Annotated in this window: 59 protein-coding genes (1 of these 59 only partly in view); 12 read left to right on the forward strand and 47 right to left on the reverse strand. The window is 65.8% G+C overall.

Annotated elements, in window-relative coordinates; translation table 11 throughout:
- The 6 genes from P0Y43_RS14105 to P0Y43_RS14130 form a co-directional block, all read left to right on the forward strand.
- A partial coding sequence (locus P0Y43_RS14105; RefSeq protein WP_275637867.1) for an NAD-binding protein occupies positions 1-553 on the forward strand: 553 nt, incomplete at its 5' end.
- A 155-nt stretch (positions 554-708) separates the two neighbouring features.
- Positions 709-1,983: a glycerate kinase type-2 family protein gene (locus tag P0Y43_RS14110; protein WP_275637868.1), complete on the forward strand. Its 1,275-nt coding sequence runs from the start codon at positions 709-711 to the stop codon at positions 1,981-1,983.
- Positions 1,980-3,395, forward strand: a complete 1,416-nt coding sequence (gene pyk / locus P0Y43_RS14115; protein ID WP_275637869.1) for a pyruvate kinase — start codon at positions 1,980-1,982, stop codon at positions 3,393-3,395. The genes P0Y43_RS14110 and pyk overlap by 4 nt, the downstream gene beginning before the upstream one ends.
- A gap of 125 nt (positions 3,396-3,520) precedes the next feature.
- Positions 3,521-4,396: an urea transporter gene (locus tag P0Y43_RS14120; RefSeq protein ID WP_275637870.1), complete on the forward strand. Its 876-nt coding sequence runs from the start codon at positions 3,521-3,523 to the stop codon at positions 4,394-4,396.
- A 44-nt stretch (positions 4,397-4,440) separates the two neighbouring features.
- Entirely contained in the window at positions 4,441-5,271 is an 831-nt protein-coding gene (locus P0Y43_RS14125) for an ion transporter (protein ID WP_275637871.1), read from the forward strand.
- A gap of 124 nt (positions 5,272-5,395) precedes the next feature.
- Positions 5,396-6,394 (forward strand): sulfate ABC transporter substrate-binding protein, encoded by a 999-nt coding sequence (locus P0Y43_RS14130; protein WP_275637872.1) that lies wholly within the window; start codon positions 5,396-5,398, stop codon positions 6,392-6,394.
- Between the two features lie 99 nt (positions 6,395-6,493).
- Here P0Y43_RS14130 and P0Y43_RS14135 read toward each other — a convergent pair whose 3' ends face one another.
- A complete protein-coding gene (locus tag P0Y43_RS14135) occupies positions 6,494-7,423 on the reverse strand; it encodes a class I SAM-dependent methyltransferase (protein ID WP_275637873.1) in 930 nt (309 codons plus the stop codon).
- 30 nt (positions 7,424-7,453) lie between these two features.
- Entirely contained in the window at positions 7,454-8,356 is a 903-nt protein-coding gene (locus tag P0Y43_RS14140; RefSeq protein ID WP_275637874.1) for a DMT family transporter, read from the reverse strand.
- 133 nt (positions 8,357-8,489) lie between these two features.
- On the opposite strand from P0Y43_RS14140, the gene P0Y43_RS14145 reads away from it, so the two are divergent.
- The 3 genes from P0Y43_RS14145 (at position 8,490) to P0Y43_RS14155 (ending at position 11,764) form a co-directional block, all read left to right on the forward strand.
- Positions 8,490-8,927: an Lrp/AsnC family transcriptional regulator gene (locus P0Y43_RS14145; protein WP_275637875.1), complete on the forward strand. Its 438-nt coding sequence runs from the start codon at positions 8,490-8,492 to the stop codon at positions 8,925-8,927.
- Positions 8,928-9,482: 555 nt separating this feature from the next.
- Complete coding sequence (locus P0Y43_RS14150; RefSeq protein ID WP_275637876.1) at positions 9,483-11,018, forward strand: NCS1 family nucleobase:cation symporter-1; 1,536 nt, start codon at positions 9,483-9,485, stop codon at positions 11,016-11,018.
- Between the two features lie 17 nt (positions 11,019-11,035).
- Positions 11,036-11,764, forward strand: a complete 729-nt coding sequence (locus P0Y43_RS14155; protein ID WP_275637877.1) for an aspartate/glutamate racemase family protein — start codon at positions 11,036-11,038, stop codon at positions 11,762-11,764.
- Between the two features lie 61 nt (positions 11,765-11,825).
- Here the strand turns inward: P0Y43_RS14155 and P0Y43_RS14160 are convergent, their stop codons facing one another.
- The 17 genes from P0Y43_RS14160 to ccmA form a co-directional block, all read right to left on the reverse strand.
- Positions 11,826-12,485, reverse strand: coding sequence for a histidine phosphatase family protein (locus P0Y43_RS14160; RefSeq protein ID WP_275637878.1), 660 nt, complete (start codon positions 12,483-12,485; stop codon positions 11,826-11,828).
- Positions 12,486-12,663: 178 nt separating this feature from the next.
- The gene (locus P0Y43_RS14165) at positions 12,664-13,002 is read right to left on the reverse strand and encodes an FKBP-type peptidyl-prolyl cis-trans isomerase (protein ID WP_275637879.1); all 339 of its coding nucleotides are present in this window, start codon (positions 13,000-13,002) and stop codon (positions 12,664-12,666) included.
- A gap of 69 nt (positions 13,003-13,071) precedes the next feature.
- The gene (locus P0Y43_RS14170; protein WP_275637880.1) at positions 13,072-13,479 is read right to left on the reverse strand and encodes a GFA family protein; all 408 of its coding nucleotides are present in this window, start codon (positions 13,477-13,479) and stop codon (positions 13,072-13,074) included.
- 98 nt (positions 13,480-13,577) lie between these two features.
- Entirely contained in the window at positions 13,578-13,886 is a 309-nt protein-coding gene (locus P0Y43_RS14175) for a hypothetical protein (RefSeq protein ID WP_275637881.1), read from the reverse strand.
- A 447-nt stretch (positions 13,887-14,333) separates the two neighbouring features.
- Positions 14,334-14,642 carry a hypothetical protein gene (locus tag P0Y43_RS14180; RefSeq protein WP_275637882.1) on the reverse strand — a complete coding sequence of 103 codons (309 nt, stop codon included), beginning with the start codon at positions 14,640-14,642 and terminating at the stop codon, positions 14,334-14,336.
- Between the two features lie 438 nt (positions 14,643-15,080).
- Complete coding sequence (locus P0Y43_RS14185) at positions 15,081-15,869, reverse strand: PhzF family phenazine biosynthesis protein (protein ID WP_275637883.1); 789 nt, start codon at positions 15,867-15,869, stop codon at positions 15,081-15,083.
- A 28-nt stretch (positions 15,870-15,897) separates the two neighbouring features.
- Positions 15,898-16,836: a 2-hydroxyacid dehydrogenase gene (locus P0Y43_RS14190; RefSeq protein ID WP_275637884.1), complete on the reverse strand. Its 939-nt coding sequence runs from the start codon at positions 16,834-16,836 to the stop codon at positions 15,898-15,900.
- Between the two features lie 67 nt (positions 16,837-16,903).
- Positions 16,904-17,323 (reverse strand): hypothetical protein, encoded by a 420-nt coding sequence (locus P0Y43_RS14195; protein ID WP_275637885.1) that lies wholly within the window; start codon positions 17,321-17,323, stop codon positions 16,904-16,906.
- A gap of 13 nt (positions 17,324-17,336) precedes the next feature.
- Entirely contained in the window at positions 17,337-18,521 is a 1,185-nt protein-coding gene (gene ccmI / locus P0Y43_RS14200) for a c-type cytochrome biogenesis protein CcmI (RefSeq protein WP_275637886.1), read from the reverse strand.
- Complete coding sequence (locus P0Y43_RS14205; protein ID WP_275637887.1) at positions 18,514-18,990, reverse strand: cytochrome c-type biogenesis protein; 477 nt, start codon at positions 18,988-18,990, stop codon at positions 18,514-18,516. Before P0Y43_RS14205 ends, ccmI begins: the two co-directional genes overlap by 8 nt.
- Positions 18,987-19,523, reverse strand: coding sequence for a DsbE family thiol:disulfide interchange protein (locus P0Y43_RS14210; protein ID WP_275637888.1), 537 nt, complete (start codon positions 19,521-19,523; stop codon positions 18,987-18,989). Before P0Y43_RS14210 ends, P0Y43_RS14205 begins: the two co-directional genes overlap by 4 nt.
- On the reverse strand, positions 19,520-21,493 hold the full coding sequence (locus tag P0Y43_RS14215) for a heme lyase CcmF/NrfE family subunit (protein ID WP_275637974.1): 1,974 nt from the start codon (positions 21,491-21,493) through the stop codon (positions 19,520-19,522). The genes P0Y43_RS14210 and P0Y43_RS14215 overlap by 4 nt, the downstream gene beginning before the upstream one ends.
- An 11-nt stretch (positions 21,494-21,504) precedes the next feature.
- Positions 21,505-21,957: a cytochrome c maturation protein CcmE gene (gene ccmE / locus P0Y43_RS14220; protein ID WP_275637889.1), complete on the reverse strand. Its 453-nt coding sequence runs from the start codon at positions 21,955-21,957 to the stop codon at positions 21,505-21,507.
- The gene (gene ccmD, locus P0Y43_RS14225; RefSeq protein ID WP_275637890.1) at positions 21,954-22,130 is read right to left on the reverse strand and encodes a heme exporter protein CcmD; all 177 of its coding nucleotides are present in this window, start codon (positions 22,128-22,130) and stop codon (positions 21,954-21,956) included. The genes ccmE and ccmD overlap by 4 nt, the downstream gene beginning before the upstream one ends.
- On the reverse strand, positions 22,127-22,894 hold the full coding sequence (locus P0Y43_RS14230; RefSeq protein ID WP_275637891.1) for a heme ABC transporter permease: 768 nt from the start codon (positions 22,892-22,894) through the stop codon (positions 22,127-22,129). The genes ccmD and P0Y43_RS14230 overlap by 4 nt, the downstream gene beginning before the upstream one ends.
- A gap of 46 nt (positions 22,895-22,940) precedes the next feature.
- Positions 22,941-23,609, reverse strand: a complete 669-nt coding sequence (gene ccmB / locus P0Y43_RS14235) for a heme exporter protein CcmB (RefSeq protein ID WP_275637892.1) — start codon at positions 23,607-23,609, stop codon at positions 22,941-22,943.
- The gene (ccmA, locus tag P0Y43_RS14240) at positions 23,606-24,238 is read right to left on the reverse strand and encodes a cytochrome c biogenesis heme-transporting ATPase CcmA (RefSeq protein WP_275637893.1); all 633 of its coding nucleotides are present in this window, start codon (positions 24,236-24,238) and stop codon (positions 23,606-23,608) included. The genes ccmB and ccmA overlap by 4 nt, the downstream gene beginning before the upstream one ends.
- Positions 24,239-24,417: 179 nt before the next feature.
- Between ccmA and P0Y43_RS14245 the strand changes: the two genes are divergently transcribed.
- The 3 genes from P0Y43_RS14245 (at position 24,418) to P0Y43_RS14255 (ending at position 29,172) form a co-directional block, all read left to right on the forward strand.
- The gene (locus tag P0Y43_RS14245) at positions 24,418-25,980 is read left to right on the forward strand and encodes a flagellar hook-length control protein FliK (protein ID WP_275637894.1); all 1,563 of its coding nucleotides are present in this window, start codon (positions 24,418-24,420) and stop codon (positions 25,978-25,980) included.
- Complete coding sequence (locus P0Y43_RS14250) at positions 25,977-26,327, forward strand: EscU/YscU/HrcU family type III secretion system export apparatus switch protein (protein ID WP_275637895.1); 351 nt, start codon at positions 25,977-25,979, stop codon at positions 26,325-26,327. The genes P0Y43_RS14245 and P0Y43_RS14250 overlap by 4 nt, the downstream gene beginning before the upstream one ends.
- A gap of 100 nt (positions 26,328-26,427) precedes the next feature.
- Positions 26,428-29,172: a dermonecrotic toxin domain-containing protein gene (locus P0Y43_RS14255; protein WP_275637896.1), complete on the forward strand. Its 2,745-nt coding sequence runs from the start codon at positions 26,428-26,430 to the stop codon at positions 29,170-29,172.
- 16 nt (positions 29,173-29,188) lie between these two features.
- On the opposite strand, the gene P0Y43_RS14260 is transcribed toward P0Y43_RS14255, so the two are convergent.
- The 28 genes from P0Y43_RS14260 to fliI all read right to left on the reverse strand — a co-directional run.
- The gene (locus P0Y43_RS14260; RefSeq protein ID WP_275637897.1) at positions 29,189-29,584 is read right to left on the reverse strand and encodes a DUF2802 domain-containing protein; all 396 of its coding nucleotides are present in this window, start codon (positions 29,582-29,584) and stop codon (positions 29,189-29,191) included.
- A 1-nt stretch (position 29,585) separates the two neighbouring features.
- Positions 29,586-30,065, reverse strand: coding sequence for a chemotaxis protein CheW (locus tag P0Y43_RS14265; protein ID WP_003254393.1), 480 nt, complete (start codon positions 30,063-30,065; stop codon positions 29,586-29,588).
- Between the two features lie 63 nt (positions 30,066-30,128).
- Positions 30,129-31,040 (reverse strand): CheW domain-containing protein, encoded by a 912-nt coding sequence (locus P0Y43_RS14270; protein ID WP_275637898.1) that lies wholly within the window; start codon positions 31,038-31,040, stop codon positions 30,129-30,131.
- Complete coding sequence (locus tag P0Y43_RS14275; protein WP_275637899.1) at positions 31,040-31,828, reverse strand: ParA family protein; 789 nt, start codon at positions 31,826-31,828, stop codon at positions 31,040-31,042. The genes P0Y43_RS14270 and P0Y43_RS14275 overlap by 1 nt, the downstream gene beginning before the upstream one ends.
- 60 nt (positions 31,829-31,888) lie before the next feature.
- Positions 31,889-32,776: a flagellar motor protein MotD gene (gene motD / locus P0Y43_RS14280; protein ID WP_275637900.1), complete on the reverse strand. Its 888-nt coding sequence runs from the start codon at positions 32,774-32,776 to the stop codon at positions 31,889-31,891.
- A 3-nt stretch (positions 32,777-32,779) separates the two neighbouring features.
- Positions 32,780-33,520 (reverse strand): flagellar motor protein, encoded by a 741-nt coding sequence (locus tag P0Y43_RS14285; protein WP_275637901.1) that lies wholly within the window; start codon positions 33,518-33,520, stop codon positions 32,780-32,782.
- Positions 33,520-34,638 carry a protein-glutamate methylesterase/protein-glutamine glutaminase gene (locus P0Y43_RS14290; protein WP_275637902.1) on the reverse strand — a complete coding sequence of 373 codons (1,119 nt, stop codon included), beginning with the start codon at positions 34,636-34,638 and terminating at the stop codon, positions 33,520-33,522. The genes P0Y43_RS14285 and P0Y43_RS14290 overlap by 1 nt, the downstream gene beginning before the upstream one ends.
- Positions 34,639-34,683: 45 nt before the next feature.
- Positions 34,684-36,918 carry a chemotaxis protein CheA gene (locus P0Y43_RS14295; protein ID WP_275637903.1) on the reverse strand — a complete coding sequence of 745 codons (2,235 nt, stop codon included), beginning with the start codon at positions 36,916-36,918 and terminating at the stop codon, positions 34,684-34,686.
- Positions 36,919-36,930: 12 nt separating this feature from the next.
- Positions 36,931-37,719, reverse strand: a complete 789-nt coding sequence (locus P0Y43_RS14300) for a protein phosphatase CheZ (protein ID WP_275637904.1) — start codon at positions 37,717-37,719, stop codon at positions 36,931-36,933.
- A gap of 18 nt (positions 37,720-37,737) precedes the next feature.
- Positions 37,738-38,112: a chemotaxis response regulator CheY gene (locus P0Y43_RS14305; protein WP_104881405.1), complete on the reverse strand. Its 375-nt coding sequence runs from the start codon at positions 38,110-38,112 to the stop codon at positions 37,738-37,740.
- 103 nt (positions 38,113-38,215) lie between these two features.
- Positions 38,216-38,956 carry an RNA polymerase sigma factor FliA gene (gene fliA / locus P0Y43_RS14310; RefSeq protein ID WP_275637905.1) on the reverse strand — a complete coding sequence of 247 codons (741 nt, stop codon included), beginning with the start codon at positions 38,954-38,956 and terminating at the stop codon, positions 38,216-38,218.
- Positions 38,953-39,786: a flagellar synthesis regulator FleN gene (gene fleN / locus P0Y43_RS14315; RefSeq protein WP_275637906.1), complete on the reverse strand. Its 834-nt coding sequence runs from the start codon at positions 39,784-39,786 to the stop codon at positions 38,953-38,955. The genes fliA and fleN overlap by 4 nt, the downstream gene beginning before the upstream one ends.
- A gap of 63 nt (positions 39,787-39,849) precedes the next feature.
- Positions 39,850-41,163: a flagellar biosynthesis protein FlhF gene (gene flhF, locus P0Y43_RS14320; RefSeq protein ID WP_275637907.1), complete on the reverse strand. Its 1,314-nt coding sequence runs from the start codon at positions 41,161-41,163 to the stop codon at positions 39,850-39,852.
- Between the two features lie 11 nt (positions 41,164-41,174).
- On the reverse strand, positions 41,175-43,304 hold the full coding sequence (flhA, locus tag P0Y43_RS14325; RefSeq protein ID WP_275637908.1) for a flagellar biosynthesis protein FlhA: 2,130 nt from the start codon (positions 43,302-43,304) through the stop codon (positions 41,175-41,177).
- Positions 43,305-43,494: 190 nt separating this feature from the next.
- Positions 43,495-44,637 (reverse strand): flagellar biosynthesis protein FlhB, encoded by a 1,143-nt coding sequence (gene flhB, locus P0Y43_RS14330; RefSeq protein ID WP_275637909.1) that lies wholly within the window; start codon positions 44,635-44,637, stop codon positions 43,495-43,497.
- A 2-nt stretch (positions 44,638-44,639) separates the two neighbouring features.
- Positions 44,640-45,416, reverse strand: a complete 777-nt coding sequence (gene fliR / locus P0Y43_RS14335) for a flagellar biosynthetic protein FliR (protein WP_275637910.1) — start codon at positions 45,414-45,416, stop codon at positions 44,640-44,642.
- A gap of 7 nt (positions 45,417-45,423) precedes the next feature.
- Positions 45,424-45,693, reverse strand: a complete 270-nt coding sequence (gene fliQ / locus P0Y43_RS14340) for a flagellar biosynthesis protein FliQ (RefSeq protein ID WP_275637911.1) — start codon at positions 45,691-45,693, stop codon at positions 45,424-45,426.
- A gap of 21 nt (positions 45,694-45,714) precedes the next feature.
- The gene (fliP, locus tag P0Y43_RS14345; protein WP_275637912.1) at positions 45,715-46,470 is read right to left on the reverse strand and encodes a flagellar type III secretion system pore protein FliP; all 756 of its coding nucleotides are present in this window, start codon (positions 46,468-46,470) and stop codon (positions 45,715-45,717) included.
- Positions 46,470-46,916, reverse strand: a complete 447-nt coding sequence (gene fliO / locus P0Y43_RS14350) for a flagellar biosynthetic protein FliO (protein WP_275637913.1) — start codon at positions 46,914-46,916, stop codon at positions 46,470-46,472. The genes fliP and fliO overlap by 1 nt, the downstream gene beginning before the upstream one ends.
- Positions 46,917-47,381 (reverse strand): flagellar motor switch protein FliN, encoded by a 465-nt coding sequence (fliN, locus tag P0Y43_RS14355; protein WP_275637914.1) that lies wholly within the window; start codon positions 47,379-47,381, stop codon positions 46,917-46,919. It abuts the gene before it with no gap.
- A gap of 46 nt (positions 47,382-47,427) precedes the next feature.
- Positions 47,428-48,396: a flagellar motor switch protein FliM gene (gene fliM, locus P0Y43_RS14360; protein ID WP_275637915.1), complete on the reverse strand. Its 969-nt coding sequence runs from the start codon at positions 48,394-48,396 to the stop codon at positions 47,428-47,430.
- Between the two features lie 10 nt (positions 48,397-48,406).
- The gene (fliL, locus tag P0Y43_RS14365) at positions 48,407-48,904 is read right to left on the reverse strand and encodes a flagellar basal body-associated protein FliL (protein WP_275637916.1); all 498 of its coding nucleotides are present in this window, start codon (positions 48,902-48,904) and stop codon (positions 48,407-48,409) included.
- A gap of 128 nt (positions 48,905-49,032) precedes the next feature.
- Positions 49,033-50,364, reverse strand: a complete 1,332-nt coding sequence (locus P0Y43_RS14370; RefSeq protein ID WP_275637917.1) for a flagellar hook-length control protein FliK — start codon at positions 50,362-50,364, stop codon at positions 49,033-49,035.
- A gap of 72 nt (positions 50,365-50,436) precedes the next feature.
- Entirely contained in the window at positions 50,437-50,784 is a 348-nt protein-coding gene (locus P0Y43_RS14375; protein WP_275637918.1) for an Hpt domain-containing protein, read from the reverse strand.
- A 61-nt stretch (positions 50,785-50,845) separates the two neighbouring features.
- On the reverse strand, positions 50,846-52,537 hold the full coding sequence (locus P0Y43_RS14380) for an ATP-binding SpoIIE family protein phosphatase (RefSeq protein ID WP_275637919.1): 1,692 nt from the start codon (positions 52,535-52,537) through the stop codon (positions 50,846-50,848).
- Between the two features lie 7 nt (positions 52,538-52,544).
- Complete coding sequence (locus P0Y43_RS14385; protein WP_275637920.1) at positions 52,545-52,850, reverse strand: STAS domain-containing protein; 306 nt, start codon at positions 52,848-52,850, stop codon at positions 52,545-52,547.
- A gap of 160 nt (positions 52,851-53,010) precedes the next feature.
- Complete coding sequence (fliJ, locus tag P0Y43_RS14390) at positions 53,011-53,463, reverse strand: flagellar export protein FliJ (protein ID WP_275637921.1); 453 nt, start codon at positions 53,461-53,463, stop codon at positions 53,011-53,013.
- Between the two features lie 6 nt (positions 53,464-53,469).
- Positions 53,470-54,780, reverse strand: partial view of a flagellar protein export ATPase FliI gene (gene fliI, locus P0Y43_RS14395; RefSeq protein WP_275637922.1) — the 3' portion only. It continues 48 nt past the right edge of the window; only the last 1,311 of its 1,359 coding nucleotides appear in the window; the start codon falls outside the window, past its right edge; its stop codon occupies positions 53,470-53,472.

The raw sequence follows: 54,780 nt of genomic DNA on the forward strand, positions 1-54,780 counted from the left end.
CTACCTCGACGCCCCGGTCTCCGGCGGCGAAGTCGGCGCCAAGGCCGCGACCCTGAGCATCATGGTCGGCGGCTGCCCGAACGCCTTCGAGCGCGCCCTGCCGCTGTTCCAGTCCATGGGCAAGAACATCACCCGCGTCGGCGGCAACGGCGACGGCCAGACCGCCAAGGTGGCCAACCAGATCATCGTCGCCCTGAACATCCAGGCCGTTGGCGAAGCGCTGCTGTTCGCCGCCAAGAACGGCGCCGACCCGGCCAAGGTGCGCGAGGCGCTGATGGGCGGCTTCGCCTCGTCGAAGATCCTCGAAGTGCATGCCGAGCGCATGATCAAGGGCACCTTCGACCCGGGCTTCCGCATCAACCTGCACCAGAAGGATTTGAACCTGGCGCTGCAAGGGGCCAAGGAACTGGGCATCAACCTGCCGAACACCTCCAACGCCCAGCAGGTGTTCAGCACCTGCGTGGCGCTGGGCGGCGGCAACTGGGACCACTCGGCGCTGATCAAGGGCCTGGAGCACATGGCCAACTTCTCGATCCGCGGTGACGACGCCTGATTCGCCACCAGCCCCGCGAAGACGCCAACACCGATGCGCCTGCAACCACAGGCGCAACGGTGACACGAGCAACACCGCCCCTGGTTCGGCCTGCACGGAGGCAGTTCCGGGGGCGTTTTCGGTTTTGCAGAACAACAAGCATTTGGGAGCCTGCCATGTCGGTCGATCCGCAAAAACTACTCCGCGAGCTGTTCGACACAGCCATCGCCGCCGCCCACCCCCGCCAGGTCCTGGAACCCTACCTGCCCGCCGACCGCAGCGGCCGGGTCATCGTCATCGGAGCCGGCAAGGCCGCCGCGGCCATGGCCGAAGTGGTCGAGAAAAGCTGGCAAGGCGAAGTCTCGGGCCTGGTGGTCACCCGCTACGGCCACGGCGCCAACTGCCAGAAGATCGAGGTGGTCGAAGCCGCCCACCCGGTCCCCGACGCCGCCGGCCTGGCGGTGGCCAAGCGCGTGCTGGCATTGGTCGGCAACCTGACCGAAGACGACCGTGTCATCTTCCTGCTCTCCGGCGGCGGCTCGGCCCTGCTGGCGCTGCCCGCCGCCGGCCTGACCCTGGCCGACAAGCAGCAGATCAACAAGGCGCTGCTCAAGTCCGGCGCCACCATCGGCGAGATGAACTGCGTGCGCAAGCACCTCTCGGCGATCAAGGGCGGGCGCCTGGCCAAGGCCTGCTGGCCGGCCACGGTCTACACCTACGCGATTTCCGACGTGCCCGGCGACCTGGCCACGGTCATCGCCTCCGGCCCCACCGTGGCCGACCCGAGCACCTCGGCCGACGCCCTGGCGATTCTCAAGCGTTACAACATCGAGGCGCCGCAAGCGATCATCGACTGGCTCAACGACCCCGCCTCGGAAACCGTCAAGGCCGGCGACCCAGCCCTGGCCCGCAGCCACTTCCAACTGATCGCCAAGCCCCAGCAATCACTGGAGGCCGCTGCGGTGAAAGCCCGCCAGGCCGGCTTCAGCCCGCTGATTCTCGGCGACCTGGAAGGCGAGTCGCGCGAGGTGGCCAAGGTGCATGCCGGCATCGCCCGGCAGATCGTGCTGCACGGCCAGCCGCTCAAGGCGCCGTGCGTGATCCTCTCCGGCGGCGAGACCACCGTGACCGTGCGCGGCAACGGCCGTGGCGGGCGCAACGCCGAATTCCTGCTCAGCCTCACCGAGAGCCTCAAGGGCCTGCCCGGCGTGTATGCCCTGGCCGGTGACACCGACGGCATCGACGGCTCGGAAGAAAACGCCGGCGCCGTCATGACCCCCACCAGCTACGCCCGCGCCGAAGCCCTCGGCCTGTCGGCCAGCGACGCGTTGGACGACAACAACGGCTATGGCTACTTCGCCGCGCTCGATGCGTTGATCGTCACCGAACCGACCCGCACCAACGTCAACGACTTCCGCGCCATCCTGATCCTCGAGACTTCGCAATCATGACGCCTGATAAAAAAGTAAAGATCCTCGCCACCCTCGGCCCCGCGATCGAAGGCATCGATGACATCCGCCAACTGGTCGAGGCTGGGGTGAACATCTTCCGCCTCAATTTCAGCCACGGCGAACACGCCGATCACGCCCTGCGCTACCAGTGGATCCGCGAGGTCGAGCAGCAGCTGAACCAGCCGCTGGGCATTCTCATGGACCTGCAAGGGCCGAAGCTGCGCGTGGGCCGTTTCGCCGAGGGCAAGGTGCAGCTGCAACGCGGCCAGGCCCTGCGCCTGGACCTGGACAAGACCCCGGGTGACAACCACCGGGTCAACCTGCCGCACCCGGAGATCATCGCCGCCCTGGAGCCGGGCATGGACCTGCTGCTTGACGACGGCAAGCTGCGCCTGCGGGTGACCGCCAAGCACGCCGAGGCCATCGACACCGAGGTGCTGGCCGGCGGTGAGCTGTCCGACCGCAAGGGCGTGAACGTACCGCAGGCGGTACTCGACCTCTCCCCGCTCACCGAGAAAGACCGCCGCGACCTGGCCTTCGGCCTGGAGCTGGGCGTGGACTGGGTGGCGCTGTCGTTCGTGCAGCGCCCCGAGGACATCCTTGAGGCACGCCAACTGATCGGTGAGCGCGCCTACCTGATGGCCAAGATCGAGAAGCCTTCGGCGGTCGAGCAGTTGCAGGCGATCGCCGAGCTGTCCGACGCGATCATGGTCGCCCGTGGCGACCTGGGTGTGGAGGTGCCCGCCGAGAGCGTGCCGCAGATCCAGAAGCGCATCATCGGCACCTGCCGCCAGCTGGGCAAACCGGTGGTGGTGGCCACGCAGATGCTCGAATCCATGCGTTTCTCCCCGGCACCGACCCGCGCCGAGGTCACCGACGTGGCCAATGCCGTGGCCGAAGGCGCCGATGCGGTGATGCTGTCGGCCGAGACCGCCTCGGGCGACTACCCGCTGGAGGCCGTGCAGATGATGAGCAAGATCATCCGCCAGGTGGAGAACGGCCCGGACTACCAGGCCCAGCTCGACGTCGGCCGGCCCAAGGCCGAGGCCACGGTGTCGGATGCCATCAGCTGCGCGATCCGCCGTATCAGCGGCATCCTGCCGGTGGCGGTGCTGGTCAACTACAGCGAGTCGGGCGCCTCGACCCTGCGCGCGGCGCGGGAGCGGCCAGGGGCGCCGATCCTCAACCTGACGCCGAACCTGGCCACCGCCCGGCGCCTGAGCGTGGCCTGGGGCGTGCACTCGGTGGTCAACGACCGCCTGCGCCAGGTGGACGAGATCTGCTCGACCGCGCTGGAGATCGCCCAGGCGCAAGGCATGGCCAGCCGTGGCGACACACTGCTGATCACCGCCGGTGTGCCGTTCGGCAAACCCGGGACGACCAATACCCTTAGGATCGAAACCCTGGTCTAACGCACGCACCTTCCCCTTGCAGGGGCGGGCTTGACCCGCTCCTGCAGAGGGAGGGCGTCACATACAGCGGAAAACCCGAGGCCCAAAGAGGCCCACCGCTCCCCATCAACCTCTACCGACTGCCCATGTACACCAAGAATTTCATCAACCCGTGCCCCGACTGGGCCACGGCGCTGCTCAATGGCTTCAGCCAGGTGCTGCTGCAGCGTAACCCGCTGTGCGGCCTGTGCTGCCTGCTGGCCATCCTCCTGACCGCACCCGACCTGGTCGGCGGCGCCCTGCTGGGCGCGTTGTCCGGGCTGCTCACGGCCCAGCGCCGCAGCTATGATCGCGGCGACCGCCAGGCCGGGCTGTATTGCTACAACGGCGTGCTGATCGGCATCCTCATCGCCGCCGTGCTGCCGTGGTCGGCGATCATGGCCCCGCTGATCATCGCCGCCGGTGGCTTGTCGAGCATCATCACCCACCACTGGCGCAAGCGCGGCGGCCAGTCACTGCCGGCCTACACCGCGCCTTTCGTGCTGCTGGGCTGGGGCCTCTTGCTGCTCGCGGAACCTGGCGCCGCCAGCGCGCCGGTCGAGGCCAACCCGCTGCATGGCCTGGCGCGCGGGCTGGGCCAAGTGTTCTTGCTCGACCACCCGCTGGCCGGGGCACTGGTGATCGCCGGGCTGTTCATCGCCAACCGCTACGCGGCGTTCTGGGCACTGCTGGGCTCGGCCATCGGCGGCAGTGTCGCGCTGCTGGCAGGCGAGGCGCAGGCCGCCTGGCTGGGGCTGCTGGGCTTCAACGCGGCGCTGGCGGCGCTGGCCTTCAGCGCCCAGCGCAAGCGCCCCTGGCTGCCGCTGCTGGCGATCGCCCTGGCCATCGCCCTGCAGCCGCTGTTCGAACTGTTGCCGGTCGCCAGCCTCACCGCGCCGTTCATCGCCGCCTGCTGGCTGCTGCACCTCGGCCCGCGCCTGCCGCGCCTGCTACACGGCGGCCCACGCCGCTTGCACAGCTGAAGGGCACCCCCTAGGCTCAGCCCATTGCACAACGGAAAGAGCCCATGGACACCCCTTCGAGCCTGCGCGAGCGGCTCTACGTCATCGTTTTCCAGACCGACACCGTCGCCGGCCGGCGCTTCGACAAGATCCTCCTGCTGACCATTCTCGCCAGCCTGGTGACGGTGATCCTCGACAGCATCGACGAGGTGCACCAGGGCTACGCCGGCCTGCTGGCGGGCATCGAATGGGGTTTCACGGCAATCTTCCTGGTCGAGTACCTGACCCGCCTGTACTGCTCGCCCAAGCCTTTGCGCTATGCCTTCAGTTTCTATGGGCTGGTCGACCTGCTGGCGATCGTGCCGGGGATCATCGCCCTGTACTACAGCGATGCCCAGTACCTGCTGATCATCCGCGTGGTGCGCATGCTGCGGATCTTCCGCGTGCTCAAGCTCAGCCCCTACCTCAAGCAGGCCCACTACTTGCTGGCGGCGTTGCAGGGCAGCAAGCAGAAGATCATCGTGTTCCTGGTCAGCGTGTCGACCCTGGTGACCGTGTTCGGCACCCTGATGTACGTGATCGAAGGCCCCGAGCATGGCTTCACCAGCATTCCCAAGGGCATCTACTGGGCCATCGTCACCCTGACCACCGTGGGCTTCGGCGACATCGTGCCGAAGACGCCGCTGGGGCAGGTGCTGTCGTCGCTGGTGATGATCACCGGTTATTCGATCATCGCCGTGCCCACCGGGATCTTCACCGCAGAACTGGCCAATGCCTTGCGTGGGGAGCAGTTGCAGCATGACTGCCCGACCTGTGCGAAGAAGCACCATGAGCATGGCGCGGCGTTTTGCTCGCGCTGCGGCAATGCGCTGTTCCCCAAACAACCTCCGCTGTAGGAGCGGGCTCTGGCGTATTTTCCAAAGCGGTATAAACAAAGCGTTTTTTGTTCTTTAAACGCTCGCCAGCGACCCGCTATAGTCGCTGGCAAAATGCCAACCTCCAAAGAACAAGGACTGCGTCGTGAAAAAACTGTTCACCGCCTCGCTGCTGGCCGCCGGCCTGGCCCTGGGCAATCTGGCCCAGGCTGCCCCTACTCTGCTCAACGTTTCCTACGACGTGATGCGCGACTTCTACAAGGACTACAACCCCGCGTTCCAGAAGCATTGGGAAGCCGCGCACAACGAGAAGGTCAACGTGCAGATGTCCTTCGGCGGTTCGAGCAAGCAGGCGCGTGCGGTGATCGATGGCCTGCCGGCCGACGTCATCACCATGAACATGGCCACCGACATCAACGCCCTGGTCGACAACGGCAAGCTGGTGCCGGACAACTGGGTGACCCGCCTGCCGAACAACAGCGCGCCGTTCACCTCGGCCACCGTGTTCATCGTGCGCAAGGGCAACCCCAAGGCCCTGAAAGACTGGCCGGACCTGCTCAAGGATGGCGTGCAGGTGATCGTGCCCAACCCCAAGACCTCCGGTAACGGCCGCTACACCTACCTCTCGGCCTGGGGCTACGTGCTCAAGCAGGGTGGTGACGAGAACAAGGCCAAGGAGTTCGTCGGCAAGCTGTTCAAGCAGGCGCCGGTGCTCGACACCGGCGGCCGCGCCGCCACCACCACCTTCATGACCAACCAGATCGGCGACGTGCTGGTGACCTTCGAGAACGAAGCCGAGATGATCGCCCGCGAGTTCGGCCGCGACCAGTTCGAGGTGGTCTACCCGAGCGTGTCGGCCGAGGCCGAGCCGCCGGTGAGCGTGGTCGACAAGGTGGTGGAGAAGAAAGAGACCCGCGCGGTGGCTGAGGAATACCTGAAATACCTGTGGTCGCCTGAGGCCCAGGAAATCGCCGCCAACAACTACCTGCGCCCACGCGATGCCAAGGTACTGGCCAAATACACCGATCGCTTCCCGAAGGTTGAATTCCTGTCGGTGGAGAAAACCTTCGGTGACTGGCGCACCGTGCAGAAGACCCACTTCAACGACGGTGGCGTGTTCGACCAGATCTACACCAACAAGTAAATGAGAAAAGGGGGCGTTCAACGCCCCCTTCTTCGTTTTGAGGTGTCGGTGCGACCCCTGTTGCGGGCTTGCCCCGCGATAGGGGTCGCCCAACCCACCTCACCCCCGCTGACGAAACACCAACGCCTTCAGCCCACCCTCCGGGTCCGCATCGGGAAACTCCGGCGGGTTGCGCAACCGCTCGACGAACCCCAACCCCGGCGCATGCTCGGCCATCCCCTCGACCAGGAATCCCGGCCCGATCCCCGGGTCGTTGACGCATGCCAGCACCGTCCCGCCCGCACTCAACAGTTCCGGCAAGCGCCGCAGGATCTTGGCGTAGTCCTGGGTCAGCACGAAACTGCCGCGCTGGAAGGTCGGCGGGTCGATGATGATCAGGTCATACGGCCCGTACTTGCGCACCTTGCCCCACGACTTGAACAGCTCATGTCCCAGGTACGCCACCCGCGACGCATCGTGGCCATTGAGCCGATGGTTTTCGCGGCCCCGCGACAGGGCCGACTTGGCCATGTCCAGGTTGACCACCTGCTCGGCGCCCCCGGCAAGCGCCGCCACCGAAAAGCCGCAGGTGTAGGCGAACAGGTTCAGCACGCGCTTGCCCTGCGCCTGCTCGCGCACCCAGCGCCGGCCATAGCGCATGTCGAGGAACAGGCCGTTGTTCTGGCGCACGCCCAGGTCGAGCAGGTACTTCAAGCCGTCCTCGGTCACCTCACGCTGCTGGCTGGGCTCGCCGAGCAGCCACTGGCCGGGGCTGTCGGGCAGGTAGCGGTGCTGGATCAAGATCGCCTGGCCGGTCCATTGCGGGCGCTGGGCCAAGGCCTGGAGCATGGCCTCCAACGCGGCCAACTGGCCCTCGGGCGGCTCGCGGAACAATGCCACCAGCAGCACGCCGTCAAGCCAATCGACGGTGACCTGCTCCAGCCCCGGCCAGCAGCGGCCGCGGCCGTGGAACAGCCGGCGGGTTTCGCGGGGGGCGGGGTCTAGGGCGGTGAGCAGGTGCTGTTCGAGGGTTGCGATGGGTGGCGTCATGACGGGGCTGCTGGCAGAAAAACCGGCATTCTACCCGCTATGCCCGACCAGCGCCTTTTTCGCACGAAACCACCACCCCTGCTGCATCCCCGCCGCTGCCAACAGGATCGCCGCCACCCCCAGCCACTGCAACGGCGCCAGACGATGGCCGAAGGCGACCCAGTCGACCAGGATCGCCGCGATCGGGTAGATGAACGACAGCGCCCCGGTCAGTGCCGTCGGCAAGCGCTGGATAGCGCTGTACAGCAGCACGTACATCAAGCCGGTATGCACCACGCCCAGGGTCAGCAGGCTGGCCAGCGCCGGCCCCTCGCCCGGCAAGCCGCCGAGCGTCACCCAGGGCGCCAGCAGCAGCACACCGGTGCTCACCTGGATCAACGCGATCAGGTGCGGCGGCGTGCCGCTCAGGCGCTTGATGATCAGCGCCGCCACTGCGTAGAGGAATGCCGCCCCCAGGGCCAGGGCGATACCCAGCAGGTAGTCCTCGCCACGGCCTTGCCCCTGGCCGTGGGCGCTGACGATAGCCAGCATGCCGAGGAACGCCAGCGCCAGCCAGCTCAGCTTGGCCAGCGTGATCCTCTCGCCGAGGAACAATGCCGCCAGCCCCACCAGCATGAACGGCTGGACGTTGTACACCGCCGTGCCGATGGCGATCGAGGCCCGTGAGTAGGAGGCGAACAGCAGCACCCAGTTGCCGACGATGGCTACGCCACTGACCACCGCCAGCAGGAAAGTGGCGCGGGTCAGTACGCCAGGCTTGAGAAAGCCCATGGCCGCGCAGACCAGCAGCAAGGTGCCAGCGCCGAACACGCAGCGCCAGAACACCACCTCCAGCACCGGCTGCCCGGACACCAGCACGAACCAACCGATGGTCCCGGAAATCAACATGGCGGCAACCATTTCCAGCGAGCCGCGACGCAGTGAATTGTCCATCTCACGCCTCCCATAGAACAGGCTGCCAGTATGCGCGGCCGCAACTCCGCCTCTCCAGCGGATAAACAAGGCGAAATACCCAACTCACCTTTACTATCAAGGCAACTTAGGCAAATCACCTGAAGAGGCGGACATGACCGATGCCATCGACCAACTGTTGATCAACGCCCTGATGGAAGACTCGCGCCGCTCGCTCAAGGCCTTGGCGCAGGTCAGTGGGCTGTCCGCGCCCAGCGTCAGCGAGCGCCTGCGGCGCCTCGAGGAACGCGGCGTGCTGCGCGGCTATACGGTGGAGGTGGACCCGCGCTGCTTTGGCTACCAGTTGCAGGCCATCGTGCGCATACGCCCGCTGCCAGGGCAGTTGCAGGAGGTGGAGCGGCAGATCGTGGCGATTCCCGAGTTCACCGAGTGTGACAAGGTCACCGGTGAGGACTGCTTCATCGCACGGCTGCATGTGCGCTCCATGGAGCAATTGGACACGTTGCTGGACCGCTTGAACACCTTGGCCGAGACCAATACGGCGATCATCAAGAAGACCCCGGTTAAGCGCCGGTTGCCGCCGATGGGGTGAGGTCTGCAACCGGCCCTATCGCGGGACAAGCCCTCAACAGGTTCACCGCTGGCCCTGAGCACGGCGCGGTACCTGTAGGAGCGGACTTGCCCCGCGATGGCGTCGACGGTATCCCTGTCGGCTATTTTTTGTACACAAGAACGTAACCATAGGTGCCATTTTTGTGTGCACTTTTTGGCAGTAACGCCCCGTTAAGTTACACAGATCGCTTATTTAAAACTGACCATTTGATCAACTAAAAGCACCGCCAAAAAATAAACCTGATTTTAAAGTCAATTTATATTCAACTAATTTCAATTACTTATCTTTCAACAACATAGATTCATATTGATGGCCACGCCGTAATTGCTTCTCCCCTGGCATGGAACTGGCTTTCGTGTGCTCATGTTTTGTATACAACTTAAACAAAACATAAATACACAAGAACCCGCGACGCCTGCCTAGAACAGGCCGTAGCGCCCAGAACCCTGTGATGCCAACGCCTGCACCCACGAGATGGCGAGCCCGTGCGCAAGCCCGCCTCATCGCAGTCATCGCGCATCAGGAGCCGCCGGAATGAGTAGCAGCCTCGACCTTGCCCCTGAACTATCCGTTGCCAGCACCCACCCCGACGCCACGACCCTTGCCGGCCAGGCGCCGGCCGTCGAACTCAGCCCACGCCTGCACAACCGCGACCTCGCCCCTACCCGCCAGGAAGGTCGGCGCTGGGGTGGCTACAGCATCTTCGCGCTGTGGACCAACGACGTGCACAACATCGCCAACTACTCCTTCGCCATGGGCCTGTTCGCCCTCGGCCTGGGCGGCTGGCAGATCCTGCTGTCGCTGGCGATCGGCGCGGCGCTGGTGTACTTCTTCATGAACCTGTCCGGCTATATGGGGCAGAAGACCGGCGTGCCGTTCCCGGTGATCAGCCGCATCGCCTTCGGCATCCATGGCGCGCAGCTCCCGGCGCTGATCCGCGCGGTGATCGCCATCGCCTGGTTCGGCATCCAGACCTACCTGGCCTCGGTGGTGCTGCGCGTGCTGCTCACCGCCGTATGGCCGCAGGTGGCCGCCTATGACCAGGACAGCCTCCTCGGCCTGTCGAGCCTGGGCTGGGTGTGCTTCGTGTCGATCTGGATCGTGCAACTGGTGATCCTCGCCTACGGCATGGAAATGGTGCGCCGCTACGAAGGCTTCGCCGGCCCGGTGATCCTGCTGACCGTGGCCAGCCTGGCGGCCTGGATGTACTTCAAGACCGACGCGCGCATCGCCTGGTCGGTGGCAGAACCCCTGACCGGCTACGAGATGTGGCGTAACATCTTCGCCGGCGGCTCGCTGTGGCTGGCGATCTACGGCACCCTGGTGCTGAACTTCTGCGACTTCGCACGCTCCTCGCCGTGCCGCAAGACCATTCGCGTCGGCAACTTCTGGGGCCTGCCGGTGAACATCCTGGTGTTCGCGGTGATCACCGTGGTGCTGTGCGGGGCGCAGTTCCAGATCAACGGCCAGATCATCGACAGCCCTACGCAGATCGTCGCCACCATCCCCAACACCGCCTTCCTGGTGCTGGGTTGCCTGGCCTTCCTGATCGTCACCGTCGCGGTGAACATCATGGCCAACTTCGTCGCCCCGGCCTTCGTGCTCAGCAACCTGGCGCCACGCCACCTGAACTTCCGCCGCGCCGGGCTGATCAGCGCCACCGTGGCGGTGCTGATCCTGCCGTGGAACCTGTACAACAGCCCGTTGGTGATCGTGTATTTCCTCTCAGGGCTCGGCGCCCTGCTCGGCCCGCTGTACGGCGTGATCATGTCCGACTACTGGCTGCTGCGCAAAGGCCGCATCAACGTGCCGGAGCTGTACAGCGAGAACCCCAACGGCGCCTACCACTACAGCCGTGGCGTCAACCTGCGCGCGGTGGCGGCGTTCATCCCGTCGGCGGTGCTGGCCATCGTCCTGGCCCTGGTGCCGAACTTCCACAGCGTCGCGCCGTTCTCCTGGCTGATCGGCGCCGGTACCGCCGCCGCGCTGTACCTGCTGATCGCCCCGCGCAACCGCCAGTACCTCGACGTCAGCGGCGAAGCCATCGCCGTCGACCACAGCAGCCATTGATCAAGGAAAGTGTGCAGATGCGTATTCTGATCGCCAACGTCAATACCACCGAAGCCATCACCGAGGCCATTGCCGAGCAGGCGCGCAGCGTCGCCGCGCCCGGCACCGAGATCGTCGGCCTGACGCCATGGTTCGGCGCTGAGTCGGTGGAAGGCAACTTCGAAAGCTACCTGGCCGCCATCGCCGTGATGGACCGGGTGCTGGCCTACGACCAACCGTTCGATGCGGTGATCCAGGCCGGCTACGGCGAGCATGGCCGCGAGGGCTTGCAGGAGCTGCTGAACGTGCCGGTGGTGGACATCACCGACGCCGCCGCCAGCACGGCGATGTACCTGGGCCACGCCTACTCGGTGGTGACCACCCTGGACCGCACCGTGCCGCTGATCGAGGACCGCCTGAAGCTTTCCGGCCTGTACGACCGCTGCGCCTCGGTGCGCGCCAGCGGCCTGGCGGTGCTGGAGCTGGAGGAGGACCCGCAGCGTGCGGTGCAGGCCATCGTCGAACAGGCCGAGCGCGCGGTGCGTGACGACAAGGCCGAGGTGATCTGCCTGGGGTGCGGCGGCATGGCCGGGCTCGACGAGCAGATCCGCCAGCGTACCGGGGTGCCGGTGGTGGATGGGGTCAGTGCCGCGGTGACCATCGCCGAATCGCTGGTGAGGCTGGGGCTGAGCACTTCGAAGGTGCGTACCTATGCCACGCCGCGGACCAAGAAGGTGGTGGGCTGGCCGATGCGGCTCGGGCGGTAGGTTTCGCTGCGTCGCTAGTGACGCCATCGCGGGTTTGCCCCGCGATGGCGTCAGCGCGTTTTCAGGTCGGGCAACTGACCGCGCCGCCATCCAACCCCTGCCGCACATTCCGGCTGAGCAAGCTCGCCTTGCCATCACGCCAGGTCAGGGTGATCACGTACAGGGTGTCGAAATCATCGCCATTCCAGTCCGTGGTGATCACCCTTTCCTCGCCGAGGGCCTTGCCGGCCACGGCGTTGATCAGGTCGGGCAGGTAGCCGTGGGACCAGGCAGTGTAGATGGTGGCGTTACGGTACTTGGCCTGCAGCAGTTCGTCGGCCAGGTCGTCGTAGTCGTTGGCGCCGAAGTCGATGTTGACCGGCAGGCCGAGGCGGATGGCACTGGGGGTGATGGTCATCAACGGGCGGATGTAGCTGTAGCGCAGGTCCTGGCTGCCCTCCTCGACATACCGTGTAGGGTTGGCGGCGAACACGTAGTCGGCCTTGCCGAAACGCTCGGGCAGCAAGGTGGCCAGGTCGATGGCGCGGTTCAGGCCCTGGCAGTTCAATTGGCCCAGCCCTTCACCCGGTTTTTCGGCGTGGCGCAGGAACACCAGGGTCTGGGTGCCATCCCCCGCGCGATCATGGCTCTGCACACCCTCGAAGGTCAGCGGTATCAACACCGCCGCGAGGGAGAGGGTCAGGAAAAGGTGACGGCGTCGCAGGTATTGCATCCACTTCATGGGCGGCTCGTTCGGCAAAGGGTATGAAGGCATCCCTGCCGCGAGCGGCATCCCTGACGGCGGCCCGGTGCAGGGCACCGGCCGCCAGATGGGCTCTTCCTTGCTGACCCTCCCTGGACAACAGCCATGTTGGACCACGCATATTGCGAAATGACGTCATGCCCTTGGCAATTGAATTTCAGTCATCCCGTGTCAGTACCTCGAGCAGCTCGATCTCGAAGGTCAGGTCCGAATGCGGCGGGATGCTGCCGACCGAACGCTCGCCATAGCCCAGGTGCGCCGGCACCTGCAACCTGCGCTTGCCACCCACGCGCATGCCCATCAGGCCTTGGTCCCACCCCTTGATCACCCGGCCGGTGCCAATCACGCACTGGAACGGCTTGCCGCGCGACCAGGATGAGTCGAACTCGCTGCCATCGGCCAACCAACCGGTGTACTGGGTGGTGATCAGGGCGCCCTTGACCACGGTCTTGCCGTCGCCTTCGTGGAGGTCGGTGATTTGCAGTTCGCTGCTCATGAAAGGCTCTCGAGTGGGGATTTTCGTGGCGCCCTTTTCGCAGGAACCGCGAGGTTTGGCAAGGCGAGGTCAGCCGAGCTGCTCGAAGGCCTGCTCCCCGGTGAGCTCCGTGGTCTGGTTGGCGAAGCAGTACCAGGCCGGTTTCTGCTCGACGAATATCTGCAAGTCGAAGTCCCAGCCTTCGTCGCCTTCGAGCAGGCCGACCGGCACGGCGTAGAAGTCATTGGCCTTGAGCCGGTAGTACAGGTGCGTGCCGCACTGGCCGCAGAAAGCGCGCTGGGCCCAGTCGGAGGAGTCGTAGACGGCCGGCGCGCGGCCCTCGATCTTCGGTGGCTGGCTGCAGTGGACGACCAGCAGCGGGCCGCCGGTCCATTTGCGGCACATGCTGCAATGGCAGGCGCTGACCTGGGTATTGTCGACGGTGGCATGCAACTGGGTGGCGCCGCAGAGGCAGGTGCCTTGCTTTTCCAGGGACATGGGCGGGGGCTCCGTGCGGGTGTGGGGGATTGGCAAGTATAGCGGTGGCTGCGCAGGCGTCATCGCGGGACAAGCCCGCGATGGCGTCGACCAGGCACCTACAGCCCCTGTCCCTCTACACCGTCGAGCACCGCCTCGGTCAACGCCCTGCCCTTCTCCAGCGAGTTCTCGGTGGCGGTCAGCAGATTGCGCAACGGCTCGTCGGCCTGTTCCAAGGCCAGGGCGTTGGTTTCATAGGCCGCTTTCAATGCGGCCAAGGCGCAGACCAGAGCGTCCTCGACTTCGATGCCGGCACGAACGGTGAACATGGGACGGTGGGCGTTGTGGCAGGTGCCGAAATAGGCGCTGGCGGTGACGTGGTGGGGTTTCTTCGGGAGGTGAGGCGGGTCGGGGACGGGCTTTTGCATGGTTTGGCACTCCTACATAGCCATGGATTCGCTGCCGATCTCCGCTTGCACGTCGGAGGTGGGGTGGCAGCTGTACGCAGGTGTGCAAGACCGAGATGTAGGAACCCGGCAGACCCGAAGGCCTCCCACGTACAACCGCCATGACATGGCGGGTGGAATGGCCGTCAAAAGCATTCGACGCCTCCACACTACATCTTCGGGCTTGCACACCCAGTCGTTGATTTGGCAACGACCCGCCGAGACTAGTGCAGAGATAGGCCACGCAAAAGCGCCGGGAGAATATTTGGGAAATGGACTACAGGAAACAGGAGAAATCTGAAATTTTTCCGGTGATTATGCGGGCCTCATCGCGAGGCAAGCCCTCTCCCACAGGTACCCCGCGGTTTTAGGGCCAGCGGTGAACCTGTGTGGAGCGGGCTTGAACTGCGACGGCGTCGGCCAACTCACCTACAGCCTCTGCCCCTCTACACCGTCCAGCACCGCCTCGGTCAACGCCCTGCCCTTCTCCAGCGAATTCTCGGTGGCGGTCAGCAGATTGCGCAACGGCTCGTCGGCCTGTTCCAAGGCCAGGGCGTTGGTTTCATAGGCCGCTTTCAATGCGGCCAAGGCGCAGACCAGAGCGTCCTCGACTTCGATGCCGGCACGAACGGTGAACATGGGACGGTGGGCGTTGTGGCAGGTGCCGAAATAGGCGCTGGCGGTGACGTGGTGGGGTTTCTTCGGGAGGTGAGGCGGGTCGGGGACGGGCTTTTGCATGGTTTGGCACTCCTGTATCGGTTAGGAATGCTGCCGTCATTCGCTTGCACCCGAATAGGCGGCAGCTGTACGCAGGTGTGCAAGACCGAGGATACAGGAACCCGGCAGACCCGAAGGTCTCCTGCGCACAGCCACCATGAACGACCTTGAACAGGTCTCGGGACGCTATGCGCTGTATCCGGTCGAGCTTGCACACCCGGTCGTTGATTTGGCAACGACCCGCCGAGACTAGTGCAGAGATAGGCCACGCAAAAGCGCTGGAAGGATATTTGGGAAATGGACTACAGGAAACAGGAGAAATCTGAAATTTTTCCGCTGATTATGCGGGCCTCATCGCGGGGCAAGCCCACTCCGACAAGTACGGCGCCATTTTCATGGACAGCGGCGAACCTGGAGCGGGCTCGTCCCACGATGAGGCCCGCCCAGCCCTCAACAACCTCAGAGGAACACCGTCCCCCGCATGTACAGCGCCCCATATCCGCTGATAATCACCCGCCCATTGCCCGGCACCTCGCACTGCAACTGGCCTTTGCGCGCCCCGCCCTGCTCGCAGCGCAAACTGCGCTTGCCCAGGCGCTCGGCCCAATACGGCGCCAGGGAGGTGTGCGCCGAGCCCGTCACCGGGTCTTCGTTGATGCCCACGCGCGGCCCGAACCAACGGGTGACGAAATCGAACCCGCGCCCCGGCGCGGTCACCGCGATGCCACGCACGTCGAAAGCAGACAGCGCGGCGAAATCCGGCTTCAGGGTGTCGATCAGCGCAGCATCGTCGATCACCAGCACGTAGTCATCAGTGCGGTACAACGCCCGCGCCTCGCTCAGGCCCAGCGCCGCCAACAGGCTCGCGGGGATGTCCGCCGCCAGCGGCTGCTTGGCCGGAAAATCCATGGCCAACAGGCCATCGGCACCCCGGCTCACGCGCAACTCGCCGCTGCGGGTATTGAAGCGCAATACCTCGGCCTGCTCGCCCAAGCGCTCAAACAGCACCCAGGCCGACGCCAGGGTGGCGTGGCCACACAGGTCCACTTCCACCGCAGGGGTGAACCAGCGCAGGTCGAAGGTCTCGCCATTGCGCACGAAATAAGCGGTTTCGGCGAGGTTGTTCTCCTCGGCGATGCGCTGCAGCAGCGCGTCCGGCAGCCAACTTTCGAGAGCGATCACCGCGGCGGGGTTGCCACCGAAGGGTTCGGCCGAGAAGGCATCGACCTGGAAGATCTCAAGCTCCATGCAAAAACTCCTGGTTGCGAAAATGGGCTCAGTGACGCACGGGGGTCAGCACCGCTTCACCGGCGAAGAACGCCTGCAGGTTGCGCAGCACGAGCGTGACTGTATCACGCGCCGCCTCCGGCGATTGGCCGGCCACGTGCGGGGTCAGCACGGTGTTGGCCAGGGCCTTGAGGGCGTCGGGCACGGCGGGTTCGTCGTCGAACACGTCCAGCGCGGCGCCCGCGATGGTCCCCTGCTCCAGGGCCTGCACCAGGGCTTGGGTGTCGACCACGCTGGCGCGGGCGATATTCACCAGGTAGCCCTCGGCGCCCAGGGCCTGGAGCACCGGCGCATCGACCAGGTGGTGGGTGCCCGCGCCGCCCGGGGTGGCGATCACCAGGATGTCCACCGCCTCGGCCAGGTGCAGCGGGCTGTCGTACCAGGTGTAGGGCGACCCTTCGCGGGGCGTGCGGCTGTGGTAGCTGACCGGCATGTCGAAACCCTGGGCGGCACGTTTGGCGATGGCCTGGCCGACCGCGCCGAGGCCGACGATGCCCAGGCGCTTGCCGCTCACCGAAGGGCTGATCACCCGGTTCCATTCGCCACGCCGGGTGCTGGCGTCGGCGCGGGGGATGTCACGCAGCAGCGCCAGCAGCAGCGCCAGGGTGTGGTCGGCGACGGCGGCGGCGTTGGCACCGGCGCCGTTGGTGACGGTGATGCCACGCGCCGCGGCGGCGGCCAGGTCGACCTGCTCGTAGCCGGCGCCGATCACGCAGATGATCTGCAAGTTGGGCAATGCGGCGATTTCCGCGGCGTTGAGGCCGAGCGGGCCGCGGGTGAGCACGGCATCGATATGCGTGGCGTGGCGGGCGATGGCGTCGGCGCGCAGTTGCGCGGTGGGAGCGCGGACCAGGCGGTAACCGGCCTGTTCGAGCAGCGGCAGGTAATCGTTGACGGTTTCCACCAGCACCAGGACTGTCTTGCTCATGCCACCCTCCGAATCAATGGGAAGGGGGATTATGCCAGTTCGTCGGGGGCCATGAGGGCCCAGAAACTCATTGCGCGAAGGCCCGCCCCAAACCACCCGGCACACCGCTGCTGTCGGTCTCCTGCCATGGCCCGTTGGGGCTCAGCGACCAGCTCCAGCCGCCGTTCCAGCGGTAATAGGTGCGTTGGCGATAGAAGGTGTTGGGCTGCTTCTCCAGCACATACACCCCAAGCTTCGGGTCCCAATGGCTGGCCCCCCCCGGTGGCGGCGCGAAGCTGGCGGAGGTGCGTGGCATCGGCTTGGGAATGGCGGCTGGCTTGCCCGGCTGCGGTGCCGGCTGGCCGCCCGGCAATGGCTTGACCACCGGACCCTGGCGCGGCGGCACGGTCTCGATCGGTGGCAGCGGCTGTTCAGCGGGCTGGTGCACCGTGCACGCGGAAAGACCCAGGGCCAGGGTGATCAGGGTCAGGCGCACGGTGCTGTTCATGGGGCTTGCTCTCTTACCGGTCGGGGCTGTCGATGGTCAGGCTTTGCAGAACCTGGCCACGGGTAGGCAGCGGCGCGCCCTTGCCGATCCACTCGCCCTGGGTGGGCTGGCCGGCGCGGGAGACACGTGCAACGAGTTGGACTTCGCTGAAGTCCGACAGTTTCATCTGCGGCATCATCGCATCGGCGTCGGACAGCTCCACCTCGATCGGCAACTGCGCCACGGTCACGCGCTTGGCCGCGACGGGCATGGGCGGGCCATTGCTGGCACGGGCGAAGATAAACACCGTGTCGTCGGGCTTGACCTTGTCCTTGAGCGCTGCGGCCAGTTCCACCCGCACCTTCAGCCTGGCCAGCTCGACCGGCTTGCCACCGGCGCTCTTGAGCTTGTCGGCGGCGCGGTCGATGCCGCCCTGCAACGCGGCGCGCGAGGCATCGCCCTCAGGCAATTGGCCGAGCAGGCGTTGCCAGTAGTCGATGGCCTCCTGGTAGCGCTCGCCCTCGAAGGCGGCAATGCCACGCAGGCCCAGGCTGGTGACTTCGCTGGGGTCGGCCTTCAGCGCTTCGTCGGTGAGCGCCTGCAATTGCGGGCTCCACTGCTTGTCGGCGGCGAAGTACTGCGCCTGGGCCCACTGGCCCAGCAGTTCGGGCTGGCGACCGGCCAGGGCCACGGCCCGTTCGAAGGCCTTGGCGGCATCCGCGGGGCGCTGGTCGGCCATGTAGGCGCGGCCAAGGAAGTACAGGCCTTCGGCCGAATCGGGCTGGGCCTGCACGGCGCGCTCCAGGCGCGAGGTCATCTCCTGCATCGACTGCGGCGCCTGGGCGAACTCATGGGTCAACGCGACCTTGTCGGCGGCGCCGAAGTGCAAATACAGCCCCAGCCCCATCAGCGGCACCAACACCGCGGCCAGCAGCGGCAATGCCTTGCCCAGGTGACCCTGGCGCGGCGCATCGGCGCCTTCGGTATCGGCCAGCAGTTCACGAGCCGCCTCGTCGCGCCCCTTGCTCAACTGGGCATCGTCGAGCACGCCGGCGGCCTGCTGGGCGGTCAGTTCGGCGACCCGCTCCTGGTACAGGGCGACGTTCAAGGCGGTGCGGTCTTCTTCGGCCTGCTGGCGACGGCCACGCAGGATGGGGACCAGCAGGAATGCCAGGGCGGCGAGCAACAGCAGGCCCGCGCTAAGCCAGAATTCAATCATGGGTAGGTTCTTTATCCAGCAGTTTGGCGAGACGCTCGCGTTCTTCGGTGGACAGTTCGGTGGAGGCCGCCTGGCCTGGGCCACGACGGCGCCGGACGATCACCGCCAGCACCACGAAGCCACCCGCCAGGAGGATCCCCGGGCCGAACCAGAGCAACCAGGTGCGCCCGCTGAGCGCCGGCTTGTAGCGCACGAAGTCGCCATAGCGATCGACCATGAAGTCGACGATCTGCTGGTTGCTCTTGCCCTCGCCGAGCATGCGGAAGATTTCGCGGCGCAGGTCGGCAGCGATGGGCGCGTTGGAGTCGGCGATGTCCTGGTTCTGGCACTTGGGGCAGCGCAGTTCCTTGGTCAACTGCTGGTAGCGCTCGCGCTCGGCGTCGTCGCGGAACTGGTAGGTGTCGATGGCCGCCTTGGCCACGCCGGCCAGGCTGATGCCCAGCACAGCGGCTGCCAGCCAGCGCCTCATGGCTGGGCCTCGTCGACCAGGCCCTGGTACAGCGGCGCCAGTTGCTCGCGCCAGACCGTGGCATCGACCACGCCCACGTGCTTGTAGCGGATGATGCCCTGGGCATCGACCAGGAAGGTCTCCGGCGCGCCGTAAACGCCCAGGTCCAGGCCCAGAGTGCCCTGCGCGTCGTAGATGTTCAGCTGGTAGGGGTTGTGGAAGTCGGCCAGCCACTTCAGCGCGGCGGCGTTGTCGTCCTTGTAGTTGATGCCGTGGATCACCACGCCCTGCTGGGCCAGTTGGTTGAGGTAGGGGTGCTCGACCTTGCACGACGGGCACCAGGTGCCCCACACGTTGACCAGCGCCGGCCGGCCGAGCAGGTCGGCCTGGGTCAGGGTGCGCTCGCCCTGCACTTCAGGCAGGGAGAAGGCCGGGAACGGCTTGCCGATCATCGCCGAGGGCAACTCGTCGGGCTTGAGGAACAGCCCCTTGTAGAGGAAAACCGCCATCAGCAGGAACAGCGCCAATGGCAACAGCAGGATCCAACGCTTCATGCAGTCGCTCCAGACATGCCCAGGACATCACGCACCCGGGCCTTGACCTTGACGCGGTAGCGCCGGTCGAAAGCCGCCAGCAACCCGCCGAGTGCGGTCAGCAGACCGCCCAGCCAGATCCAGCGGACATATGGCTTGATATGTACCCGCACCGCCCAGGCGCCATTCTCCAACGGCTCGCCGAGGGCCACGTAGAGGTCGCGGGTGAAGCCGGCATCGATGCCAGCCTCGGTCATCATCGACTGCTGCACGGTGTACAGGCGCTTCTCCGGGTGCAGCACGGTGACCTCGCGGCCCTCGCGGGAAACGCGAACGGTGCCCTTGTCGGAGATGAAGTTCGGGCCTTCGAAGTGCTGGGCGCCTTCGAAGAGGAAGTGGTAGCCGCCCAGTTCGACGCTCTCGCCGGGGGCCATGCGCAGGTCGCGCTCGGCGCTGTTGTTGCTCGACAGCACCACGCCCAGGGCGCACACCGCCAGGCCCAGGTGCGCCAGGTGCATGCCCCAGTAACTGCGGTGCAGGCCGCGCAGGCCTTGGCGCAGGCCCTTGTGGCGGGTCTTGTCGAGGATGTCGCGCAGCCCGCCCAGCACCACCCAGGCGGCCAGGGCGAACACGCTCAGTGCCGGCCAGTCGAAGTCGTCGACCAGGAACCCGGCCAGCGGCGCGAGGATCGCGCTGCCGATCAGCACCGGGGTGAGCATGCCGGCCAGCCACTTGCCGGGGGTGTCTTTCCAGCGCACCAGCACGCCGATCGCCATCACCACCATCAGCAGCGCCATCAGCGGCAGGAACAGGGCATCGAAGTACGGCGGGCCGACCGACAGCTTGGCGCCGGTCAGGGCATCGAGCACCAGCGGGTAGAGGGTGCCGAGCAGGATCATCGAGGCAGCCACCACCAGCACCAGGTTATTGGCCAGCAGCAACGTCTCGCGGGACCACAGGGCGAAGCCCACCTGGCTCTTGACCACTGGCGCGCGCAGGGCGAACAGGGTCAGCGAGCCGCCGACCACGAACAGCAGGAAGATCAGGATGAACACACCGCGCGACGGGTCGGCGGCGAAGGCGTGCACCGAGGTCAGCACGCCGGAGCGGACCAGGAAGGTCCCGAGCAGGCTCAGGGAGAACGCGGCGATGGCCAGCAGCACGGTCCAGCTCTTGAACACCCCGCGCTTCTCGGTGACCGCCAGCGAGTGGATCAGCGCGGTGCCCACCAGCCAGGGCATGAACGAGGCGTTTTCCACCGGGTCCCAGAACCACCAGCCACCCCAGCCGAGTTCGTAGTAGGCCCACCACGAGCCCAGGGTGATGCCGATGCCGAGGAAGGCCCAGGCGACGATGGTCCAGGGCCGCGACCAGCGCGCCCAGGCGGCGTCCAGGCGCCCGCCGAGCAAGGCGGCGATGGCGAAGGCGAAGGCCACCGAGAAGCCCACGTAGCCCATGTAGAGCATCGGCGGGTGGACGATCAGGCCGAAGTCCTGCAGCAGCGGGTTAAGGTCGCGGCCATCGCCCGGCACCTGCGGCAGCAGGCGCTGGAAGGGGTTGGAGGTGATGATCAGGAACGACAGGAAGCCCACGCTGATCATGCCCATCACCGCCAGCACCCGCGCCAGCATCACCTGCGGCAACTGCCGCGAGAACACCGATACGGCGAAGGTCCAGGCACCGAGGATCAGCGCCCAAAGCAGCAGCGAGCCCTCGTGGGCGCCCCACACGGCGCTGAACTTGTAGTACCAGGGCAACGCCGTGTTGGAGTTGTGGGCCACGTAGGCGACCGAGAAGTTGTCGGTCATGAAGGCGTGGGTCAGGCAGGCGAAGGCGAAAGCCAGGAAGGCGAACTGCCCCCACGCCGCCGGGCGCGCCAGGCCCATCCACAGGCGGTCGCCGCGCCAGGCGCCGAGCAGCGGCACCGTGGCCTGCACCACGGCGAAGCAGATCGCCAGGATCATCGACAGTTGCCCCAGTTCGGGGATCACCAGCGCCGCATTCATGGCTTGGCCTCGCCGTTGGCGGCCTGGCCGCTTTCCTTGAGCGCCTTGGTCACTTCAGGCGGCATGTATTTCTCATCGTGCTTGGCCAGCACCTCGTCGGCCACCACCACGCCGTCGGCGTTGAGCTTGCCCAGGGCGACGATGCCCTGCCCTTCGCGGAACAGGTCGGGGAGGATGCCGCGGTAGGTGATCGGCACCGACTTGTTGAAGTCAGTGACCACGAAGCGCACGTCCAGCGAGTCGGCGGAGCGTTGCACCGAGCCCTTCTCGACCATGCCGCCGGCGCGGATGCGGGTATCCAGCGGCGCCTCGCCGCTGGCGATCTGGGTCGGGGTATAGAACAGGTTGATGTTCTGCTGCAAGGCGGTCAGGGCAAAGCCGACGGCAACCCCGACCCCGACCAGCAGGCCGAGGATGAGCAACAGGCGTTTCTTGCGCTGCGGATTCACTGGTTGTTCTCCCGGCGCAGGCGACGCGCCTCTTCTTGCAGGTAGCGGCGGCGGGCGAGCAGCGGCTGGGCGACATTGATCGCCAGCACCGCGAGGCAAATGCCGTACGCCGACCACACGTACAGGCCATGGTGGCCCATGGCGAGGAAATCACTGAAGGAGGCGAAACTCATCGCGCGGTCTCCTGGCCCAGGCTGTTGATCACTTCATCCCTGACCCAACTGGCGCGCGCCTCGCGCTTGAGCACTTCGAGGCGCATGCGCAGCAGCAGCACGGCGCCGAAGAAGCAATAGAAGCCCAGCACCGTGAGCAGCAGCGGCAGCCACATCTCGGCGGGCATGGCGGGTTTTTCGGTGAGGGTGAAGGTCGCGCCCTGGTGCAGGGTGTTCCACCACTCCACCGAGTACTTGATGATCGGGATGTTGACCACGCCGACAATCGCCAGCACCGCGCAGGCCTTGGCTGCGCTGTCGCGGTTACTGATGGCCTGGCCCAGGGCGATGATGCCGAAGTACAGGAACAGCAGGATCAGCATCGAGGTGAGGCGCGCGTCCCATACCCACCAGCTACCCCAGGTCGGCTTGCCCCAGATGGCCCCGGTGACCAGCGCCACAGCGGTCATCCAGGCGCCGATGGGCGCGGCGCATTGCAGGGCGACGTCGGCCAGTTTCATCTTCCACACCAGCCCCACCACCCCGGCCACCGCCAGCAGCACGTAGCACGACTGCGCCAGCATGGCCGCTGGCACGTGGATGTAGATGATGCGGAAGCTGTTGCCCTGCTGGTAGTCCTGCGGCACGAAGGCCAGGCCCCAGGTGACGCCAGCCAGCAGCAGGAGGATGGCGGAGACGGTCAACCACGGCAGCATGCGGCCACTGATGGCATAGAACCATTTGGGGGAACCCAGTTTGTGGAACCACGTCCAGCTTATTTTCATCAGGGTACATCCAGGGTATTGGCCGGGCTTGAAAGCCCGGGACTCGTTATTCGCCGACGCTGATCTTCAGGCCGGCCGCGATCGCAAAGGGTGCCAGGGTGATGGCCAGGGCCGTCAGGCTCGCCAGCCACAGCAGGTGGCCGGTGGCCGGCATATTCTGCAACGCCGCCTGCAACGCGCCACTGCCCAGGATCAATACTGGGATATACAACGGCAGGATCAACAACGCCAGCAGCAGGCCACCGCGCTTGAGCCCGACGGTCAGTGCCGCGCCCACCGCGCCGAGCAGGCTCAGCACCGGCGTGCCCAGCAGCAGCGAAGCGAGCAGCACCGGCAGGCAGGCGGCGGGCAGGCCGAGCATCAGGGCCAGCAGTGGCGCCAACAATACCAGCGCCAGCCCGGAAAATATCCAGTGCGCCAGCACCTTGGCCAGCACCAGCAGCGCCAGCGGGTGCGGTGACAGCACCCATTGCTCCAGCGAACCGTCCTCGAAGTCGCTGCGGAACAGGCCGTCCAGCGACAACAGCACGGCCAGCAAAGCCGCGACCCAGACCAGTCCGGGCGACAAGGTTTGCAACAATTGCGTTTCGGGGCCGACCGCCAGCGGGAACAGCGCGACCACGATGGCGAAGAACACCAACGGGTTGGCCAGCTCGGCGGGGCGGCGGAACAGCAAGCGCGCTTCGCGGCGCAACAACAGGAGGAATACGCTCATGCGGCCCACTGCCCCAGGTTCAGTTCACGGTAGCCCGACGGCCGGCGCTCAAGGTGATGGTGCGTGGTCAGCACCACGGTGCCACCCTGCTCGCAGTGGGCGGCCAGGTGCGCTTCGAGCTGGGCCACGCCTTGCTTGTCGAGGGCGGTGAAGGGCTCGTCGAGGATCCACAGCGGCGGGCTGTCGAGGTACAACCGGGCCAGGGCGACACGGCGCTGTTGGCCGGCGGAGAGGGTGTGGCAGGGTACGTCCTCGAAGCCGCGCAGGCCCACGGCCGCCAGCGCGCGCCAGATCGCCTCGCGCGTGGCCGGCCGATGCAGGGCGCAAAGCCAGGCGAGGTTCTCCTCGGCGCTGAGCAGGTCCTTGATGCCGGCGGCGTGGCCGATCCACAGCAGGATGCTGGCCAAGGCGTGGCGTTGTTCGCCCAGCGGCTGGCCGCCAAGCAGGATCTGCCCGGCCGTCGGTTGCATCAACCCGGCCAGCAGGCGCAGCAGGCTGGTCTTGCCGCTGCCGTTGGGGCCGCTGACCTGGAGCATGTCGCCGGGGCGCAGCTCGAAGTGCAGGTGCTCGAAGAGCAATCGCCAGTCGCGCTCGCAGGCCAGGCCCGCGGCTTGGAGGTGGAGGGTCACGGTTTCGCCTTATGCAGTGAGGGTGGCGTTCGGTGGCCCCGCGATAGGGTCACCGATCACACCCGATGTCTCAAGTCGCCCCCACCCGTGCCGTTATACTGGGCAGTGGCAGGCGGCCCGCATTATTGCATGCGCGACACCGCCGCCAAGAGGGCGGGTCCGACAGGTTGTATACAATCATGACTGAAATCAATAGTCTCGGCGCACAAAGCGCGTTCTCCGCCCAGGTCGCCAAGGCGGCCATGACCGGCGAACTGCTGCGCCTGACGCAAGCGCAGCCTGGCTTGGTGCCACCCGGGCAGAGCGCCCAGGCCGAGGTGTTGAGCCTGCGCCAGGTCGGCCAGGACTTCCAGATGCTGCTGCGCCTGACCTTGGCCAATGGCAACCAGGCGCAGGTCCAGGCCAGCGCCAACCTGCCGCTGCCCCAGGGCAGCCAGGTCACCGTCAGCCAGCCCGAAGGCAATCGCCTGGCGGTGCTGCTGCAGCAGGCCAGCGCCAGCAACATCGCCACCCTCACCCAGCTCGATACCGGCAAGCTTCCCCTCGGCACCCTGTTGCAAGGCAAGGTCCTGACCAGCCAGGCACTGCCCGGCAACCCCGGTGAGGCAACCACCTTCCGCTCGCTGGTGAGCCTGCTCAACAGCGCCCAGGCAGGCGCCACCCTGGCCATCGACAGCCCGCGCCCGTTGGCGGTGGGCAGCCTGCTCAGCGCGCTGGTGCAGGGCGATCAGTCGCTGCGTTTCGTGCCCCTGAGCGGCCGCCAGGACCAGTTGACCATCACCCAGCAACTGCTCACCCAGCAAAGCCGCCAGGCCTCGCTACCCGGCCTGCTCAACGCGCTGCAACACCTCACCAGTGCCCCGGTCGGCAACGGCGAACTGCGGGCCCTGGCCGAGCGCTTGCTGGCCAGCCTGCCGGACGCCCGCCAGTTGGCTGACCCCAAGGCGCTGGCCCAGGCCCTGAACAACAGCGGCGCGTTTCTTGAAGCGAAGCTGCTCGGCGGGCTGGGCACGACCGTCGCGCCAGACCTCAAGGCGCAACTGGTGCGGCTGGTGGCGCAGGCGCTACCCAACGCCAGCGCCGGTTTCAACCCGCTGGCCACCGCCACTGCCTTGGCCCAGGCCCTGCCAGGCATGGCCCGCAGCGCCCTGGGCATGCTCGACCGGGTCAGCCCCCGGCCACAGCCTGGCGCCTTCCCCCTCCCCTCGCGGCTGTTGCAGAACCTCGAGGAAGAAGGCGACCTGCACCAACTGCTGCGCCTGGCGGCCGCCGCGATCTCGCGCCTGCAGAGTCATCAATTGGCCAGCCTGCAACAGACCGGCACCACCGAGACCGGCAACCTGCAAACCACCTGGCAGACCGAGATCCCCATCCGCCACGGCCAGGACTTCATCCCCCTGCAGGTCAAGTTGCAACGCGAGGACACCCCGGAGCAGCAAGCCGACCCGCAACGTGAACAGCGCGACCCGCTGGAATCGCTGTGGCGCATCGAGCTGGCCTTCGACCTGCCACCGCTCGGCCCCTTGCAGGTGCAGGCACAATTGAGCCAAGGCCGCTTGTCCGGCCAGTTGTGGGCCGAACACGCGGCCACCGCGCAACTGATCGACAGCCAGTTGGGCAACCTGCGCGAGCGCCTGCTGGCCCGGGGCCTGGACGTCGGCGACCTGGAATGCCACCCTGGCACGCCACCACAAGGCCCGCGTACCCGTCTGGAACAACGCTGGGTGGACGAAACCGCATGAGCAGCAAGCAACCGCGCCAGGCCATCGCCCTGAGCTACGATGGCCAGCAGGCCCCCACCCTCAGCGCCAAGGGCGACGACGCGCTGGCCGAAGCCATTCTCGCCCTGGCCCGCGAACATGAGGTGCCGATCTACGAGAACCCCGAGCTGGTGCGCCTGCTGGCGCGTCTGGAACTGGGCGAGCAGATCCCCGAGGCGTTGTACCTGACCATCGCCGAAATCATCGCCTTCGCCTGGCAACTGCGTGGCAAGGTACCCGTCGGCTTCGTCGACGAAGCGCCAGCCGAGCGCGATATCACACCGCCTCCGGTCCTCCTGGCGAACCGCTCGGACACGCCTGAGCGATGACCCACCCGTGCCGTGGGCCGTGACGATACTTAGTTAAAGCCCAGCCCGCGGGTAAGCAAGGCAACGTTGCGTCGACCCTTCCAGCAACGGAGCCTGAAACATGCCTATTCCCTATTTGAACGCCCAGGGCATCCGTCACGTTCGTGACCACCTGACCCACTTTCCCCGCCCCGACCGCGCCGCCGCCGACGCCGTGCGTGCCTGGGCGCATGGGCGTGGCGTCGACCTCGACCCGGACCAGGTCGACGTCGTCACCCTGCACTATGTGCTTGATGCCGCGCATGGCTTCAAAGGTGCGGTGGCCCGCAAGCTCAGCCTGACCCAGGCCTTGCTGGCCAATTGGCAAGGCGAGATGCTCGACGACCCGCTCCGGGCGCTGTTCCACGCCCCCTTGGCCGGGGAGTGGCCGGGGCGGATGGAAGTGGTGCCCACGCTCGGGGATGCGGACAGGCCGAACAGGCACCAGGTGTTCCATGGACTGTTCCGGCGCACCGAACCCCAGCAGTACAGCGACCAGACCCGGCTCACATTGCCGGCCGAGGACTTCCAGGCCTTCATCGAGCAATTGCACCTGCACGATCGGTACAAGCGCCAGCTCGATACCTATTGGTCCAGCCAACTGGACAGTTATGCCAGCAATGCGCGCCTGAACTTCATCGCCGCGTGCAACAAACAGGCGGCCGAAGGTAGTCTGAGCCGCGCCGCTACACGCCTGGCGTGGCAGGTCGCCGGGGTGAGCGACGCGTCGGCCACGCTCAAGGTCAGGCCATTGAACGTCTACGGCTACGCCGCGACCGACCTGCTGTACTTCAAGAACGGCAGCCGTGACCTGGTGGTGCTGTACATCCCCGGCAATTCCTCGCCTCTGCATGAGTTCGCCAACGAAGGCCTGATGAAGGACTGGTTCGCGGCGCAGTGCAAGGATCCGCACAAGCGGGCCGCCCTGATGGCCCATTTCGCCCTCGCCGATGAGCCGGACGGGTTGAGCTACAGCGGTTTGATCACCGCCATGGGCGGCCTGGCGGCATATCCCGAGCGCTACCATCTGGACGCCAACCGTCCAGGGTTCACCGCCGAGGGCTACTGGCCACCACGCGATTACGTCAACTACAAGACCAAGGAGTACAGCCCGGCCATCGTCGGCGACGTGTTCGCCGCCCTTGCCCAGCGCCACCGCCGCCGCAGCTACCGCGATGCCGATGCGGCGATCACCACCGATGCCGAGGTGGCAAAGAAGCGCTGGGCTGGCTACCTGAACTCGGCGATCAACTACCTGGCGCCCCTGGCGCTGGTGGTCCCGGAGTTGGCCATCGTGTTCGCCATTGGCGGGGCCGCGCAGTTCGGCCTGGGCCTGGACCTGGCCATCGAAGGCCGCAACCGGCAGGAGAAAGCTGCGGGCGTGGAATCGGCGCTGTTCGGTGCGCTCAATGCCGCGCCCCTGGCGGGTGAACTGGTCAACAAGGCGCCCCTGCTGTTCCGCTTCAAAAGCGATCGGCTGGTGTTCCCGCAGCGCCTCAATGGGCAACTGGGTTTTGCCCTGAGCCCGGTTAGCCCGCCGCGTTTCGCAGCCGAGGAAATCGCAGCGTTCTTTGACCTGCCGGACAATATCGCGCCATTGCCCGGCGCCGACCCGGCCACCCGTGGCGCGGTGGTGCGCGTCCCGTTCTATAACGGTGCCGAGGACGAACTGCAGGCCAGCATCGGCGGCTACGCATTCAACGTGGTCTATGACGTCGAGGCCGACGCCTTCATTTCGGCGGATGCCCTGAACGAGGTGGACCCGGACTATTACATCGCCTCTAGCGCAGGCCGGGACCTGATCCGGGTCGACATTCGCACACGCCCCGTCACCGATACCCTGCGCATGAGCACGCTCAGGGCGCTCGGTGTCGACCTGCACCTACCGGTCGAACTGCCGAAGACACCGCTGGAAGGTGCCATGCCGATTCCCAGGACGGTGTTCAGCCTGTGGGTCGGCGACCAGGTGTTATCCACGGCGCTGCTGGACAACATTGCCCACAACACCGCGCGACTGGCGGCCAGCGCCTACGATTTCAAGCTTTACCTCTCCAGGGCCAACGCCACGGCCTACGCAGAAAACCTGCGGCTGCTGGGTGAACGGGCACCGGGCCTGACGGTCCTGCCGCTGGAGGACCAGGCGGCGTTCGACACCTTCCGCCAGAGCGCCTACCACGCGCAATACCAGGCGGCGTTGAGCGGCAACGGCAAGGGCCCCGCGCACTACGCCTCGGCGGCCGATATCTTGCGCTATCGCTTGCTGCACCACGAAGGCGGGCTGTACATGGACCTCGACGACAGCCTGAAGGCGGTGGGTGAATACAGCATGGTCCTGAACGGCCAGCCCAAGGGCGCGCCTGGCGAGGCGTTGGATGAAGTGGCGCTGGCGACCACCCCAGAGGGGCTGCTGCTGCATTCCCCGGTGAGCAATGAAAAAATGCGTAATGGCTGCATGTACAACAACAGCCTGATCGCCAGCCACGCCGGTAACCCGACACTGGACGCGCTGTCCGAGGAAATGCGCCAACGCTTCGCAGCCTACCCCAACTTCTACGACAGGCTGCCCCGCTTCAGCGAAAATGCCGCGGACTTCTATCGCTATGCTGCCAACCTGTCCTACATGACCGGGCCGGGCCTGCTGACCGACATCGTCGACCGGCACCTGCCGGCCTTGGCGTGCATCCGCCAGCTCACCAACCTGAGCCAGATGCCCCAGCGTGGCGCCGAGGCCCTGGTGGACAACCGCCACTTGCTGTCAGCGATACACGACCTGCTGCCACTGGACCGCATCGCGCGTATCGGTGGCAACCAGTCCTGGGCGACATAGCGCCCAGGTGCAGGCCTCACTCCACGCGATGCAACTTGCTCATCAACTCGGCCTCGGCCTGGGTCAGGCCGCAGGTCTGGGTCAGTTCCGCGACGCTGGCGCCCATCCCCACCAGCTTCGCCGCCTGGGTGAAGGTGACGCTGTTGGGGTCGCGCTGCTCCAGTTGCAGGAGCTTGTCGGGCAACGGCGCGACCACCGCACGCAGTTCATGGATAGCCTCACCCATGCGCACGGTGCCGTTCTGGTAGTCGTCCAGGCGCTTGGCCAGGTCCTTGATGCGCTGGTCGCGCAGCGCATCGCCCTGGGCCTGCTGGGTGGCCAGCTCGCGCTGGCGCTTGCTGTAGTTGAGGAAGAACCACAGGCTCAGCGCCCACAGCAGCGCCAGGAAGATGACAGCAACCTCGAAGATCAACTCAGATGTTCTCCAGCTCGGACCACTCTTCCTCGGTCATCATCTTGTCCAGCTCGACCAGAATCAGCAGTTCGCCATTCTTGTTGCACACGCCCTGGATGAACTTGGCCGACTCTTCGTTGCCGACGTTCGGCGCGGTCTCGATCTCCGACTGGCGCAGGTACACGACCTCGGCGACGCTGTCGACAAGGATGCCGACCACCTGCTTGTCCGCCTCGATGATCACGATGCGGGTGTTGTCGGTGACCTCGGTGGGCATCAGGCCGAAGCGCTGGCGGGTGTCGATCACCGTCACCACGTTGCCGCGCAGGTTGATGATGCCCAGCACGTAGCTCGGCGCGCCCGGTACCGGGGCGATCTCGGTATAGCGCAGCACTTCCTGCACCTGCATCACGTTGATGCCGTAGGACTCGTTGTCCAGGCGGAAGGTTACCCATTGCAGGATCGGATCTTCGGAACCTTGTGCAGACGACTTCTTCATTCCCCTAGCCCTCTAATTCCGCCGTTGGCGGTGTGCTCTGTATGGCCGCGCGGCGGCGTTGATTCAGTTGTGTTTGCTATTCATTTGCTTGACCGCACCACTGGCGATCAGCTCGGCCAGCTCGGCGACGTCGAGCAAGGCGCACATGTGCTCGATCACCGTGCCAGCCAGCCACGGGCGCTGGCCCCGCTGGCTGCGCCACTTGATCTCGGCGGGGTCCAGGCGCAGCGAACGGCTGACCTGGTGCACCGCCAACCCCCACTCGTAGCCCTGCACGGAAATCACGTATTGCAGGCCTTGGCGGAAGTCGTCGCGGTAGCGGTCGGGCATCACCCAACGCGCGGTATCCAGCACCTTCAGGTTGCCAACCTGGCAGGTGAGGATGCCGAGGAACCAGTCAGGCTGGCCGAACAGCGGCGTCAGCTCCTGGCCGGCCAGGCTGTAGATCGAACCCAGGCACACCAGCGGCACGGCCAGGGTCAGGCCGGCGACGTCGAACAGCAGGCATTCGAACGGCTCCGCCGCCCAGGCTGGGCGACCGTCGGTGGTGGCCGGCGGCACCGGCACGTTCGGTGCCGGCAGGTGCACATCGACCAAGGGTGCCACCGGCTCGATGACCTGGGCTTCGCTCAGTACCGGGATAGCCGCCTCGGCCACCACCCGGTCATCGACCACGCTGACCACTGGCGCCACCGCAGGCAGCACGGTCGGCAAGACCTTGGCCAGCGGCTCGGCAAAGGGCCGTGGCGCTGCGCCAGGCTCAGGGTGGCGCTGGGCGTCGCGGGCCTGCTCTTCGCGCACGGCGGCGGCGAACTCGTCGCTCGGCGCCTCGGCGGCAATCGGCGCCAGTTGCGCCGGGGCAACCGCTGCAGAGTCGGGCGCCTCGAAGGTTTCGGTGGCCTCTTGCAACAGGCCATCGAGGTAAGACTGCAGTGCCAGTTGTGGCTTGCTGGTGATCGGCCGGGCGGTGTTCATCAGGCCACCTGCAATGTCGAGCGATAGGTCAGCAGGTGCTTGAGCAGCGCCCGGTAAGCGGTCACGCCACGGCTCTTGCCATCGAACTGCGACGGTGTGACGCCGTTGCGGCTGGCGTCACGCAGGCGGGTATCGACCGGGATGTAACCTTGCCAGACGTGCTCGCCATACGTGTCGCGCAGAACCTTCAGCGTGCCCAGCGAGGCTTGGGTGCGGCGGTCGAACAGGGTCGGGACGATCTGGTACGGCAGCGCCTGCTTGCGCGAGCGGTTGACCATCGCGAGCGTGCCGACCATGCGTTCCAGGCCCTTGACCGCCAGAAACTCGGTCTGCACCGGCACCACCAGCTGCTGGCTGGCGGCCAGGGCGTTGACCATCAGCACGCCGAGCAGCGGCGGGCTGTCGATCAGGGCGAAGTCGAAATCCTGCCACAGCTGCGCCAGACTCTTGGCGATCACCAGGCCCAGGCCACTCTGCCCCGGCGATTGGCGCTCCAGCACCGCCAGCGCGGTGCTCGACGGCAGCAAGGAAATGCGTTCATGGCTGGTGGGCAGCAGCAATTGGCCCGGCAGGCCTTCGGGCACCACGCCCTTGTGCAGGAACAGGTCGTAGCAGCTGTGCTCGAGGGCATCGGGGTTGTGCCCGAAATAGCTGGTCATCGAACCGTGCGGGTCGAGGTCGACGACGACCACGCGCTTGCCCGCCTCGGCCAGCAGGCCGGCCAGGGCGATGGTGGTGGTGGTCTTGCCGACGCCACCTTTTTGATTGGCTACTGCCCAAACTCTCATCGTGCGTTGCTTCCTCCCGGCATGGCCCAAGAAACAAAGAGCGCCCTGCCGGGAACGGTCCTATAGGTTAGGTGACGGAGATTTGACGGGATTGCTCCCGACCGCCGTGGCTGACGAAGCCGGTGCACTTTGTGTGCCAGCCCGTTTCAAGGCAGCGTCCGGCGTGGCATTGGCGCTGCCCGAGCCAGTCAGGCTGCGGCGCACTTCGAGGTTGCGCGAGATCACCAGCACCACCCGGCGGTTGCGGGCACGGCCATCGGCAGTGTCGTTGCTGGTCACCGGCTGATATTCGCCGTAGCCCACCGACGCCATGCGCGCCGGGTTGACGCCCTCCATGGCAAGCAGGCGCACGATGCTCGCCGCCCGCGCCGAGGACAGCTCCCAGTTGGTCGGGTACTGCGCGGTGCGGATCGGCAGGTTGTCGGTGAAACCCTCGACGTGCACCGGGTTGGCGAACGGCTTGAGGATGCGCGCGACCTTCTCGATGATGTCGAAGGCCACATCGCTGGGCATGGCGTCGCCGCTGCCGAAAAGCAGCGCCGAGTTGAGCTCGATCTCCACCCACAGTTCATTGCCGCGCACGGTCATCTGGTTGGACTTGATCAGGTCGCCGAAGGCGTCGCGCACGTCATCGGTGATGGTCTTGAGCGGGTCGACGCTGTTCTGCGCCAGGCCCGCGTCGGTCTGCTCGCTGTCCTTGATCAAAGGCTCGGCCGGCTTGACCGTCAGCGGGCGCTCATCACCGATGGGGATCGGTCGCAGGCTGCGCTCAGGGTCATTGAACACCCCGACCAACGCCTGGGAAATGATCTTGTACTTGCCCTCGTTGATCGAGGAAATCGAGTACATCACCACGAAGAAGGCGAACAGCAGGGTGATGAAGTCGGCGTACGACACCAGCCAGCGTTCGTGGTTCTCGTGCTCCTCGGTATGGCGGCGGCGGCGCATGGCTTACTCCATGAACCCTTGCAGCTTCAGCTCGATCGAGCGCGGGTTCTCGCCCTCGGCGATCGACAGCAGGCCCTCGAGCAGCATCTCGCGGTAGCGCGACTGGCGCATCACCACGGCCTTGAGCTTGTTGGCCACCGGCAGCAGGATCAGGTTGGCGCTGGCCACGCCGTAGATGGTGGCGACGAACGCCACGGCGATGCCGTTACCCAGTTGCGAGGGGTCGGCCAGGTTGCCCATGACGTGGATCAGGCCCATCACCGCGCCGATGATGCCGATCGTCGGCGCGTAGCCGCCCATGCTCTCGTATACCTTGGCTGCCTGGAGGTCACGGCTTTCCTGGGTGAGGAAGTCCACCTCGAGGATGCTGCGGATCGACTCCGGCTCCGCGCCATCGACCAGCAGTTGCAGGCCCTTGCGCGCATACGGGTCGGGTTCGGTGTCGGCCACCCCTTCCAAGCCCAGCAGGCCTTCCTTGCGCGCGGTGAGGCTCCAGTTGACCACTCGGTCGATACCACCGGCCAGATCCACCCGGGGCGGGAAGAAGATCCAACGCAGGATCTGCAAGGCGCGCTTGAACGCCGACAGCGGCGACTGCAACAGCGCCGCCGCCAGGGTGCCGCCGAGCACGATCAAGGCCGCCGGGCCATTGAGCAACGCGCCAGCGTGGCCGCCTTCGAGGAAGTTGCCGCCAACGATTGCGACAAAGGCCAGGATCAGGCCGATAAGGCTCAACACATCCATCAGACGCAGGCCTCGACCAGGTGCTTGCCGATTTCGTCCAGGCTGTATACCGCGTCGGCCAGGTTGGCCTTCACGATCGCCATGGGCATACCGTAGATCACGCAACTGGCTTCATCCTGGGCCCATACCGTGCTGCCGCCCTGCTTGAGCAGGCGCGCCCCTTCACGGCCATCGGCGCCCATGCCGGTGAGCACCACCGAGAGCACCTTGTCGCCATAGGATTTCGCCGCCGAGCCGAAGGTGATGTCCACGCACGGCTTGTAGTTCAGGCGCTCGTCGCCCGGCAGGATCTTCACCGTGCCACGGCCATCGACCATCATCTGCTTGCCACCGGGTGCCAGCAGGGCCAGGCCCGGGCGCAGCACGTCGCCGTCCTCGGCTTCCTTGACGCTGATCTTGCACAGCTTGTCGAGGCGTTCGGCGAAGGCCTTGGTGAACGCGGCTGGCATGTGCTGGATCAGCACGATCGGCGCCGGGAAGCTGGCCGGCAGTTGGGTCAGCACGCGCTGCAGGGCCACCGGGCCGCCGGTGGAGGTGCCGATGGCCACCAGCTTGTAGGGCTTGCGCTTGGGCGCCGGCGAATGGCTGGGCGAGGCAACGCGCGCGGGCGCCACCGGGCGAGCCGGGGCGGTGCTGGCCAAACCGCTGGCCGGGGCATGGCTGGGCGTTGGCGTTGGTGCTGGCGCCGGGGCGTGGCTGGCGAAACCGCTGAAGCGACGGTTGCTGCGCGAGATGGTGTGAACCTTCTCGCAAAGCATCTGCTTGACCTTCTCGGGGTTGCGCGAGATGTCTTCGAAATTCTTCGGCAGGTAGTCCACCGCCCCCGCGTCCAGGGCATCGAGGGTGACGCGGGCACCTTCGTGGGTCAGCGAGGAGAACATCAACACCGGGGTCGGGCAGCGCTGCATGATGTGGCGCACCGCGGTGATGCCGTCCATCATCGGCATCTCGTAGTCCATGGTGATGACATCGGGCTTGAGCGACAGCGCCTGGTCGATCGCCTCCTTGCCGTTGGTGGCGGTGCCGACCACCTGGATGGTCGGGTCCGACGAGAGGATTTCCGAGACACGGCGGCGGAAGAAACCAGAATCATCCACCACCAGGACCTTGACTGCCATAAACACTCCATTAGGCGGCGCGACCGCCAGGTCGCGCCGCCGAAATCAAATACGCCGGGCGGCGTAACGCTTGAGCATGCTCGGGACGTCGAGGATCAGCGCGATACGGCCATCGCCGGTGATGGTCGCGCCGGACATGCCCGGGGTGCCCTGCAGCATCTTGCCCAGCGGCTTGATCACCACTTCCTCCTGGCCCACCAACTGGTCGACCACGAAGCCGATGCGCTGGGTGCCCACCGAGAGGATGACCACGTGACCCTCGCGTTGCTCCTCATGCTCCTGGTCCTGAACCAGCCAGCGCTTGAGGTAGAACAGCGGCAGCGCCTTGTCGCGCACGATCACCACCTCCTGGCCGTCGACCACGTTGGTGCGCGACAGGTCCAGGTGGAAGATCTCGTTGACGTTGACCAGCGGGAAGGCGAACGCCTGGTTGCCCAGCATCACCATCAGGGTCGGCATGATCGCCAGGGTCAGCGGCACTTTGATGACGATCTTCGAGCCCTGGCCCTTGGCCGAGAAGATGTTGATCGAGCCGTTGAGCTGGGAAATCTTGGTCTTCACCACGTCCATGCCGACGCCGCGGCCGGACACGTCGGAGATTTCGGTCTTGGTCGAGAAGCCCGGGGCGAAGATCAGGTTGTAGCAGTCCGATTCGCTCAGGCGGTCGGCCGCATCCTTGTCCATCAGGCCCTTTTCCACGGCCTTGGCGCGCAGGATGTTGGGGTCCATGCCCTTGCCGTCGTCGGAGATCGACAGCAGGATGTGGTCGCCTTCCTGCTCGGCCGACAGCACCACCCGACCGGTGCGCGCCTTGCCGGAGGCCTCGCGCTCCTCGGGGGTCTCGACGCCGTGGTCGACCGCGTTGCGCACCAAGTGCACCAGCGGGTCGGCCAGGGCCTCGACGAGGTTCTTGTCCAGGTCGGTCTCTTCGCCGACCAGCTCCAGGTTGATCTCTTTCTTGAGCTGGCGAGCCAGGTCGCGGACCAGGCGCGGGAAGCGGCCGAAGACCTTCTTGATCGGCTGCATGCGGGTCTTCATCACCGCGGTCTGCAGGTCGGCGGTAACCACGTCGAGATTCGACACGGCCTTGGACATGGCCTCGTCGCCGCTGTTCAGGCCCAGGCGCACCAGGCGGTTACGCACCAGCACCAGTTCGCCGACCATGTTCATGATCTCGTCCAGCCGCGCGGTGTCGACGCGCACGGTGGTTTCCGCCTCGCTGGCACCGTGCTTGTCGGCGGCGGCGGCCGGCGCGCGGGCAGGGGCAGGCGCGGCGGCAGCAGGCTTGGCCGCTGGAGCGGGGGCCGGCGCGGGTTTGGCCACCGGCTTGCTCTCGGCCTTGGCGACTGCGGCTGGCGCGGTGGCCACGGCGGCGGCAGGCGCCTCGCTGGCCACGGCGTCGCCGGAGAACTTGCCCTTGCCGTGCAGTTGGTCCAGCAGGGCTTCGAATTCGTGCTCGGAGATGTGCTCGCTCGCGGCCGCAGCCGGTGCGGCGCTCTCGGCGACCGGCGCGGCGGCGCCTGGCAGCGCATCGGCGGCGAAGGTGCCCTTGCCGTGCAACTGGTCGAGCAGCGCCTCGAACTCGGCGTCGGTGATTTCGTCGCCGACCGGCGCGACAACACTGGCTTCAGGTTCGGCGCTGGCCACTTCCGGGGAGAACTGGCCCTTGCCGTGCAACTGGTCGAGCAGCGATTCGAACTCGGCGTCGGTGATTTCATCCGCCGCACCGCCGACCGCTTCGCCCTGCGACTGCTCGGCGGCTTCGGCTTCGGCCTTGACCGCGTCGAGCGAGTCGAGCAACTGTTCGAACTCGGTGTCGGTGATGTCCGCCTCGGCGGCCGGCGCCTCGACCGGCGCAGGCGCGGCGATCGGTGCCGGCGCCTCGACGGCTCCCGGCTCGGCCAGGCGCGACAGCGCTGCCAGCAACTCGGGCGTGGCCGGGGTGATGTCGCTGCGCTCGCGGACCTGGCCGAACATGCTGTTCACCGTGTCCAGTGCCTCGAGCACCACGTCCATCAGTTCCGCGTCGACCCGGCGCTCACCTTTGCGCAGGATGTCGAACACGTTCTCGGCGATATGGCAGCACTCCACCAGCTCGTTGAGCTGAAGGAAGCCGGCGCCCCCTTTTACAGTGTGAAACCCACGGAAGATCGCATTGAGCAGGTCGGCATCGTCGGGCCGGCTTTCCAGCTCGACCAGTTGCTCGGACAGTTGCTCAAGGATTTCGCCGGCTTCTACCAGAAAATCCTGGAGGATTTCTTCATCGGCGCCGAAGCTCATTAAACGTGCTCCCTAAAAACCCAGGCTGGACAGCAGATCGTCGACATCGTCCTGACCGGACACGACGTCTTCACGCTTATCGGCATGAATCTGCGGACCTTCACCCCGAGTCGGATGTTTTTCTTCATCTTTTTCAGCGCGCAGCTGCTGGTGGTCATGTTCGATGCCGGCAAAGCGGTCGACCTGACTGGCCATCAGCACGAGCTTGAGCAGATTTTTTTCGACTTCGGTGACCAGCGCGGTGACGCGCTTGATCACCTGGCCGGTCAGGTCTTGGTAGTCCTGAGCCAGCAGAATGTCATTGAGATGGCCGGCGACCTTGCGGTTGCCCTCGGCGCTGTGCGTCAGGAAACTGTCGACGCGCTTGACCAGCTCGCGGAATTCCGGCGCGGCCACTTCGCGGCGCATGAAGCGCTGCCAGTCGCCAGACAACGCCTGTGCCTCGGTGGCGAGGTCGTTGAGCACCGGGGTGCTCTCCTCCACCAGGTCCATCGTCCGGTTGGCCGCGTTCTCGGTCAGCCGCACCACGTACGACAAGCGTTCGGTGGCGTCGGTGATCTGCGACACCTCCTCGGCCTGCGGCATGCGCGGGTCGATCTGGAAGCTGACAATGGCACTGTGCAGCTCACGGGTGAGCTTGCCGACCTCCTGGTACAGGCCGCGGTCGCGGGTCTGGTTGAGCTGATGGATCAGCTGGACCGCGTCACCGAACTGGCCGCGCTCCAAGCTCTGCACCAACTGCTCGGCGTGCTTCTTGAGGGTCGACTCGAACTCCCCCAGCGAATCGTTCTTTGATTCCATGGCGCCCCCTGACGTGACTCAGCCGTTGACGCGTTCGAAGATCTTCTCGATCTTTTCTTTGAGCACCTGGGCGGTGAAAGGCTTGACCACATAGCCGTTGACCCCGGCCTGGGCCGCTTCGATGATCTGGTCACGCTTGGCCTCGGCGGTCACCATCAGCACCGGCATGCCCTTGAGGCGGTCGTGGGCGCGCACCTTGCGCAGCAGGTCGATACCGGACATGCCCGGCATGTTCCAGTCGGTCACCAGGAAGTCGTAGTGGCCGCTTTCGAGCATCGGCAACGCCGTGGTGCCGTCGTCGGCTTCGTCGGTGTTGGTGAAGCCCAGGTCACGCAACAGGTTCTTGATGATCCGCCGCATCGTCGAAAAGTCGTCAACGATGAGGATTTTCATATCTTTGTTCAATTAGACCTCCAAGCAGTCTTCAACGCGCTCGGCGCCGAGCGCGCAATCAATCAATCCGGTACTACCTGCAACGACTGCATCGAACCTTCGCTCAACGCGCCCGCCATTCCCCCAGGCGGCTGCGCAGACGCGCCGCGCACTGGCTGTGCAACTGGCTGACCCGCGACTCGCTGACCCCCAGCACCTCACCGATTTCCTTGAGGTTCAGCTCCTCGTCGTAGTACAGCGCCAGCACCAGGCGCTCGCGTTCCGGAAGGTTGGCGATCGCCTCGGCCAGGGCCGACTGGAAGCGCTCGTCTTCCAGGTCACGCGAAGGTTCCAGCTGGCCGCTGGCACCGTCCTCATGCAGCCCTTCGTGTTCGCCGTCCTGCAGCAGGTCGTCGAAACTGAACAGGCGGCTGCCCAAGGTGTCGTTCAAAATCCCGTAGTAATCATCGAGACTCAATTGGAGTTCGGCAGCAACCTCGTGATCTTTAGCGTCGCGGCCCGTTCTGGCTTCAACACAGCGAATCGCGTCACTGACCATGCGCGTGTTGCGGTGCACCGAACGCGGCGCCCAATCGCCCTTGCGCACCTCGTCGAGCATGGCGCCGCGAATGCGGATACCGGCGTAGGTCTCGAAGCTCGCGCCCTTGCTGGCGTCGTATTTGTTGGCCACTTCCAACAGGCCGATCATGCCGGCCTGGATCAGGTCCTCGACCTGCACGTTGGCCGGCAAGCGCGCCAGCAGGTGGTAGGCGATGCGCTTGACCAGCGGCGCATAACGCTCGACCAGCTCGTACTGGGCGTCCTTGGACGCCTTGCTGTACATCTTGAAACCGCTCGCACTCATAGGACCGGCCCTGCACTGGTGGGCTGCACCAGGCGCTCGACGAAGAATTCCAGGTGCCCGCGCGGGTTGGCCGGCAGCGGCCAGCTGTCGACCTTCTGGGCGATGGCCTTGAACGCCAGGGCGCACTTGGAACGCGGGAAGGCTTCGTACACCGCGCGCTGCTTCTGCACTGCCTTGCGCACGCACTCGTCGTAGGGCACGGCGCCAACGTACTGCAAGGCGACATCGAGGAAGCGGTCGGTGACCTTGGTCAGCTTGGCGAACAGGTTGCGCCCTTCCTGCGGGCTCTGCGCCATGTTGGCCAGTACCCGGAAACGATTCATGCCGTAGTCGCGGTTGAGCAACTTGATCAGTGCATAGGCATCGGTGATGGACGTAGGCTCGTCGCACACCACCAGCAGCACTTCCTGGGCGGCGCGGACGAAACTGACTACCGAGTCACCAATACCCGCAGCGGTGTCGATCACCAGTACGTCGAGGTTGTCGCCGATCTCGCTGAACGCCTGGATCAGACCGGCATGCTGGGCCGGCGCCAGGTGCACCATGCTCTGGGTGCCGGAGGCGGCCGGCACGATGCGTACCCCGCCCGGGCCTTGCAGCAGCACGTCGCGCAGCTCGCAGCGGCCCTCGATGACGTCGGCCAGGGTGCGTTTGGGGGCCAGGCCCAGCAGCACGTCGACGTTGGCCAGGCCCAGGTCGGCGTCCAGCAGCATGACCCGGCGGCCGAGCTCGGCCAGCGCCAGGGACAGGTTCACTGAAACGTTGGTCTTGCCGACGCCACCTTTGCCACCGGTTACGGCGATCACCTGTACGGGATGCATGCTACCCATTTCTGTTCTTTACCTTGTCTCGCGTGGACCCAGGCCACATGAAGGGTCTTGCACTATTCATCATCAACCCACGCGCTTGCCGGGGTTGTGGTAGAGATCAGCGAACATGTCGGCCATGGCCTCCTCGCTGGGCTCCTCCTGCAACTGCACGCTCACCGCGCGGCTCACCAACTGGTGCTTGCGCGGCAGTTGCAGGTCGTCAGGAATGCGCGGGCCATCGGTGAGGTAGGCCACCGGCAATTCGTGACTGATGGCCAGGCTCAGCACTTCGCCGAGGCTTGCCGTTTCATCGAGCTTGGTCAGGATGCAACCGGCCAGGCCGCAGCGCTTGTAGCTGTGGTAGGCGGCGGTGAGCACCTGCTTCTGGCTGGTGGTCGCCAGCACCAGGTAGTTCTTCGAGGCGATGCCACGGCTGGCCAGGCTTTCCAGCTGCAGGCGCAGGGCCGGGTCGCTGGCCTGCAGGCCCGCGGTGTCGATCAGCACCACGCGCTTGCGCAGCAGCGGCTCGAGGGCCTGGGCCAGGGACTGGCCAGGGTCGACGTAGGTCACCGACACGTTGAGGATGCGGCCCAGGGTCTTGAGCTGCTCCTGGGCGCCGATGCGGAAGCTGTCCATGCTCACCAGGGCCAGGTTCTGCGCGCCGTACTTGAGCACGTAGCGCGCGGCCAGCTTGGCCAGGGTGGTGGTCTTGCCCATGCCGGCCGGGCCGACCATGGCGATCACCCCGCCCTCCTCGATCGGCTCCACCTCGGGCACGTCGATCAGCCGCGCCAGGTGCGCCAGGACCATGCGCCAGGCCTGACGCGGCTCGTCGATCTCGCCGGCCAGGTCGAGCAGCTCGCGGGCGATCGGCCCGGACAGGCCGATGCGTTGCAGGCGCCGCCAGAGGTTGGCCTGCTGCGGCTTGTTGCCTTGCAACTGGCCCCAGGCCAGCGAGCCGAGCTGCACTTCGAGCAGTTCACGCAGGCCCGAGAGCTCCGAGCGCATGGCGTCGAACATCCGCTGGTCGACCGCTGGCGGCGTCGGCGCCCTGGCGGGGGCCGGCGGCACTTCGAGCAGCGGCTCGATCAGCGGCTCGGACGCGGTCAGCGACAGGCCGGCGAACAATTGCCGGTTGCCTTCATCGGTGTCGTTGCGGCTACCCAGCTCGGCCTGGGCGGTGGCGATGCGCGACTGGGTCTTGCGCAGCTCGTCCTCCAGCTCGGCATTGGGCACACGTGGGGCCAGGGCGGACAGCTTGTAGTCCAGCGCGGCCGTCAACTCGACACCGCCGGCGATGCGCCGGTTGCCGATGATCGCGGCATCGGCGCCAAGCTCATCACGGACCAGCTTCATGGCCTGACGCATATCGGCGGCGAAAAAACGCTTAACTTGCATAACCCACTACCTCAGCCATTAGGGCCCACGGTGGCAACGATGGTGACTTGCTTGTTGTCCGGTATTTCCTGATACGCAAGGACATGCAGGTTCGGCACGGCAAGACGGCCGAACCGCGACAGCATGGCGCGGATCGGGCCAGCCACCAGGAGGATGGCCGGCTGGCCTTGCATCTCCTGGCGCTGCGCCGCTTCGATCAACGAGCGCTGCAGCTTCTCGGCCATGCTCGGTTCCAGGAGAACACCGTCTTCCTGGCCCTGTCCGGCCCGTTGCAGACTATTGAGCAAGATCTGTTCCAACCTGGGTTCCAGGGTGATCACAGGCAGCTCCGACTCAGTGCCGACAATGCTTTGCACGATGGCGCGACACAATCCGACGCGCACCGCGGCCACCAGTGCGGCGGTATCTTGACTCTTGCTGGCATTGTTGGCGATCGCCTCGGCAATGCTGCGGATATCACGCACCGGCACCTGCTCGGCAAGCAGGGCCTGCAAGACCTTGAGCAGCCCCGACAAGGAAATGACACCCGGCACCAATTCCTCGGCCAGTTTAGGCGATGCCTTGGCCAGCACCTGCAGCAACTGCTGCACTTCCTCGTGGCCAATCAGCTCGTGGCAATGCTTCTGCAGAATCTGGTTGAGGTGGGTGGCCACCACGGTACTGGCGTCGACCACGGTATAGCCCAGCGATTGCGCCTGGGCACGCTGGGCGATGTCGACCCATACCGCCTCCAGGCCGAATGCCGGGTCGCGCGCGGCGATGCCGTTGAGGGTGCCGAACACCTGGCCAGGGTTGATCGCCAACTCGCGGTCCGGGTAGATCTCCGCCTCGGCGAGGATCACCCCCATCAGCGTCAGGCGGTAGGCGCTGGGCTGCAGGTCGAGGTTGTCGCGGATGTGCACGGTGGGCATGAGGAAGCCCAGGTCCTGGGACAGTTTCTTGCGCACGCCCTTGATCCGCGCCAGCAATTGGCCGCCCTGGTTGCGGTCGACCAGCGGGATCAGCCGGTAGCCGACTTCCAGGCCAATGGTGTCGATTGGCGTCACGTCGTCCCAGCCCAGCTCCTTGGTCTCCTGCGTGCGCTGCGGCGATGGCAGCAGGTCCTGTTGGCGCTGCGCCTCTTGCAGGGCCATGACCTTGGCCTTCTGCTGCTTCTTCCACACCAGGTACGCACCGCCGCCGGCCAGCAGGCCGAGGCTGAGGAAGGCGATGTGCGGCATGCCCGGCACCAGGCCCATGACGATCATCAGCCCGCCGGACACCGCCAGGGCTCTGGGCGAATCGAACATCTGCCGATTGATCAGCTTGCCCATGTCCTCGGAGCCCGAGGCCCGGGTGACCATGATCGCGGCGGCGGTGGAGAGCAGCAACGAAGGCAATTGCGCCACCAAACCGTCACCGATCGTCAACAAGGCGTACACCTTGCCGGCGTCGCTGAAGGTCATGCCGTGTTGCAGCATACCGATCAGCATGCCGCCGATCAGGTTGATGAAGAGGATCAACAGGCCGGCGATGGCGTCGCCGCGCACGAACTTGCTGGCACCGTCCATCGAACCGTAGAACTCGGCCTCCTGGGCCACCTCGGCACGGCGCGACTTGGCCTGGGCCTGGTCGATCAGGCCGGCGTTGAGGTCGGCGTCGATGGCCATCTGCTTGCCGGGCATGGCGTCGAGGGTAAAGCGCGCGCTCACTTCGGAGATCCGCCCGGCGCCCTTGGTGACCACCACGAAGTTGATGATCATGAGGATGGCGAACACCACCGCACCAACGACGTAGTTGCCACCGATCACCACCTCGCCGAAGGCCTGGATCACCTTGCCCGCGGCGCCGTGGCCTTCCTGGCCGTGGAGCATGACCACACGGGTGGAGGCGACGTTCAGCGCCAGGCGCAGCAGCGTGGCGACCAGCAGGATGGTCGGGAAAGCGGCGAAGTCGAGGGGGCGCAGGGCATACACGCAGACCAGCAACACCACGATCGACAGGGCGATGTTGAAGGTGAAGAACACGTCGAGCAGGAACGGCGGGATCGGCAACATCATCATCGCCAGCATCACCAGCAGCAGCAACGGCACGCCCAGGTTGCCACGGCCCAGGCCAGCCAGGTTGTTGCGGGCGTTGCTGATTAACTGGGAGCGATCCACCACGATTCCTCTTCAAGCAAAAACTTTGACGCCCAGATGGCGCCTGGCGGGGGCTCTGCAAGAAGCTTTCCAACTTTGCCGCGGGGTGGCCTGATCGCGGCGCAAGGCCGCTCCCGCAGGCACGCAGGCGCCCTGGAGGACAGCGTGGCACCTGTGAGCGTGCTTGCCCCGCGATGGGCGCGCCGCGCAATCAGGCGTCGCGGCGAAGGTCCGGCGGAATCGGCAGGTCCGGCTTCAACGGCTCTGGCCGCTTGCCCTTGCCCGCGCGGTACTGGCGGATCTGGAACACGTACGCCAGCACCTGCGCCACCGCCAGGTACAGCCCCGCCGGGATCTCGTGCTCCAGCTCGGTGGAGTAGTAGATCGCCCGCGCCAATGCTGGCGACTCGAGAATCTGCACCTTGTGCTCGACGCCGATCTCACGAATCTTCAGCGCCAGGAAGTCAGTGCCCTTGGCCAGCAGCAACGGCGCCGCCCCACCCTTCTCCGGGTCGTACTTGAGCGCCACGGCGTAATGGGTCGGGTTGGTGATGATCACGTCGGCCTCAGGCACCGCAGCCATCATGCGCCGCTGCGAAGCCTCGCGCTGCAACTGGCGAATACGCTGCTTGACCTCGGGCTTGCCCTCGCTGTCCTTGTACTCGTCGCGCACTTCCTGCTTGGTCATCTTCAGCTTGTTGTGCGCCTGCCAGAGCTGGAACGGCACGTCCACCGCAGCGATCAACAACAGCCCGGCAGCCATCCACAGGGCGCTCCAGCCCACCACCTGCAGGCTGTGGATGATCGCCTGCTCCAAGGGCTCGTTGGCGATCGCCAGCAGCGCCTGGCGGTCGTTGGACAGCACCACCAGCGCCACGACGAGGATCACGAAGAATTTGGCGATGGCCTTGAGCAGCTCGGTCAGCGAGTTCAGCGAGAACATGCGCTTGATCCCCGCCAGCGGGTTCATGCGGCTGAACTTCGGCTGCAACAGGGAGCCGGAAAACAGGAAACCGCCGAGCACGATCGGCGAAACGAAGGCGATGACGAACAACAGGATCAGTACCGGCTGGACCGCCCAGAGGGCCATTTTGCCCGAGGCCATCAGGAACATTCCCATCGACCGCTCGTCCACCAGCACTTCGCGCGACAGCGTGAAGTTCATGCGCATCAGGTCCATCAGGGTTTGCGCCAAGTGCCCGCCGAACGCCAGCAAGGCCCCGGCACCGGCCAGGGTCAAGGCGACCGTGTTCAGCTCTTTCGAACGGGCCACCTCACCTTTTTCACGCGCATCACGCTTGCGCTTGTCAGTGGGTTCCTCTGTCTTGTCCTGACCGCTCTCGCTCTCTGCCATGCTCAGCGCGCCCGTGCCAGTTCACGCAGCCACTGCAGCGCTTCGCTGGCCAGGGCCTGGTAATGCGGAAGAATATCGGCCAAGCCGATCCAGAAGATGCCCATGCCCAGCACCAGGGTCAGCGGGAAGCCGATGGAGAAGATGTTCAACTGAGGCGCCGCGCGGGTCATCACGCCAAAGGCGATGTTGATCACCAGCAGCGACGCGATCACCGGCAGGATCAACAGCAACCCCGCACCCAGGACCCAGGTCATGCGCCCGGCGATCTCCCAGAAATGCGCGACCACCAGGGCATGGCCTACCGGCAGCGTGGTGAAGCTTTCCGTGAGCACCTCGAACACCACCAGATGACCGTTCATCAACAGGAACAGCACGCTCACCAGCATGGTCATGAACTGGCTGATCACCGCTACGTTGACGCCGTTGGCCGGGTCGACCATCGAGGCGAAGGCCATACCCATCTGCACCGCGACGATCTGCCCGGCAATCACGAAGGCCTGGAACAGCATCTGCAACGACAACCCGAACAGCGCCCCGACGATGATCTGCTCGGCGCACAGCAGCAGGCCGCGCAGGCTCAACGGTTCGAACTCGGGCAACGGCGGCAGGCCCGGCACGATGACCACGGTGATGGCCACCGCCGCGTACAAGCGCACCCGCGCCGGCAACATGCGCGTGCCGATGATCGGCATGGTCATCATCAACGCCGCCACGCGGAACAGTGGCAGCATGAAGGCGGCCACCCAGGTACCGATCTGTGCGTTGCTCAGCTCCAGCATGGTCGTGTCAACCGATCAACTGCGGGATGCTGGTGTACAGGCTAATGAAATACTCCATGAACTTCTGCACCAGCCACGGCCCGGCGACGATCAGCGTCACCAGCATCACCAGCAGGCGCGGCAGAAAGCTCAGGGTCTGTTCGTTGATCTGCGTGGCAGCCTGGAACATCGCCACCACCAGGCCGATCAGCAGGCTCGGCACCACCAGCACTGCGACCATCAGGGTGGTCATCCACAGCGCCTCGCGGAACAGGTCGACGGCAACTTCAGGGGTCATGGGCAACTCTCCTTGAGGGCGTCAGACGCCGCCGAAACTGCCGGCCAGGGTGCCCATGATCAGCGCCCAGCCATCGACCAGCACGAACAGCATGATCTTGAACGGCAGCGAGATGATCAGCGGCGACAGCATCATCATGCCCATGGCCATCAGCACACTGGCCACCACCATGTCGATGATCAGGAACGGGATGAAGATCATGAAACCGATCTGGAACGCGGTTTTCAGCTCGGAGGTGACGAACGCCGGCACGAGGATGGTCAGCGGCACCTGGTCGGGCCCGGCGATGTCGGTGCGCTTGGACAAGCGCATGAACAGGTCCAGGTCGCTTTGCCGGGTCTGCGCCAGCATGAAGTCCTTCAGCGGCCCCTGGGCCTTGTCGATCGCCTGCTGGGCCGTCATCTGCTCGCTCAGGTACGGCTGCAGGGCGTCCTTGTTCACGCGGTCGAACACCGGCGCCATGATGAACATGGTGAGGAACAGCGCCATGCCGGTGAGCAACTGGTTCGACGGTGTCTGCTGCAGGCCAAGGGCCTGGCGCAGGATGGAGAAGACGATGATGATGCGGGTGAAGCTGGTCATCAGGATGACGAACGCCGGGATGAAGCTCAGCGCCGTCATGATCAGCAGGATCTGCAGGCTGACCGAGTACTCCTGCTGGCCGTTCGGCCCGCTGGACAGGGTGATCGCCGGGATCGACAGCGGGTCGGCGGCCAGGGCCAGCGGCGCGGCCAACAGCAGCGCCAGGGTCAACAGAAAGCGCGGCGCGCCGGTCATCACTGCTTGTCCTTCTGGTCCTTGCCCATCAGCTCGAGCAGCCGCTGGGCGAATTCCGGCGCGGCCTGGCGGGCACCGGCGGGCACCTCCACCGGCTCGGCCATCACGTGCAGGGTTTCGATGGTGCCGGGGCTGTGGCCGATGAGGATCTGCTCCTTGCCGACCTGCACCAGCAGCAATCGGTCACGCGGGCCGATGGCGCGGCTGCCGACGATCTCGATCAACTGCCCGCCCCGCGGTGCGGCCACCTGCATGCGCCGCAGCAGCCAGGCCAGACCGAAGATCAGGCCCACCACCAACAACAGGCCGAACGCCATCTGCGCCAACTGCCCCCCCAGCCCGACCGGGCTGGCCGACACGGCGGCGGCAGGTTCGGCGGCGGCCAGCGCCACTTCGCTGGCCAGCAACGCACCCAGGGCCGTCGCGGCCCGCATCAGGCGCTTCATTCAGCGCAGCTTCTTGATACGTTCGCTGGGGCTGATCACGTCCGTCAGGCGGATGCCGAACTTCTCGTTGACCACCACCACTTCGCCATGGGCGATCAGCGTGCCGTTGACCAGCACGTCCAGCGGCTCCCCGGCCAGGCGGTCGAGCTCGATCACCGAGCCCTGGTTCAGTTGCAGCAGGTTGCGGATGCTGATTTCGGTGCTGCCCACTTCCATGGAGATGCTCACCGGGATGTCCAGGATCACGTCCAGGTTCGGGCCTTCCAGCGAGACGATCTCGTTGGGGCGCGGCGAGCTGGCGAACTCTTCCATCGGCAGGCGACCGGCGCCGGAGGAGCGGGCGTCGGCGGCCAGCAGCGCGTCGATGTCGGCCTGGCCGGCATCACCGGTCTCTTCCAGGGCTGCGGCCCACTCGTCGGCCAGCGCCTGTTCTTCCGGGGAAGTGATCTCGTTTTCGTTAGCCATAGTGTCCTCGACAGGCATTCAATTCGGGGTTGCGACCGACGCGCCGTCAGCGGCGTTCGATCGGGTCGATGATCTGCAGCGACAGGGCGCCCTTGTGCGAACCCAGCCGCGCCTTGAACGACGGCACGCCGTTGGCGCGCAGCACCAGGTGTTCGGGCAGCTCGACCGGAATCACATCGCCCGGCTGCATGTGCAGGATGTCGCGCAGCTTCAGCTGGCGGCGGGCAACGGTGGCCGAGACCGGCACGCTGACGTCCAGCACGTCTTCGCGCAGGGCCTTGACCCAGCGCTCGTCCTGGTCGTCCAGGTCGGACTGGAAACCGGCGTCGAGCATCTCGCGCACCGGCTCGATCATCGAGTACGGCATGGTCACGTGCAGGTCGCCGCCACCGCCGTCGAGCTCGATGTGGAAGGTCGACACCACCACCGCCTCGCTGGGGCCGACGATGTTGGCCATGGCCGGGTTGACCTCGGAGTTTATGTACTCGAAGTTCACCGGCATGATCGCCTGCCAGGCTTCCTTGAGGTCGACGAAGCACTGGTCCAGGACCATGCGCACCACGCGCAGCTCGGTCGGCGTGAACTCGCGCCCCTCGATCTTGGCGTGGCGGCCGTCACCACCGAAGAAGTTGTCCACCAGCTTGAACACAAGCTTCGCGTCAAGGATGAACAGCGAAGTGCCGCGCAGTGGCTTGATCTTCACCAGGTTGAGGCTGGTCGGTACGTACAGCGAATGCACGTACTCACCGAACTTCATCACCTGCACGCCACCGACCGCCACGTCGGCGGAGCGGCGCAGCAGGTTGAACATGCTGATGCGGGTGTAGCGGGCGAAACGTTCGTTGATCATCTCCAGGGTCGGCATGCGCCCCCGGACGATCCGGTCCTGGCTGGTCAGGTCGTAGCTCTTGACGCCGCCGGGCTCGGCAGCGCTCTCGGTTTGCACCAGCCCATCGTCGACGCCATGCAACAGGGCATCGATCTCATCCTGGGACAGCAGGTCCTGCACGGCCATCGAGGTGCTCCTACTGCAATACGAAATTGGTGAACAGCAACTGGTCGATGACCGGCTTGCCGACTTCCTTCTGCGCCACTTCCTGGACCACCGCGGTGGCCTTCTGGCGCAGCATCTCCTGGCCCACGGCGCTGCTGGCCAGGGTGTCGAAGCCTTGGCCAGAGAACATCATCACCAGGTTGTTGCGGATCACCGGCATGTGCACCTTGAGCGCATCCAGGTCGGCCTGGCTACGCCCCTGCAGGGTGATGCTCACCTGCATGTAGCGCTGGCGGCCGTTCTGGTTGAAGTTGACCACGAACGCCGGGGCCAGGGGCTCATAGATCGCCGCAGCCTTGACGTTGGCCTGGGTGGCCTCGGGCGCGGGGGCCGGCTCGCTCTTGTGCATGATGAACCAGGTCGCGCCCACCGACAGGCCAACCGCCAGCAGCAAGGCCAGCACCAGCAGGAGGATCAGCTTGAGTTTGCCTTTAGTGGCGGGGTCTTTGACTGCTTCGCTCTTCGCCATGCCAATAATCCGTCGTCCATCGGGGGTTTCTAGGAGGATGACGTGGCTTGAGCAAGTGTTATGCCAAATTTTGCGGAGGAGCGGATGACGCTATCGCGGGGCCAGCCCGCGATGAAACCGACGCAGCCTCAGGCGTAATAGTCGATCGCACTGTCACCGATGACCACCTGCTGCTCCACCGGTCGCGTGGCGTCGCCCAGCTCACCGGCCTCCCCGCCGCCCTCGGCCGCACGCCGCGCGGCGATGCCGGAAAGGTTCGACCCGCCCTGCTGGGCCTGCTGCTGTTGCCCGCGAGACTGATCGGCAACGTTGACGTCAGGCTGTGCCAGGCCCTGCTGGGCGAACAGCTCGCGCAGGCGGTGCACCTGGCTGTCGAGGGCATCGCGCACGCCCGCGTGACCACTGATGAAGGTCACCTGGGTGGACTGGTCCGTCGCCACATTGACGCGGATGTCCAAACGCCCCAGCTCGGCCGGCTCCAGCTGGATGTCGGCCGACTTGAGGTTCTGACTGGACAGGTACATCACCCGGTTCACCAAGCCCTCGGTCCAGGCGCCCTGGTTCATCGGCAACGGCTGGTTCAGCGGATTGCTCGGTGGCGTCACGTGGACGGCTTTCGGGGTGACCGCCTGGGTCAGGTTGGCCAGGCGATTGGCGAAGTCATCGACACGGGTGTCGCTGGCGGCGTTCTTCACATCCTTGAGGCCGTCACCCAGCAGTTCGGAAAACGCTTGCTCACCCTTGTCGGACTGCCCCGCCTCGGCCTGAGGCTTCTCGATCAGGCTCGCCAACGGATTGACGCTGGACTGGCTAGCGGCGCTGTCGGTCGGGGGCTGCTGATTGCTCTCACTGCGCGTGCTGGCGTGAGCAGAGGTGGTGCCCTTGGCCTGGGCGCTCTGCTCCAGGGCCAGGCGCAGGGTCGGCAGGTTGGCCAGTGGATCGGCTTCAGGGTCGAAGGCTTCGGCCGGTGACGCCTCGGCTGCCGTTGGTGCGGGCAGCGTCGGTGCCGGCGCCGGGGGCGGCGGTTGCACGGCAGCCTGCAGGACGGGAGCGACCGCCTCTGCCTGGGCCTGGATCAACTGAGCGCCGGGCAGGGAATCGGTGACCTGGCCAGCCACCAGGCTGGCATCGAGCGAGGTGCCGTCGTCACTGGGCGGGGTATCGCCACTGTCACTGGCATCGGCGACTGGCAATTTGTTGCCGTCATCGGCAACCGGGGCCGAGCCGTCATCGCTCTTCTTGCCGCCCTGGGCCACGTCGGGCTTGTCCTTGGGCTTGGCCTGGGGGACCTTGTCGTCGCGTGCCGGGGCGTTGTCACGCGCTTGCTTGGCCATCACCTGGCCGAAGCCCCCGCCCTGGCTGGCCGGGGCTTGCAGGGCTTTGTCCGGGGTGTTGGCCGGGGCGCGCGACGGCGCGTTCGCCAGCCCCGTTTGCAGCAATGGATTGGATGCGACAGGCATGTAAAGGTCTCCGCGCCAGAAACGAAAAAGCGTCTGGAACCAAGACAGGCAAAACTCGCGCCAGTTTGTGAACTAGTTGGCGGAAACCCGCTGCCGTTCACTGCGGTAGAAGCGCTGGACTTCGAGGAATTCCTGGTCGATGCGGTTGATCAGGTCTTCGATGCCGTACAGCGGCTGTTGGCGCACGCGGTCTTCCAGCTGTTGGCACAGGCTGGCCAGGCCGACAGCGCCCATGTTGCTGCTACTGCCCTTGAAGCTATGGGCTGCCAGGCCCAGCTCGGCGGCATCCTTGGCCTCGTGCAACTGGTTCAGGCGCCGCTCGGAGTCCTCGAGGAAGGTTTCCAGCAGTTGCAGGTAGCCATCTTCCATGACCTCCTGCAAGTCGTTGAGGACCTTGTGATCGATATGCATGTCAGTCACTTGCTCACTCCTTGATCAAGCTCGATTATGCCTGAGCGCTTCGCGCGGCTCACCAGGCCCTTTACCAGACGAATACCACCCGCGCCCGGCGACCACCATCCAACCACTCGGCCTGCGGGCTAAGACGCCGCACCAGGTTCAGCCCACGACCGCTGAAACCCTGTTCCTGGATCGGCCGCGCCAGCATCCTGGCCACGTCGAAACCTGCGCCACTGTCGCGCACTTCGATCATCAGACGCCCGCCCCTCCCGACCGGTTCCACTTTCAGGTCGATGCGCACCAAACCCTCGTCCAACCGCGCCAAACGTTGCTTGCGCGCACTGTAGTAGACAGCGAAACCATGGGCATCGCGCTTGAGCCGGGAATCCAGACCCAGCACACCGTGCTCCAGGGCATTGGAGTACAGCTCGCTGAGCACGCTGTGCAACAGCCCGCCCAACGGGCGCAGCCCGTGGATTTCCTGCAACAACTGGACCAGATAAGGCACCGGGTTGAAACGCTTGAGGCTGTCGGCCCGCATCTCGAAGGATAGCGACCAATCCAGGGGGCTGGAGCGCCCGCTGTCGGAATAGACCACAGGCAGCGGCGCCATCTGCTGGGGCGCGAGCATATGGATGTCGCACAGACTGATGTCATCGCGCGGGCTGCCACCGAAACGCGCCAGCGCCTGCATCACCTCCTCGAACAACTGCGCCGGGTCACGATTGGCTTGCAACACCCGCTGCAGGCGCTCGACACCGAACAGTTGGTCCTGGGCATCACCGGTGTCGACCACGCCATCGGACAGCAGGAACAAACGTTCACCCGCCTGCAACGGCATCACCTCGGTGCCGTCGTCGAACTGCTCGGCGCCGAGGATGCCCAGGGGCAAGTGCCGCGAAGGCAGGGTCGCAAGCACTTCGCCGGCAGCGGACAAGCGATAGCCGTCGGGCATGCCGCCGTTCCACACCTCCACGGTACCGCGCTGGAAGCTCAGGCTGAGCAGCAGCGCGCAGCAGAACATATCGACCGGTAGGATGCGCTTGAGCTTGGCGTTCATCTCGCGCAAGGTTTCCACCAGCCCGTAGCCCTTGGCGGTCATGCCATAGAACACCTCGGCCAGCGGCATGGCGCCGACCGCCGCCGGCAGGCCGTGGCCGGTGAAATCGCCGAGCAGCACGTGCATGTCGCCCGAGGGAGTGAACGCTGCCAGCAACAAGTCGCCGTTGAACAACGCATAGGGCGACTGCAGGTAGCGGATGTTCGACGAGCTCAGGCAACCGGAGTGGGCAACCTTGTCGAACACCGCCTTGGCCACCCGTTGCTCATTGAGCAAGTGGTGGTGGTGACGGGCGATCTCGTCGCGCTGCTCCAGCACGGTGGCTTGCAGCCGGCGCAGGCGGTCCATGGCGCGGATCTTGGCGTTGAGGATCACCGCACTGTAGGGCTTGGCCATGAAGTCGTCGCCGCCAGCTTCGAGGCAGCGCACCAGGGCGTCTTCTTCATTGAGCGAGGTGAGGAAGATGATCGGCACCAACGCCTCGCCGGCCAGCGCCTTGATCCGCCGCGCCGCCTCGAAGCCGTCCATCACCGGCATCAGAGCATCGAGCAGCACCAGCTGCGGGCGTTTTTCGGCGAACAGCGCAACGGCCTGCTCGCCGTTTTCCGCAGTGAACACCTCATGGCCCTGGCGCCGCACTATCTGCGCAAGCAGCAGGCGGTCGGCCGCGCCATCCTCGGCGACCAGCACGCGCAGCGCGAATTCGGCTGACATCGGCGGCTCAGCTGATATCGAAGAGCTTTTCGAAGTTGGAGATGGCGAGGATCTTGCGCACATCGGGGCTGGCGTGCACCACGCGGATATCCGCCTCCTCGCCGCCGATATGGTCGCGTAGCAGCAGCAACATGCCCAGCGCCGAGCTGTCCAGGTAGGTGGCGTCCTTCAGGTCGACCACGACCGAGTCGGGGGTCGGGTGCTGGCGTTCGTAGGCGTCCCTGAACTCCTGGTGCTTGCCAAAATCGAAGCGCCCCTTGACCTTGATCGTGAGCTTTTTCCCGTCCTGCGAAAAATCAGATTCGACTGCCATGCGTGCGATTCCTTCGGTGATGGCGAATGCGGACTCTTGAAGGTTTAGCAGTCGATGGGGTGGGCTGCAAGGACGCCATCATGGAGCATGCAGGGGCAGCGCCGCGCTCAATGACAAGGGTGCACCTGAGCGGGCTTGTCCCGCGATAGGGCCTCGCAGACTACAGATGCCCCTGGCGTGGCAAGCGCTGGCTCAACTCGTCGAGCAGTTTCTGCTCACGCTTGTCTTCGGCCCGCCGCGCCTCTTCCAGGTAGCGTTGCACCAGCTTGCGCAGCCCCTCCACACGGGCATAGGCCTGCTGCCAAGTGTCGCGCGCGTTGTTGAGGTTGGTCTGGTGCCAGCTCAAGCTCTGGCGCTGCTGGGTCATGGCTGTCTCCAGCTGCCCGAGAAAACGCTGGTAGTTGACCAGCCAACTGCCATTGACCCCCTGCCCTCCGCGGTCGATCCACTGCATCTGGTAGTCCTCGCGAAAGCGCTCCAGCTCCGCGAGCTTGGCCAAGGCCTGGTTCACCTGCTGCTGGAAATGCCCCAGGCGCTGAGCGGCCTTGCGCTCGGCCTCCTCGGCCATCTCCACCACCGGCGCCAGACGCGCGGCTCGCGTGGGCTGGGCCATGGTCTATCAGCCGCCCGCCGCGGGGGCGAACACCGCGCCGAGTTCTTCGCGGCTCTGCGCCATGCCGACGTTCTCGTCCAGCCCCTGGCGCAGGAAGCCCACCAGTTTCGGCTGCAAAGCGATCGCCAGGTCCGTTTCCGGGTCCCCGCCGGCCACGTAGGCGCCCACGCTGATCAGGTCGCGGCTCTGCGACAGGCGCGACCACAGTTGCTTGAATTTCTGCGCCTGGCGCAGGTGGTCGGGGTCCACCACCTGCGGCATCACCCGACTGATCGACGCCTCGATGTCGATGGCCGGGTAATGCCCCTCCTCCGCCAGGCGCCGCGACAGCACGAAGTGGCCGTCGAGCACGCCACGCGCCGAGTCGGCGATCGGGTCCTGCTGGTCGTCGCCTTCGGACAGCACGGTGTAGAACGCGGTGATCGAGCCACCACCCGGCTCGCCGTTACCGGCGCGCTCCACCAGCTTGGGCAGCTTGGCGAACACCGATGGCGGGTAGCCACGGGTGGCCGGCGGCTCGCCGATGGCCAGGGCGATCTCGCGCTGGGCCTGGGCGAAACGGGTCAGCGAATCCATCAACAGGAGCACGTTCTTGCCCTTGTCGCGGAAGTATTCGGCGATGCGCGTGCAGTACATCGCCGCACGCAGGCGCATCAGGGGGGCGTCGTCCGCCGGGGACGCCACCACCACCGAGCGCTTGAGCCCTTCCTCGCCGAGGATGTGCTCGATGAACTCCTTCACCTCGCGCCCCCGTTCACCGATCAGCCCGACCACGATGATCTCGGCCTCGGTGAAGCGCGTCATCATGCCCAGCAGTACCGACTTACCGACACCGGTACCGGCGAACAGGCCGAGGCGCTGACCACGGCCGACCGTGAGCAGGCCATTGATGCTGCGGATGCCGACATCCAGCGGCTGGCTGATCGGGTCACGGTTGAGCGGGTTGATGATCGGCCCGTCCATCGGCACCCAGTCTTCGGCGCGCATACCGCCCTTGCCGTCCAGGGCGCGGCCGGCACCGTCGAGCACTCGCCCGAGCATGCTCATGCCCATGGGCAGGCGGCCGCTGTCGTCCAGCGGCACCACGCGCGCGCCCGGGGCGATACCGGCGATGCTGCCGACCGGCATGAGGAACACCTTGGAACCGGCAAAGCCCATCACTTCGGCCTCGACCTGCACCGGGTGGTAGCTGTCGTCGTTGATCACCAGGCAGCGGCTGCCCACCGCGCCGCGCAGGCCCTCGGCCTCCAGGGTGAGGCCGACCATGCGCAACAGCCGGCCTTCGACCACTGGCTGTTCGGGCAGCTTCACCGCCTC

The sequence above is a fragment of the Pseudomonas entomophila genome (assembly GCF_029193575.1).
GTDB classification, from domain to species: Bacteria; Pseudomonadota; Gammaproteobacteria; order Pseudomonadales; family Pseudomonadaceae; genus Aquipseudomonas; species Aquipseudomonas entomophila_G.

What these genes read in the sequence shown, in the direction of transcription:
- P0Y43_RS14380 (WP_275637919.1), bottom strand. Translation starts at nt 52,537, where the DNA reads ATGTCAGCCGAATTCGCGCTGCGCGTGCTGGTCGCCGAGGATGGCGCG.
- fliP (WP_275637912.1), bottom strand. Translation starts at nt 46,470, where the DNA reads ATGACCGGCGCGCCGCGCTTTCTGTTGACCCTGGCGCTGCTGTTGGCC.
- ccmI (WP_275637886.1), bottom strand. Translation starts at nt 18,521, where the DNA reads ATGATTGAATTCTGGCTTAGCGCGGGCCTGCTGTTGCTCGCCGCCCTG.
- P0Y43_RS14140 (WP_275637874.1), bottom strand. Translation starts at nt 8,356, where the DNA reads ATGGACAATTCACTGCGTCGCGGCTCGCTGGAAATGGTTGCCGCCATG.
- P0Y43_RS14210 (WP_275637888.1), bottom strand. Translation starts at nt 19,523, where the DNA reads ATGAAGCGTTGGATCCTGCTGTTGCCATTGGCGCTGTTCCTGCTGATG.
- flhB (WP_275637909.1), bottom strand. Translation starts at nt 44,637, where the DNA reads ATGGCAGAGAGCGAGAGCGGTCAGGACAAGACAGAGGAACCCACTGAC.
- fliR (WP_275637910.1), bottom strand. Translation starts at nt 45,416, where the DNA reads ATGCTGGAGCTGAGCAACGCACAGATCGGTACCTGGGTGGCCGCCTTC.
- P0Y43_RS14145 (WP_275637875.1), top strand. Translation starts at nt 8,490, where the DNA reads ATGACCGATGCCATCGACCAACTGTTGATCAACGCCCTGATGGAAGAC.
- P0Y43_RS14300 (WP_275637904.1), bottom strand. Translation starts at nt 37,719, where the DNA reads ATGGAATCAAAGAACGATTCGCTGGGGGAGTTCGAGTCGACCCTCAAG.
- P0Y43_RS14165 (WP_275637879.1), bottom strand. Translation starts at nt 13,002, where the DNA reads ATGAGCAGCGAACTGCAAATCACCGACCTCCACGAAGGCGACGGCAAG.
- P0Y43_RS14155 (WP_275637877.1), top strand. Translation starts at nt 11,036, where the DNA reads ATGCGTATTCTGATCGCCAACGTCAATACCACCGAAGCCATCACCGAG.
- P0Y43_RS14230 (WP_275637891.1), bottom strand. Translation starts at nt 22,894, where the DNA reads ATGAAAATAAGCTGGACGTGGTTCCACAAACTGGGTTCCCCCAAATGG.
- P0Y43_RS14370 (WP_275637917.1), bottom strand. Translation starts at nt 50,364, where the DNA reads ATGCCTGTCGCATCCAATCCATTGCTGCAAACGGGGCTGGCGAACGCG.
- P0Y43_RS14285 (WP_275637901.1), bottom strand. Translation starts at nt 33,520, where the DNA reads ATGGATGTGTTGAGCCTTATCGGCCTGATCCTGGCCTTTGTCGCAATC.
- P0Y43_RS14150 (WP_275637876.1), top strand. Translation starts at nt 9,483, where the DNA reads ATGAGTAGCAGCCTCGACCTTGCCCCTGAACTATCCGTTGCCAGCACC.
- P0Y43_RS14170 (WP_275637880.1), bottom strand. Translation starts at nt 13,479, where the DNA reads ATGTCCCTGGAAAAGCAAGGCACCTGCCTCTGCGGCGCCACCCAGTTG.
- P0Y43_RS14135 (WP_275637873.1), bottom strand. Translation starts at nt 7,423, where the DNA reads ATGACGCCACCCATCGCAACCCTCGAACAGCACCTGCTCACCGCCCTA.
- fliN (WP_275637914.1), bottom strand. Translation starts at nt 47,381, where the DNA reads ATGGCTAACGAAAACGAGATCACTTCCCCGGAAGAACAGGCGCTGGCC.
- pyk (WP_275637869.1), top strand. Translation starts at nt 1,980, where the DNA reads ATGACGCCTGATAAAAAAGTAAAGATCCTCGCCACCCTCGGCCCCGCG.
- fliM (WP_275637915.1), bottom strand. Translation starts at nt 48,396, where the DNA reads ATGGCCGTGCAGGACCTGCTGTCCCAGGATGAGATCGATGCCCTGTTG.
- motD (WP_275637900.1), bottom strand. Translation starts at nt 32,776, where the DNA reads ATGCGCCGCCGCCGCCATACCGAGGAGCACGAGAACCACGAACGCTGG.
- P0Y43_RS14195 (WP_275637885.1), bottom strand. Translation starts at nt 17,323, where the DNA reads ATGAACAGCACCGTGCGCCTGACCCTGATCACCCTGGCCCTGGGTCTT.
- fliQ (WP_275637911.1), bottom strand. Translation starts at nt 45,693, where the DNA reads ATGACCCCTGAAGTTGCCGTCGACCTGTTCCGCGAGGCGCTGTGGATG.
- P0Y43_RS14160 (WP_275637878.1), bottom strand. Translation starts at nt 12,485, where the DNA reads ATGAAGTGGATGCAATACCTGCGACGCCGTCACCTTTTCCTGACCCTC.
- P0Y43_RS14185 (WP_275637883.1), bottom strand. Translation starts at nt 15,869, where the DNA reads ATGGAGCTTGAGATCTTCCAGGTCGATGCCTTCTCGGCCGAACCCTTC.
- P0Y43_RS14305 (WP_104881405.1), bottom strand. Translation starts at nt 38,112, where the DNA reads ATGAAAATCCTCATCGTTGACGACTTTTCGACGATGCGGCGGATCATC.
- fleN (WP_275637906.1), bottom strand. Translation starts at nt 39,786, where the DNA reads ATGGGTAGCATGCATCCCGTACAGGTGATCGCCGTAACCGGTGGCAAA.
- P0Y43_RS14125 (WP_275637871.1), top strand. Translation starts at nt 4,441, where the DNA reads ATGGACACCCCTTCGAGCCTGCGCGAGCGGCTCTACGTCATCGTTTTC.
- P0Y43_RS14190 (WP_275637884.1), bottom strand. Translation starts at nt 16,836, where the DNA reads ATGAGCAAGACAGTCCTGGTGCTGGTGGAAACCGTCAACGATTACCTG.
- P0Y43_RS14385 (WP_275637920.1), bottom strand. Translation starts at nt 52,850, where the DNA reads ATGGCAGTCGAATCTGATTTTTCGCAGGACGGGAAAAAGCTCACGATC.
- ccmB (WP_275637892.1), bottom strand. Translation starts at nt 23,609, where the DNA reads ATGAGCGTATTCCTCCTGTTGTTGCGCCGCGAAGCGCGCTTGCTGTTC.
- P0Y43_RS14295 (WP_275637903.1), bottom strand. Translation starts at nt 36,918, where the DNA reads ATGAGCTTCGGCGCCGATGAAGAAATCCTCCAGGATTTTCTGGTAGAA.
- P0Y43_RS14290 (WP_275637902.1), bottom strand. Translation starts at nt 34,638, where the DNA reads ATGGCAGTCAAGGTCCTGGTGGTGGATGATTCTGGTTTCTTCCGCCGC.
- P0Y43_RS14250 (WP_275637895.1), top strand. Translation starts at nt 25,977, where the DNA reads ATGAGCAGCAAGCAACCGCGCCAGGCCATCGCCCTGAGCTACGATGGC.
- fliO (WP_275637913.1), bottom strand. Translation starts at nt 46,916, where the DNA reads ATGAAGCGCCTGATGCGGGCCGCGACGGCCCTGGGTGCGTTGCTGGCC.
- fliA (WP_275637905.1), bottom strand. Translation starts at nt 38,956, where the DNA reads ATGAGTGCGAGCGGTTTCAAGATGTACAGCAAGGCGTCCAAGGACGCC.
- P0Y43_RS14245 (WP_275637894.1), top strand. Translation starts at nt 24,418, where the DNA reads ATGACTGAAATCAATAGTCTCGGCGCACAAAGCGCGTTCTCCGCCCAG.
- P0Y43_RS14175 (WP_275637881.1), bottom strand. Translation starts at nt 13,886, where the DNA reads ATGCAAAAGCCCGTCCCCGACCCGCCTCACCTCCCGAAGAAACCCCAC.
- P0Y43_RS14180 (WP_275637882.1), bottom strand. Translation starts at nt 14,642, where the DNA reads ATGCAAAAGCCCGTCCCCGACCCGCCTCACCTCCCGAAGAAACCCCAC.
- P0Y43_RS14110 (WP_275637868.1), top strand. Translation starts at nt 709, where the DNA reads ATGTCGGTCGATCCGCAAAAACTACTCCGCGAGCTGTTCGACACAGCC.
- P0Y43_RS14275 (WP_275637899.1), bottom strand. Translation starts at nt 31,828, where the DNA reads ATGAGAGTTTGGGCAGTAGCCAATCAAAAAGGTGGCGTCGGCAAGACC.
- P0Y43_RS14270 (WP_275637898.1), bottom strand. Translation starts at nt 31,040, where the DNA reads ATGAACACCGCCCGGCCGATCACCAGCAAGCCACAACTGGCACTGCAG.
- P0Y43_RS14120 (WP_275637870.1), top strand. Translation starts at nt 3,521, where the DNA reads ATGTACACCAAGAATTTCATCAACCCGTGCCCCGACTGGGCCACGGCG.
- fliL (WP_275637916.1), bottom strand. Translation starts at nt 48,904, where the DNA reads ATGGCGAAGAGCGAAGCAGTCAAAGACCCCGCCACTAAAGGCAAACTC.
- flhF (WP_275637907.1), bottom strand. Translation starts at nt 41,163, where the DNA reads ATGCAAGTTAAGCGTTTTTTCGCCGCCGATATGCGTCAGGCCATGAAG.
- P0Y43_RS14255 (WP_275637896.1), top strand. Translation starts at nt 26,428, where the DNA reads ATGCCTATTCCCTATTTGAACGCCCAGGGCATCCGTCACGTTCGTGAC.
- ccmD (WP_275637890.1), bottom strand. Translation starts at nt 22,130, where the DNA reads ATGAGTTTCGCCTCCTTCAGTGATTTCCTCGCCATGGGCCACCATGGC.
- P0Y43_RS14205 (WP_275637887.1), bottom strand. Translation starts at nt 18,990, where the DNA reads ATGAGGCGCTGGCTGGCAGCCGCTGTGCTGGGCATCAGCCTGGCCGGC.
- P0Y43_RS14265 (WP_003254393.1), bottom strand. Translation starts at nt 30,065, where the DNA reads ATGAAGAAGTCGTCTGCACAAGGTTCCGAAGATCCGATCCTGCAATGG.
- fliJ (WP_275637921.1), bottom strand. Translation starts at nt 53,463, where the DNA reads ATGGCCCAGCCCACGCGAGCCGCGCGTCTGGCGCCGGTGGTGGAGATG.